The organism is Emticicia fluvialis (assembly GCF_024793945.1).
Classification (GTDB): Bacteria; Bacteroidota; Bacteroidia; order Cytophagales; family Spirosomataceae; genus Emticicia; species Emticicia fluvialis.
On sequence record NZ_JANUSD010000004.1, the window covers coordinates 171,876 to 229,546 of the forward strand.

48 protein-coding genes (1 of these 48 only partly in view) are annotated in these 57,671 nt (G+C 41.1%); 19 read left to right on the top strand and 29 right to left on the bottom strand.

All coding sequences use genetic code 11. The features are described 5' to 3' along the window. Together amaB and NZ848_RS06245 are read left to right on the top strand one after the other, a co-directional pair. Positions 1-1,247, top strand: partial view of an L-piperidine-6-carboxylate dehydrogenase gene (gene amaB / locus NZ848_RS06240; RefSeq protein ID WP_259014801.1) — the 3' portion only. The gene continues 280 nt to the left of window position 1, outside the view; 1,247 of the gene's 1,527 nt are visible here — the last part of the coding sequence; the start codon falls outside the window, past its left edge; its stop codon occupies positions 1,245-1,247. Positions 1,248-1,526: 279 nt separating this feature from the next. Next, entirely contained in the window at positions 1,527-3,590 is a 2,064-nt protein-coding gene (locus tag NZ848_RS06245; protein WP_259014802.1) for an LruC domain-containing protein, read from the top strand. 52 nt (positions 3,591-3,642) lie between these two features. On the opposite strand, the gene NZ848_RS06250 is transcribed toward NZ848_RS06245, so the two are convergent. Further along, positions 3,643-4,959: a hypothetical protein gene (locus NZ848_RS06250; RefSeq protein WP_259014803.1), complete on the bottom strand. Its 1,317-nt coding sequence runs from the start codon at positions 4,957-4,959 to the stop codon at positions 3,643-3,645. A 294-nt stretch (positions 4,960-5,253) separates the two neighbouring features. Here NZ848_RS06250 and NZ848_RS06255 point away from each other — a divergent pair, with 294 nt between their 5' ends. The 3 genes from NZ848_RS06255 (at position 5,254) to infB (ending at position 10,474) form a co-directional block, all read left to right on the top strand. Then, positions 5,254-5,730: a ribosome maturation factor RimP gene (locus NZ848_RS06255; protein WP_101728545.1), complete on the top strand. Its 477-nt coding sequence runs from the start codon at positions 5,254-5,256 to the stop codon at positions 5,728-5,730. 93 nt (positions 5,731-5,823) lie between these two features. After that, positions 5,824-7,068, top strand: a complete 1,245-nt coding sequence (gene nusA, locus NZ848_RS06260; protein WP_101728546.1) for a transcription termination factor NusA — start codon at positions 5,824-5,826, stop codon at positions 7,066-7,068. A gap of 115 nt (positions 7,069-7,183) precedes the next feature. Next, a complete protein-coding gene (gene infB, locus NZ848_RS06265) occupies positions 7,184-10,474 on the top strand; it encodes a translation initiation factor IF-2 (RefSeq protein WP_259014804.1) in 3,291 nt (1,096 codons plus the stop codon). 68 nt (positions 10,475-10,542) lie between these two features. Here infB and NZ848_RS06270 read toward each other — a convergent pair whose 3' ends face one another. The 13 genes from NZ848_RS06270 to NZ848_RS06330 all read right to left on the bottom strand — a co-directional run bounded on the left by NZ848_RS06270 (position 10,543) and on the right by NZ848_RS06330 (position 22,340). Further along, positions 10,543-10,935: a DUF1398 domain-containing protein gene (locus NZ848_RS06270; RefSeq protein ID WP_259014805.1), complete on the bottom strand. Its 393-nt coding sequence runs from the start codon at positions 10,933-10,935 to the stop codon at positions 10,543-10,545. 80 nt (positions 10,936-11,015) lie between these two features. Continuing rightward, entirely contained in the window at positions 11,016-12,053 is a 1,038-nt protein-coding gene (locus NZ848_RS06275; protein ID WP_259014806.1) for an aldo/keto reductase, read from the bottom strand. Between the two features lie 231 nt (positions 12,054-12,284). Next, complete coding sequence (gene map, locus NZ848_RS06280; RefSeq protein ID WP_259014807.1) at positions 12,285-13,049, bottom strand: type I methionyl aminopeptidase; 765 nt, start codon at positions 13,047-13,049, stop codon at positions 12,285-12,287. A 135-nt stretch (positions 13,050-13,184) separates the two neighbouring features. Beyond that, complete coding sequence (gene rny, locus NZ848_RS06285; protein ID WP_253534591.1) at positions 13,185-14,750, bottom strand: ribonuclease Y; 1,566 nt, start codon at positions 14,748-14,750, stop codon at positions 13,185-13,187. A gap of 152 nt (positions 14,751-14,902) precedes the next feature. Beyond that, positions 14,903-15,199: a cell division protein ZapA gene (locus tag NZ848_RS06290; RefSeq protein ID WP_259014808.1), complete on the bottom strand. Its 297-nt coding sequence runs from the start codon at positions 15,197-15,199 to the stop codon at positions 14,903-14,905. Between the two features lie 32 nt (positions 15,200-15,231). Continuing rightward, complete coding sequence (locus NZ848_RS06295) at positions 15,232-15,612, bottom strand: hypothetical protein (RefSeq protein WP_259014809.1); 381 nt, start codon at positions 15,610-15,612, stop codon at positions 15,232-15,234. Beyond that, positions 15,612-16,781, bottom strand: a complete 1,170-nt coding sequence (locus NZ848_RS06300) for a trans-sulfuration enzyme family protein (RefSeq protein WP_259014810.1) — start codon at positions 16,779-16,781, stop codon at positions 15,612-15,614. Before NZ848_RS06300 ends, NZ848_RS06295 begins: the two co-directional genes overlap by 1 nt. Positions 16,782-16,807: 26 nt before the next feature. Next, positions 16,808-17,377, bottom strand: a complete 570-nt coding sequence (locus tag NZ848_RS06305; protein ID WP_253534599.1) for a 1-acyl-sn-glycerol-3-phosphate acyltransferase — start codon at positions 17,375-17,377, stop codon at positions 16,808-16,810. Then, positions 17,370-18,518, bottom strand: coding sequence for a site-2 protease family protein (locus tag NZ848_RS06310; RefSeq protein WP_259014811.1), 1,149 nt, complete (start codon positions 18,516-18,518; stop codon positions 17,370-17,372). The genes NZ848_RS06305 and NZ848_RS06310 overlap by 8 nt, the downstream gene beginning before the upstream one ends. Before the next feature lie 32 nt (positions 18,519-18,550). Continuing rightward, positions 18,551-19,171: an HAD family hydrolase gene (locus NZ848_RS06315; RefSeq protein ID WP_259014812.1), complete on the bottom strand. Its 621-nt coding sequence runs from the start codon at positions 19,169-19,171 to the stop codon at positions 18,551-18,553. Positions 19,172-19,298: 127 nt separating this feature from the next. Then, a complete protein-coding gene (locus NZ848_RS06320) occupies positions 19,299-19,769 on the bottom strand; it encodes a hypothetical protein (RefSeq protein ID WP_259014813.1) in 471 nt (156 codons plus the stop codon). Positions 19,770-19,935: 166 nt separating this feature from the next. Beyond that, positions 19,936-20,892, bottom strand: a complete 957-nt coding sequence (locus tag NZ848_RS06325; RefSeq protein WP_259014814.1) for an acetyl-CoA carboxylase carboxyltransferase subunit alpha — start codon at positions 20,890-20,892, stop codon at positions 19,936-19,938. Positions 20,893-20,918: 26 nt separating this feature from the next. Further along, positions 20,919-22,340: an MBL fold metallo-hydrolase gene (locus NZ848_RS06330; RefSeq protein ID WP_259014815.1), complete on the bottom strand. Its 1,422-nt coding sequence runs from the start codon at positions 22,338-22,340 to the stop codon at positions 20,919-20,921. A gap of 154 nt (positions 22,341-22,494) precedes the next feature. Here NZ848_RS06330 and dacB point away from each other — a divergent pair, with 154 nt between their 5' ends. Then, positions 22,495-23,937 carry a D-alanyl-D-alanine carboxypeptidase/D-alanyl-D-alanine endopeptidase gene (gene dacB, locus NZ848_RS06335; RefSeq protein WP_259014816.1) on the top strand — a complete coding sequence of 481 codons (1,443 nt, stop codon included), beginning with the start codon at positions 22,495-22,497 and terminating at the stop codon, positions 23,935-23,937. Positions 23,938-23,967: 30 nt separating this feature from the next. On the opposite strand, the gene NZ848_RS06340 is transcribed toward dacB, so the two are convergent. Next, a complete protein-coding gene (locus NZ848_RS06340; protein WP_259014817.1) occupies positions 23,968-24,375 on the bottom strand; it encodes a group III truncated hemoglobin in 408 nt (135 codons plus the stop codon). A 138-nt stretch (positions 24,376-24,513) separates the two neighbouring features. On the opposite strand from NZ848_RS06340, the gene NZ848_RS06345 reads away from it, so the two are divergent. The 6 genes from NZ848_RS06345 (at position 24,514) to NZ848_RS06370 (ending at position 30,618) form a co-directional block, all read left to right on the top strand. Then, positions 24,514-25,017, top strand: coding sequence for a hypothetical protein (locus tag NZ848_RS06345; protein ID WP_259014818.1), 504 nt, complete (start codon positions 24,514-24,516; stop codon positions 25,015-25,017). Then, positions 25,014-25,214 carry a helix-turn-helix transcriptional regulator gene (locus tag NZ848_RS06350; protein ID WP_253534615.1) on the top strand — a complete coding sequence of 67 codons (201 nt, stop codon included), beginning with the start codon at positions 25,014-25,016 and terminating at the stop codon, positions 25,212-25,214. Before NZ848_RS06345 ends, NZ848_RS06350 begins: the two co-directional genes overlap by 4 nt. A gap of 491 nt (positions 25,215-25,705) precedes the next feature. Then, positions 25,706-26,809, top strand: coding sequence for an endonuclease/exonuclease/phosphatase family protein (locus NZ848_RS06355; protein ID WP_253534617.1), 1,104 nt, complete (start codon positions 25,706-25,708; stop codon positions 26,807-26,809). Between the two features lie 39 nt (positions 26,810-26,848). After that, positions 26,849-27,955, top strand: a complete 1,107-nt coding sequence (gene dprA, locus NZ848_RS06360) for a DNA-processing protein DprA (RefSeq protein ID WP_259014819.1) — start codon at positions 26,849-26,851, stop codon at positions 27,953-27,955. A 98-nt stretch (positions 27,956-28,053) separates the two neighbouring features. Next, positions 28,054-28,944, top strand: coding sequence for an alpha/beta fold hydrolase (locus NZ848_RS06365; RefSeq protein ID WP_259014820.1), 891 nt, complete (start codon positions 28,054-28,056; stop codon positions 28,942-28,944). A gap of 246 nt (positions 28,945-29,190) precedes the next feature. Continuing rightward, on the top strand, positions 29,191-30,618 hold the full coding sequence (locus NZ848_RS06370; protein WP_259014821.1) for an amidohydrolase: 1,428 nt from the start codon (positions 29,191-29,193) through the stop codon (positions 30,616-30,618). 123 nt (positions 30,619-30,741) lie between these two features. Here NZ848_RS06370 and NZ848_RS06375 read toward each other — a convergent pair whose 3' ends face one another. After that, complete coding sequence (locus tag NZ848_RS06375; RefSeq protein WP_101727926.1) at positions 30,742-31,203, bottom strand: Lrp/AsnC family transcriptional regulator; 462 nt, start codon at positions 31,201-31,203, stop codon at positions 30,742-30,744. Between the two features lie 190 nt (positions 31,204-31,393). On the opposite strand from NZ848_RS06375, the gene metH reads away from it, so the two are divergent. Together metH and NZ848_RS06385 are read left to right on the top strand one after the other, a co-directional pair. Beyond that, positions 31,394-35,248: a methionine synthase gene (metH, locus tag NZ848_RS06380; RefSeq protein WP_259014822.1), complete on the top strand. Its 3,855-nt coding sequence runs from the start codon at positions 31,394-31,396 to the stop codon at positions 35,246-35,248. 102 nt (positions 35,249-35,350) lie between these two features. Beyond that, positions 35,351-36,199: an SEC-C metal-binding domain-containing protein gene (locus tag NZ848_RS06385; protein ID WP_259014823.1), complete on the top strand. Its 849-nt coding sequence runs from the start codon at positions 35,351-35,353 to the stop codon at positions 36,197-36,199. 76 nt (positions 36,200-36,275) lie between these two features. Here the strand turns inward: NZ848_RS06385 and NZ848_RS06390 are convergent, their stop codons facing one another. The 3 genes from NZ848_RS06390 to NZ848_RS06400 all read right to left on the bottom strand — a co-directional run bounded on the left by NZ848_RS06390 (position 36,276) and on the right by NZ848_RS06400 (position 42,218). Further along, a complete protein-coding gene (locus tag NZ848_RS06390; protein ID WP_259014824.1) occupies positions 36,276-40,016 on the bottom strand; it encodes a transglutaminase domain-containing protein in 3,741 nt (1,246 codons plus the stop codon). A gap of 100 nt (positions 40,017-40,116) precedes the next feature. Further along, entirely contained in the window at positions 40,117-40,671 is a 555-nt protein-coding gene (locus tag NZ848_RS06395) for a DUF6580 family putative transport protein (protein ID WP_259014825.1), read from the bottom strand. Positions 40,672-40,787: 116 nt separating this feature from the next. Next, complete coding sequence (locus NZ848_RS06400) at positions 40,788-42,218, bottom strand: circularly permuted type 2 ATP-grasp protein (RefSeq protein WP_259014826.1); 1,431 nt, start codon at positions 42,216-42,218, stop codon at positions 40,788-40,790. A gap of 166 nt (positions 42,219-42,384) precedes the next feature. Between NZ848_RS06400 and NZ848_RS06405 the strand changes: the two genes are divergently transcribed. Further along, positions 42,385-43,962, top strand: coding sequence for a DUF5723 family protein (locus tag NZ848_RS06405; RefSeq protein ID WP_259014827.1), 1,578 nt, complete (start codon positions 42,385-42,387; stop codon positions 43,960-43,962). A gap of 49 nt (positions 43,963-44,011) precedes the next feature. Here NZ848_RS06405 and NZ848_RS06410 read toward each other — a convergent pair whose 3' ends face one another. Then, positions 44,012-45,298, bottom strand: coding sequence for a Gfo/Idh/MocA family protein (locus NZ848_RS06410; protein ID WP_259014828.1), 1,287 nt, complete (start codon positions 45,296-45,298; stop codon positions 44,012-44,014). A gap of 109 nt (positions 45,299-45,407) precedes the next feature. Beyond that, positions 45,408-45,824 (bottom strand): GNAT family N-acetyltransferase, encoded by a 417-nt coding sequence (locus NZ848_RS06415; protein WP_253534634.1) that lies wholly within the window; start codon positions 45,822-45,824, stop codon positions 45,408-45,410. Positions 45,825-46,117: 293 nt separating this feature from the next. On the opposite strand from NZ848_RS06415, the gene NZ848_RS06420 reads away from it, so the two are divergent. Next, the gene (locus tag NZ848_RS06420) at positions 46,118-47,392 is read left to right on the top strand and encodes a GWxTD domain-containing protein (protein ID WP_259014829.1); all 1,275 of its coding nucleotides are present in this window, start codon (positions 46,118-46,120) and stop codon (positions 47,390-47,392) included. Next, positions 47,365-48,189 carry a 23S rRNA (guanosine(2251)-2'-O)-methyltransferase RlmB gene (gene rlmB / locus NZ848_RS06425; protein ID WP_259014830.1) on the top strand — a complete coding sequence of 275 codons (825 nt, stop codon included), beginning with the start codon at positions 47,365-47,367 and terminating at the stop codon, positions 48,187-48,189. Before NZ848_RS06420 ends, rlmB begins: the two co-directional genes overlap by 28 nt. 27 nt (positions 48,190-48,216) lie before the next feature. Here the strand turns inward: rlmB and NZ848_RS06430 are convergent, their stop codons facing one another. Next, positions 48,217-48,525 carry a helix-turn-helix domain-containing protein gene (locus NZ848_RS06430; RefSeq protein WP_101727915.1) on the bottom strand — a complete coding sequence of 103 codons (309 nt, stop codon included), beginning with the start codon at positions 48,523-48,525 and terminating at the stop codon, positions 48,217-48,219. Further along, entirely contained in the window at positions 48,525-49,961 is a 1,437-nt protein-coding gene (locus NZ848_RS06435; RefSeq protein WP_259014831.1) for a leucine-rich repeat domain-containing protein, read from the bottom strand. The genes NZ848_RS06430 and NZ848_RS06435 overlap by 1 nt, the downstream gene beginning before the upstream one ends. A 321-nt stretch (positions 49,962-50,282) precedes the next feature. Here NZ848_RS06435 and NZ848_RS06440 point away from each other — a divergent pair, with 321 nt between their 5' ends. Further along, positions 50,283-51,176: an alpha/beta fold hydrolase gene (locus NZ848_RS06440; RefSeq protein ID WP_259014832.1), complete on the top strand. Its 894-nt coding sequence runs from the start codon at positions 50,283-50,285 to the stop codon at positions 51,174-51,176. Between the two features lie 296 nt (positions 51,177-51,472). After that, on the top strand, positions 51,473-54,118 hold the full coding sequence (alaS, locus tag NZ848_RS06445; RefSeq protein WP_259014833.1) for an alanine--tRNA ligase: 2,646 nt from the start codon (positions 51,473-51,475) through the stop codon (positions 54,116-54,118). Positions 54,119-54,254: 136 nt separating this feature from the next. On the opposite strand, the gene NZ848_RS06450 is transcribed toward alaS, so the two are convergent. From NZ848_RS06450 to NZ848_RS06475, 6 genes are all read right to left on the bottom strand, one after another. Further along, positions 54,255-54,665: a transcriptional regulator gene (locus tag NZ848_RS06450; RefSeq protein ID WP_259014834.1), complete on the bottom strand. Its 411-nt coding sequence runs from the start codon at positions 54,663-54,665 to the stop codon at positions 54,255-54,257. A gap of 5 nt (positions 54,666-54,670) precedes the next feature. Then, on the bottom strand, positions 54,671-55,039 hold the full coding sequence (locus tag NZ848_RS06455) for a DoxX family protein (protein ID WP_259014835.1): 369 nt from the start codon (positions 55,037-55,039) through the stop codon (positions 54,671-54,673). A 60-nt stretch (positions 55,040-55,099) separates the two neighbouring features. Continuing rightward, positions 55,100-55,243 carry a hypothetical protein gene (locus NZ848_RS06460; RefSeq protein WP_259014836.1) on the bottom strand — a complete coding sequence of 48 codons (144 nt, stop codon included), beginning with the start codon at positions 55,241-55,243 and terminating at the stop codon, positions 55,100-55,102. A 179-nt stretch (positions 55,244-55,422) separates the two neighbouring features. Continuing rightward, positions 55,423-56,337 (bottom strand): hypothetical protein, encoded by a 915-nt coding sequence (locus NZ848_RS06465; protein ID WP_253534652.1) that lies wholly within the window; start codon positions 56,335-56,337, stop codon positions 55,423-55,425. After that, complete coding sequence (locus NZ848_RS06470; protein WP_259014837.1) at positions 56,334-56,849, bottom strand: hypothetical protein; 516 nt, start codon at positions 56,847-56,849, stop codon at positions 56,334-56,336. Before NZ848_RS06470 ends, NZ848_RS06465 begins: the two co-directional genes overlap by 4 nt. Before the next feature lie 282 nt (positions 56,850-57,131). Further along, the gene (locus tag NZ848_RS06475; protein ID WP_253534656.1) at positions 57,132-57,551 is read right to left on the bottom strand and encodes an FKBP-type peptidyl-prolyl cis-trans isomerase; all 420 of its coding nucleotides are present in this window, start codon (positions 57,549-57,551) and stop codon (positions 57,132-57,134) included. Positions 57,552-57,671 lie beyond the last annotated feature (120 nt).

Below are 57,671 nucleotides of genomic sequence, written 5' to 3' on the forward strand. Positions count from 1 at the left end.
GCAGGCTGGTAAGCTATGAAATGGGCAAAAGTTTGCAGGAAGGCTGGGGAGAAGTGCAGGAAATGATAGATATCTGTGATTTTGCAGTCGGGTTATCCAGACAATTGTATGGGCTAAGTATGCATTCAGAACGCCTGCAACACCGCATGTATGAGCAATGGCATCCGCTTGGGGTGGTTGGTATTATATCAGCCTTTAATTTTCCGGTGGCTGTCTGGTCATGGAATGCCATGCTGGCATGGGTTTGCGGCGACGTATGTGTATGGAAACCCTCTGAAAAAACACCGCTTTCGGCCATTGCCTGTCAGAATATCATTCGTGATGTATTGAAGAAAAATGATATTCCTGAGGGTGTTTCGTGCCTCATGATAGGTGATAGAAAAGTAGGAGAGTGGCTGGCCGCCGATACCCGGATTCCGTTGGTCTCTGCCACCGGGTCTACCCTGATGGGCAAGGCAGTGGGTAGCGCAGTGGCCAATCGACTGGGCAGGAGTTTGTTAGAACTAGGCGGCAATAATGCTATAATTGTAACTGAAAATGCCGATTTGAAACTGGTTATTCCGGCAGTTGTTTTCGGCGCTGTTGGTACAGCAGGCCAAAGATGCACTACCACCAGACGACTGATTTTGCACGAAAGTGTTTACGAAGAGGTTAAAAACAGTCTGGTGAAGGCCTATTCACAACTTCGGATAGGTGATCCGCTCGACATCAATAATCACGTTGGCCCTTTAATTGACACAGGTGCGGTAAAAAACTATTTGTCTGCCATAGAAACCGCGCTTGAAGAGGGTGGCAAATTACTTACCGACAGCGGGATTTTAACAGGAGCAGGCTATGAGTCTGGCTGTTATGTAAAGCCAGTTATTATTGCAGTTGAAGAGCAATCGCCTATGGTATGCCACGAAACTTTTGCTCCTATTTTATATGTAATCAAATACAGAACCATTGAACAGGCAATTGAGATTCAGAACGCCGTTCCTCAGGGTCTTTCTTCAGCCATTTTTACATTAAATGTGAGAGAGGCTGAGCGCTTTTTATCTGCCAATGGGTCAGACTGCGGAATCGCCAACGTAAATATTGGTACTTCGGGTGCCGAGATTGGTGGGGCTTTTGGTGGCGAAAAAGAAACAGGAGGTGGCCGGGAGAGTGGCTCTGATGCCTGGAAAAACTACATGCGCAGGCAGACAAACACTATTAATTATGGGACTCATTTGCCCTTGGCACAGGGTATAAAGTTTGATATTTAAAACGACCGTAAAATAAAATATTTGCCAAAATTGGTACCGTTTAATAATTTTAATTGTACAATTACCGCGTTTTGTTGACTTATTTATTGTTTCGGGAGTAGTTATTTTTGCCAGAAAACGCGTTTTCTGGCATTTTTTCGTCGGTTGAAAATAGTCGTTATACCCTTTTTTTCTTCCAATTATCGAAAAACCATTTATAGCTTTTTATTAATGTAAAAATTTGTGTCAACCAGTTTGCAATAAACTACCGAGACACAAATATCATTAATTTTTAAAGCAATGAAAAGAAGCCTTAGTTTCCTGACCATCGTTATCGCTGTGTTACTGAGTTCCTGTATGCCTCAGTTCGGAGAGGATACCCCAACTCCCACCACACCTGCCGATAACTCAACAGCCGCCATTGATAAACTCAATATCCCTGCCGGTTTTGAATTTAATACCACCGCAGATGTTAAGTTTGAGATTGGTACTTTTGATAACAACGACGGCCCTATCAGAGGAATAGTTGTTTCAGTTTACAGCTCTCCTGAAAACGAGCTTCTTTTCAAAGGTATTACAGGTACCAATGGGTTACTGACCATGACCCAGAAAATACCAACTTATGTAAAAAAGGTTTCATTGCAATTGAGTTTCATCGGTCTGCCTTCTGAAATTGTTACTGACGTTAAGAATAATACGGTTAATGTTACGTTTGGTGGTAAAAACCCTAAAACTTACGGCAGCATTGACCAAACCAACCAGGTGCCTTTTGTTGGCGCCAGAGTAAGTGCTCAGGATTACCCGCCTTTTGATTACCTGGGTACCTGGAACAACGCAGGTGTACCTAACTACCTTGACCCTCAAAAAGACATTGTAACTTCTGAGTTTCTTAAAACTGTTAATCAGACCCTGCCTGAAAGTAAATCTTATGCAGCCAAACACCCAGAAAACCTGGTTGGTAGCAACAGAAACTACTTGTATGTAAAAGAACTGGCAGATGTCTGGATTACTTTTGTACACGAAGGTGCAAGTTACCTGAACGCACTGGGTTATTATACTTTTGACCCGAACAACCCGCCTACAAAAATTAAAGATATCAGCAAGATTAATATCATTTTCCCGAATGTTTCGTATGCCGGAAGTGGCGGTGGACTTGCTTTGGGCGACAGGGTAAAAATCGGTAGATTCCCAGGCGGTACTGCCATTGGTTTTGTGCTATTGGCCAATGCTTTTGACGCCAACACTAAAACTGTAGGTAAAGGTTTGAATGCAATTTATGGCCATGATGATTTTAACGTTGAGTCTGACCCACTAAAAAGACGTCACTTTATTGTCTTGAACGACCCAGCCACTAATCGTTTCATTCTTTCTTTTGAAGACAGAAACCGTGAACAAAACAGTGATGAAGACTTCAACGATGCTATTTTCTATGCGATGTCGAATCCCGTTAAAGCATTTGATGCCAACGGTATTCCGCTTGTTGATAACGTTTCAGATAAAGACGGAGACGGCGTAAATGATTATGACGATGAGTACCCTGAAGACGCAACCAAAGCAATTAACAATTATACGCCAACTAAGAATACTTTCAGCTCGTTGGCTTATGAAGACTTATGGCCATACAAGGGCGACTATGACATGAACGACCTTGTGGTTAACTATCAATTCAAAGAGGTGTTAAATGGCAGGAACCAGGTAGTTGAGATGGACCTTAAAGCTTATGTAAAAGCCATAGGGGCAACATTTGCCTGCGGCTGGGGATTCCAGATGCCTATTGCACCATCTGATGTTAAGTCTGTAACGGGTCATTCGCTTAAAGATGGTGTAGTGTCTCTTGCCGCAAATGGCCTTGAAGCCGGCCAGTCTTTAGCAACCGTAATAGCATTTGATAATTCGTTTAAACAAATGAAGTCTGCCAGTGGCTTTGCAAATACGCTTCCCGGAAGCGCCTACATTGAGCCTACTGATACACTAAGAATGCATATAGCTTTTAATGCGCCGGTTGAAAAAAGTATACTTGGCTCGGCACCTTATAATGCCTTTATTTTCAAAACATCAGAAAGAGGAAAAGAAATTCACCTGATTAATCAGGCGCCTACAAGCAAGGCAAATCCGGCATTGCTGGGTACGGGCCATGACAAATCGTCGACAAGTGCTGGCAAATATTATAAAACTGCCAATGGTATGCCTTGGGCGTTGAATATCTACTCTGAATTCAGATATCCATTCGAAACCAAGCCTATTACAGATGCCTACAATTTCTTCTCAACATGGTCAGAAAGCGCAGGCGCTAATTATCCTGACTGGTATCTGAAAAAGGCCGGTTATACAAATGAAGACAAGATTTATAAACCGAATAGATAATTGACGATCAGATAATAATAAATGGGGCTGTTGATTTTCAGCCCCATTTTTTTTATTTTTTTGTATCAATTAAATCGGCAGGTCTTATCTGATTACTCAATAACCATCTGAACACTTTCCAACGTTTAGCCGGGTTATCGGCCGTGCCGCCTTTAGATTCAATATAGGATTTAACAATATCTTGCCCGTAGTTATAGTTAATTACGTAACTTCTATACTTATTAATAAAGGCTACATCCTTTTTAGACAAGTTGTCTTCTCTTAATCCGTATGTTTTCAGCCATTTGGTTTGCTCTGCCGAGTTAAAAGTACCGTCAACAATACCACGTGCTACTTCATTACGTGCATAGGCCAACCGCGATTTCAGCGCCAGCGCCTCCATATACAAATCAGTATTTTCAGTTTTAAGGCCAGCCAGCGGTAAAAGTACTTCTTTCAGAAACTTATTTTTTTCGCTACCCGGAAAAGCCACCTCTATACCATAATTGGCGCTGCCTTCAGCAATTAACGATTGCGGGCTAAACAACGGATACAAAGCAATTTCTACCTGATGTTTATCTTTATACAAGCTCTTTTCAAGCATCATATTATATACATGGTGCCCCGGATACCCCTCATGGCAGGCAAGGTCTATGGCGCGTTCTATAAAAATAGGCATATCTATACTTATCTGAATTTTGCTCTGGTAATTACCCTGATACCAGTTATAGCCAGACCACGGTTTTCCGGTTACGTATTCAATCGTGAAATTCTCATTGGCAGGTAGCTCATAATGCGCCAGGGTGCGTTTGCGTGCCTCGGCAATGGCAGTTTTAAACACAGTATCTACTTTTGCTTTCGGAATAACAAACTGGCTGGCAAGTTTTTCAAAGCGGCTCGTAACACTGCCAGACCCCGGCAGAAGACTGTCTAGCCTGGCCAATAACTGCTGGTAATGGCTCTCAGGATACACAGGAGCAACCACCCCAAACAAATCTTTCGATTCCTGATCAAAGCTCTGGTATTTCCCCGAGTAAATGTTAATTCTTCTTCCAAATGCTATCAGCTGGCTGTTCATCCATTTGGCCCGTTTGGCCAGGGTGTCATTTGTTACCGTTGAATTGAACTCAATTAATTGCCCGATAAGACCATTTACCTGACGCAAGAGGCTGTCTTTCGGAAAATTAGCTTTGGGTAGCCCGGTAGGTTTGAGCGAATCTGGTCCGTAATAGGCGTCAACAAAGTCGGCATCGTATTGTCCGATTGTAAGGCCAAGCCTAATATACTTTTCGGCAAGTAGATTTAGTCTTTGAGCCGAATTATCAGTATCAGGATGGTCTTTGCAGGCTATTGTGCAAAGAATTAAGAAAAGCAGGAATAATTTTTTCATGAAATAAAAGATTTTTCAAGCGATTACAGGTGTAGTTAAACTATCAGTAAATGGGTGCAAAGAAATGAAAAAATAAATAATTAGTATAGTTATTCATAATGGCCGCAAGCATATTACTATAAAAAGTAATATTTTGAGAATATACAGGCCATATTTAAGAACCAAATTTGCAAAAAACGAAATATTTCTTTATCTTTGCGTTAGAATTGTGAAAAAGGAGGAGCGAAGCCCTCCTTTTTTCGTTGGTTACAAGTAAGAACTATTTTGGCTGAAGAAGGGCGAAGAATTGAATAAATGAGCACAGATTACAAACAGAAAATAGAGGAGCTTCTGCAACCGTTACTAGAAAACGATAAGTTTTTTGTGGTGGATATCAAGGTTTCTATGTCCAGAATCAATAGTAAAGTGACAGTTTTGCTAGATTCTGATGAGGGAATTATGATTGACCAATGCAGCGAAATAAGCCGTAAACTGGGCAAAGACCTGGACGAAATTATGCCAGATAAATATACCCTTGAGGTGTCGTCGCCGGGCATTGATTTCCCCTTAAAAAGTGAAAGGATGTACCTTAAAAACGTAGGCCGCACATTAAAAGTTGTTCTAAATGACGGAAAAGAAATGAAAGGTAAACTGGAGGGTCTTGCTAACCGGGAGATTACCATCATTGAAGATAAAAAGCGTACAGGCAAAGCTAAAAATGAACCTGTAGAACCAGTAATTATTTCATTAGATAATATCAAAGAAGCACAAGTAGTTATTTCCTTTAAATAAAAATAAAAAATTAAGAAATTTGATTTAATGAGTTTTGATGAATGAAGCGAATCATTCACTAAATCAACAAAATCGCTAACTCATGAACAGAATATGCACAGCGGAGAGTTAATTGCATCGTTTTCAGAATTTGCCCGTGAAAAAAACATTGACCGTCCAACCATGATTAAAGTTCTGGAGGATGTGTTCCGGACAATGATTCGTAAAAAATTCGGTACTGACCATAATTTTGATGTTATCATCAATGCCGACAGCGGCGACCTTGAAATGTGGCGGACACGTGAAATTGTGGATGACAACTCTGAAGATATCTGGGATCCTGACAAAATTATGTTGTCTGAAGCCCGCAAGATTCAGCCCGACTTTGAAATTGGTGAAGAAGTAGCTGATGAAGTAAAACTGGAAGATTTCGGGCGACGTGTAGTACAAACTGCACGCCAGACGTTAATCCAGAAAATTAAGGACCTTGAGAAAGAAATGCTTTATGCCAAATATAAAGATTTGGTTGGTGAGCTGATAATAGTTGAAGTTTATCAGATTCTTGGCAAAGAACTGGTTTGTTTAGATGCTGAAAGTAATGAACTGGTATTGCCGAAATCAGAGCAGATTCCGAAAGACCGCCCAAGAAAAGGAACCAGTATTAAGGCAGTTGTTCATAAAGTAGAAATGAATAACGGAACGCCCCGCATTACTTTGTCGCGCACGTCGCCGGTTTTCCTTGAGCGTTTATTCGAGCAGGAGATTCCTGAAATTCTTGATGGCCTTATATCAGTACGCAAAATTGTTCGCGAGCCGGGTGAAAGAGCCAAAGTGGCTGTGGAGTCTTATGACGACCGCATTGACCCCGTAGGTGCCTGTGTAGGTATGAAGGGTTCTCGTATCCACACAATTGTACGTGAACTCGAAAATGAGAATATTGATGTGATACAATGGACTGACAATCTGAATCTTTTGATTTCAAGAGCGCTTAGCCCGGCTAAAATCAGCAGTATTCAGGTAGATAATGAAAAGAAAAGAGTTGCTGTTTATCTGAAACCAGACCAGGTTTCTTTAGCCATCGGTAAAGGTGGTATGAATATCAAACTGGCAGGTAAACTTGTGAATATGGAGCTTGATGTATTCCGTGACCTTGAAGGAGAAGAAGAGGAAGAAGACGTTGACCTGTCTGAGTTCTCTGACGAGATCGAGGAGTGGATTCTTGATGAGTTCCGTAAGATTGGTCTCGACACAGCGAAATCAGTTCTGGCGCTTTCAAAAGAGGATATCGCTCGTCGTACCGAACTTGAAGAAGAAACAATTGCCGAAGTATTTGAAATTTTGAGTAGAGAATTTGAATAAGACTAAGGAACAGCAGACCATTAAATGGTGTTATCTGATTGGTATAGGTCTTTAAAATTCTTTCTTAGATAAATCCGGCAACTCAAAATAACTCAACAGATTTTAAATTTAATTTATGATAGAACAAAAAGAAATGCGAATAAGCCTTGCGGCCAAAAAACTTAACGTTGGTATTGCCACCATCGTAGAGAAACTGGCTAATAAGGGGCATCGTATTGATAACAATCCTAACGCCAAACTTAACTTTGAGCAATTGAATATCTTGTCGAAAGAATTCAGTAATTCTTCTTTGCTTGAAGAAAGTGTGGCTGCAAAACCTGTGGAGGATTCTAAACCTGCATCAGGCAATACGGATATTCTTTATTTTAGAGACCAACCAAAAGGTGACGAGAAAAAAGCAGATAATACCCCTGAACCTGCTCCTGTTAAAGAGGTGGAAACGATTCGTGCAGAACAAAAACTGCAGGGGCCGGTTATTTTAGGGAAAATTGATCTGGACAGAAAACCATCTGCACCAGTAACACCAGAACCTCAAAAGACTGAACCTGCCGCGGAAGAAAAACCCAAAGCAGAGGTAGTGCCTGTTGCAGAGACTAAAGAGGTTGCCGAAAAGCCTGCTGCTGCACCACCAAAAGTAGAGGATAAACCCGTGCAGGCGCCGGAAGCGAAGGAAGAATCGCCGAAGGCTGTTGAACTGCCAAAAGCAGAGGCCAGACCAGCCGAAGTAGCTAAAGAACCAACTCCTGCACCGCAAGATGTGCAGAACAAAGATAATCAGCCCAAAAGAGAATATCCTCAAGGCCGTAATAACCCTCAGGATAGAGATAACACTCATGGGCGTCCTAATCAGGACAGACCCGGTCTGGAACGACCCGGTCAGGATAGACCCGGTCAGGATAGACCCGGTCAGGATAGACCTGCTCAGGACCGTTCAGGTCAGGACAGACCTGGAAACTGGAACCAAAACAGACCCGGTCAGGAACGACCCGGTCAGGACAGACCCGGTCAGGACAGACCCAATCAAGACCGACCCGGTCAGGATCGACAAGGCCAGGGGAATAGAGACCAGAATCGTGGGCCAAGACCTCAGCAGTCTGGTCAGGGCGGTTACCAACAAAACAGGCCTGCCGCTGAACAAAGACCGCAACAAGGCCAGCCGCTTAACAAGAAGCCTGCTGCTGCTCCAGCACCTAAGGAAGAGGAGGTTGAGCCAGAGTTAATTCAGGCAAGAGGAGAAAAACTTCAGGGGCTGAAAGTTTTAGGCAAAATTGAATTACCTGTTGAGAAAAAATCTACCCCGGGTTCGGCTGAAGACCGCGATGCCAAACGCAAACGCAAACGTAAACGCGTGAAGAGGGCAGAAAAAGTTGATAGTGCAGATTCTGCTGCCAGACCTAAAGTGCCGGGTGCACCGGTTGCTGCTGGCGCTGCTGCTGCTGCCAAAAAAGGTACTGACCCTAAGAAGAAAAAAGAACGCAGGGAAGAGGTGTCTCAAACCGAGGTAAAAGAGCAAATCAAGCAAACGATGGCTCGGATGCAAACCAAAGGCCCTGACTTTGGAGCAAAATACCGTAAGGATAAGCGGAAGATGCGTGCTGAACAGGAAGAGCAACGTATTGCACAAGAGCAAGAAGACAGCAACATCCTGAAAGTAACTGAATTTATATCGGCTTCAGAGCTGGCTTCTATGATGGATGTGTCTATTACAGAGGTTATTTCTGCAGCCATGAAGATGGGTATGTTTGTATCCATTAATCAACGTCTGGATGCAGAGGCAATTCAAATGCTTGCTTTGGATTTTGACTTCGACGTTCAGTTTATTTCAGCCGAAGAAGAGGTGCAGTCTGACGTAATTGATAAAGACGCAAACCTGCAAGATATAGACCCTCGGGCACCGATTGTTACCATTATGGGTCACGTTGACCACGGTAAAACTTCGTTACTTGACTATATCCGTCGTGCACGTGTGGCAGCCGGCGAAGCCGGGGGTATTACCCAGCACATTGGTGCCTATTCTGTAGAAATGAAAGACGGCCCGAATAAAGGCAAGAAGATTACGTTTCTTGATACGCCGGGTCACGAGGCCTTTACGGCCATGCGTGCCCGTGGTGCCAAAGTAACCGACGTTGTAATTGTGGTAGTTGCCGCTGACGACAGCGTGATGCCACAAACACGTGAGGCTATTAACCACGCACAAAATGCAGGTGTACCTATTGTTTTTGCTATCAATAAAATTGACAAACCTGGTGCAAACCCTGCTAAAATCAGAGAAGACCTAGCCAAAGAGAATATTCTGGTTGAAAGCTGGGGTGGTAAGTATCAGGAGCAGGAGGTATCTGCCAAACAAGGAACAGGTATCAGCGACCTGCTAGATAAGGTATTGCTTGAAGCCGAGTTGCTTGAACTGAAAGCGAATCAGGAAAGATCAGCTATTGGTACAGTAATTGAGGCTTCGCTGGATAAAGGACGTGGTTATGTAGCCACCATACTTGTGCAGAACGGTAAACTTAAAGTGGGTGACATTATTCTGGCAGGCCAATATTTTGGCCGTGTAAGAGCAATGGTTGACGACCTGGGTGTTAAAATAAAAGAGGCCGGGCCATCAACTCCTGTGCAGATTTTGGGCTTACCAGGTGCACCACAGGCCGGTGATAAGTTTAATGTGATGGAGTCTGAACGTGAGGCGCGCGAAATTGCCAACAAGCGTGAGCAGATTATCCGTGAGCAAAGTTTAAGAGCAAGAAAACACATTACGCTTGAAGAGATTGGTCGTCGTAAGGCAATCGGTGCTTTCCATCAGTTGAACGTAATTGTAAAAGGTGACGTGGATGGTTCAGTAGAAGCCTTGTCAGACTCACTTTTGAAACTATCAACAGAAGAGGTACAAGTTAGTATTATCCATAAAGGGGTAGGGCAGATTTCTGAATCAGATGTAAACCTTGCTTCTACTGCCGATGCAATTATCATTGGTTTCCAGGTGCGTCCGTCAAATAATGCCAGAAAAATAGCTGATCAGGAAGAAATAGAAATCAGACTGTATTCTATCATTTATGATGCCATCAACGAAATTAAAGATGCAATGGAGGGCTTGCTTGCACCTAAGGAAGAAGAAACCATTGTTGGTTCGGTTGAGGTAAGAGAAATCTTCAAGATTAGCAAAGTTGGTACTATTGCCGGTTGTTATGTTACAGATGGTAGCATTAAACGGAACAACAAAGTACGGGTTATCCGCGAGGGTATTGTTATTCACGAAGGTGAAATATCTCAGTTGAAACGTTTCAAAGATGATGTAAACGAAGTGAAAACCAATTTTGAGTGTGGTTTGAGCGTGAAAGGCTTCAATGATATTGAAGTAGGAGACACCATCGAGAGTTTCGAAATTAAAGAGGTTAAACGTACACTTTAAAAGTTTAAGTGTATACCAAAATAAAAACGAGGCAGTCTTTTCAGATTGCCTCGTTTCTTTTATACCGGTTAAACTTCAGGTATGGCTTCTATTATTAATTCATGACCCTTTTTAACAAAGTAAGTACAAGTAAGGTTTATTACATCTACCGCCCATTTTTCTATGCCGGTTACAGCCGCGTGCCTGCAAAAAGTAAAATAGTCGCTTTCACCTTTTTGATGCGCTTTCAGATAGGCATTAAACAATTCTACATTACTTTCGTCAGCAATTGCCAGCACTTCATATTTTGGCTCAGATATGGCTGTAATGGCATCTGCACCTACAAAATCGGTATGACCATCAATTACGTAAACGGTGTAATACAAAACACCAAGACCTGCTATTTCTTTAATATACAATGGGAAATTGGCCCCACTTTTTACTTTGGCATGCGCTTTTTTTATCTGACCTAGTGTAAACATTTTATTGTTGTTTTAAAGTTTACACAAAGGTCAGCAACTATGAGGTTCTGTAATTGTAAAAAAACGTTTACCTGCTTTGTTTAATAAAATTTTGGTGGCGGGTTCAGGGTCAGATTCTGGCGTTGGTGCCAATATGGATAAACTGGCGCAATTTCGCTGGCTTTATCAAGCCTTTGAAGCTGCTCGGTGGTCAGGTTCCAACCAATTGCGCCAAAGTTTTGTTTAAGTTGCTCTTCATTGCGTGCCCCAACAATTATGCTCGACACCGTTGGCCTTTGTAAGACCCAGTTAATAGCTACCTGAGCCACTGTTTTTTCTGTTTCTGCGGCTATTTCTTCTAGTACGTCTACTACATTATACAATAGCTCGTCATTCACTACTGCCGATGGAATTGGGCTGCCACCTTGTGCCACGCGTGCATCGGCCGGTTTGGGTTGGTTCCTTTTATAGCGCCCACCTAACAAACCTGCCGCCAACGGCGACCAAACAATTGCGCCAATTTTCTGGTCTATGCCTAATGGCATTAGTTCCCACTCATAATCTCTGTTGGCCAGTGAATAATATACCTGATGAGCCACGTAGCGGTTCCACCCGTATTTTTCAGAAACCGCAAGCGATTTCATTAAATGCCAGCCAGAAAAATTAGAAGCCGCAATATATCTTATCTTGCCGCTTTGTATCAGGTCATCAAGGGTTCTCAAGGTTTCTTCTACGGGTGTATTACCATCAAAACCGTGCATGTGGAAAACATCAATGTAATCGGTTTTTAGGCGTTTCAGACTGCCTTCAACTTGTTTCAATAAATGAAAACGGCCTGAGCCCTGGTTGTTTGGCCCCTCACCAAAAGTAAATGTTGCCTTTGTAGAAATGAGTAGTTTGTCTCTTTTGCCTTCAATGGCTTTACCCAGAATCTCTTCTGATAGCCCTTGCGAGTAGATGTCGGCAGTATCAAATAGATTAATACCTGCTTCCAGACACAAATCTACCAGTCTGGTTGCTTCTTCTGCCTGTGTGCTTCCCCAGGCTTTAAAAAACTCGGTTCCACCGCCAAATGTGGCAGTACCAAAACTTAATACCGATACCTGCAAGCCTGATGCCCCTAGTTGTCTGTATTCCATTTTATTATAATTTAGTGATTGAGTGATTGAGTGATTGAGTGATTTGTGAATGAGTGAATGAGTGAATGAGTGGTTTAGTGTTTTTTTAGGTTTGACATAATTATTTTCATCTACATATTCGGTGGTATAGATTAGTTCTTTTATGGATTAATATTAAACTGATCTGATGATTTGCATTTTCAATAGTAAATAAAATACATTACTACTAACTAACTCAGTCGCTCAATAAAATCACTCCCAAATGCCGTTCATTTCTGTCAGAATTACCGGTTTGTCTGCTGTTACCACAATTGTATGTTCGTGCTGTGCCACGTAGCCGCCTTTGTTGCCCAGGAGAGTCCATCCATCGGCTTGGGTATCTGCCATTGTAGAGTGGGTGGAAATAAAGGTTTCTACTGCTACAACCGAGTTTTTTTTGAATCGTTGGGTGTTGTAGCGGTCATAATAATTGGCAATTTCGTGGGGCTCTTCATGCAGGCTTTTGCCTACACCGTGGCCTGTCAGATTTCTGATAACTTTAAAGCCAGCCTTTTTAGCTTCTGTTTCTATGAGCTTACCAATATCAGCAATTTTTACTCCACCTTTAATCTGGCTGATGGCTTTTTTTAAGATACTTTTTGATGCCTCCACCAGTTGTGTATGATGGTGGGTGTCGGCGCCCAAAACAAAAGAACCACCGTTATCAGACCAATACCCATTCAGTTCAGCAGATACATCTATATTGATTAAATCTCCTTCCTGAAGCACTTTTTTCTCTGAAGGGATACCATGTGCCACCTCATTATTAACACTAATGCAGGTAGTACCCGGAAAACTGTAGGTAAGCAAAGGCGCAGATTTGGCACCTAATTTTGCTAATATTCCAGCACCATAATCATCTAGTTGTTTGGTTGTCATGCCGGGTTTGGCATAATTACGCATTTCTCTGAGCGTAATGGCTACTGCCTCGCTCACATTTTTCATTCCTTCCAGTTCTGCTTCTTTTGTGATAGACATGATTTACAGAATTATGCTTTTTGTTTTTTAACAATTGTATCCTGGTTATGATTCATATTCCGGAACTTGTTTTTGCAAATAGGCTACCAACAAAAAAGGCGTTGATTCCAACGCCTTTTTTGTTACTGATAAAAATTATTTTGCATAAGCCACGCTTCGCATCTCTCGTATTACCGTTACCTTTATCTGGCCCGGATACTGCATTTCTTTTTCGATGCGTTGCGAAATATCAAACGATAGTTTGCTGGCTATTTCGTCGGTTACGTTTTCAGAGTCAACTATCACACGTAGTTCGCGGCCTGCCTGAATGGCGTAGCATTTTTCAACACCACTAAAAGATAGCGCCAGGTCTTCCAGGTCACGCAAACGTTGTACGTAAGATTCCATCATTTCGCGTCTTGCACCAGGGCGAGAACCAGAGATGGCATCACAAACCTGAACAATTGGTGAAATCATTGAGGTCATCTCAATTTCGTCGTGGTGGGCACCAATCGCATTGATAACCTCAGGGTGTTCTTTGTATTTTTTGGCAAGCTCCATACCCAGCAATGCGTGGGGTAGTTCCTGCTCTTCGTGCCATACTTTGCCTATGTCGTGCAAAAGACCGGCACGCTTGGCAAGTTTGGCATTCAAGCCAAGTTCTGCGGCCATGGTGGCACACATTTTAGCTACCTCGCGTGAGTGTTGCAGTAAGTTTTGCCCGTAAGATGAACGGAAACGCATCCGGCCAATCATTCTGATAAGCTCAGGATGCAGCCCGTGTATTCCTAAATCAATTACGGTACGCTCACCAATTTCAACGATTTCATTCTCAATGTCTTTTTTGGTTTTGCCCACTACCTCTTCAATACGGGCAGGGTGGATACGGCCATCCTGCACCAGACGGTGTAGCGACAAACGAGCAATTTCACGACGTACAGGGTCGAAACTTGAAATTACAATGGCTTCCGGGGTATCATCAACAATTACCTCAACACCCGTGGCCGCTTCAAGGGCACGGATATTACGGCCTTCTCTACCAATGATTTTACCTTTTACTTCGTCGCTTTCAATATTGAATACCGACACACAGTTTTCAATGGCCTGCTCAGAGGCTGTACGTTGTATGGTTTCAATAATTATCTTTTTCGATTCCTTAGTGGCAGCCAGTTTAGCCTCTTCAATGGTTTGTTTGATGTAAGACGACGCCTTGGTTTCAGCCTCACCCTTCAGGGCATCAATCAATTGTTGTTTGGCCTGGTCTGCTGTCAGGTTAGCTATTTTTTCTAATTGTTCAACCTGTTGGTTCAACATTCTATCAGCCTCTTCCTTACGCTTGTTGGCAGCTTCAATCTGTTCATTCAGTTTGTGCTGCAGTGTATCCAGTTCGTTTTCTCTGCGTTTGTTTTGCTCAAGCATCTGGGCAGCCTGCTGTTGCATTTGCTTTACCTTCTGCTCATTCTGAATAATGATGTTCTTGCGTTTGTTGGCCTCTTCGTCAAACTCCGACTTTAATTTCAGGAAGTGTTCTTTGGCTTCCAGAATTTTGTCTCTTTTAATGTTTTCGGCTGTTTGCTGGGCATTTTTTAGTACTTCATTGGCACGTATTTCGGCGTCTGCCTCTTTGCTTTGGAATGTTTTTTTAATAAATGCCCTGCCTACAAAGAAACCTATTACCAAAGCTAACAGGTCTGAGAAGAGCATAGTGATGATTTCTGACATCAAATTATATGTTTAAAAATTATGAATGTTACAAAAACCATTTTTGCAAATAAGGTTTTTACACCCGGCTACTGCGGGATTTGATAAAAACGCAACAAAAATGATTTAATGACAGGCTAGCAGGAAAGCGCGTTTGAAGAAATGAAGAATTTTTAGTTTAATGAAAGGCGATTGCTGAGTTCTTCCAGCCGTTTATCCAGGTCTTCCTGTAATAAAAGATATTTATCCTGGTTTTTTTGGTTTTCAACTATCCCCTCAATGGCTATGATTATCAGGAAATCAAGGAAATCCATCATAGCATCTTTATTATTATTAATATAAAAACTCAGGCGTTGATTGACAAGGTCATTGGCTTTGCGAAAATAAGGCTCTAACTCCGGCTGAACCTTAAGCGTAACAACCCTCCGAAGCACTGTTAGGTTGATTTCTATTTTTTCATTATCTGCCATTGTTTGCCTTTTCTCAGGGCCTGTTATATTTTCTATTCCTCGTTTAACAACTCAACGCACGCATCAATCTCTCTTATTAAATCTTCTATTGTTTTCTTCAATTGTGCTTTTTCTTCAGACTGTCGTACTTTATTTGCTACAATTTTAACACTTTCTTTTTTAATTTCTTTATTTTTTTCAATAAATTCTTGATTCCGTTGCTTTAATTTTAGTTTTTTTATCTCCTCGTCCTTCTGGCTTATGATTTTTTGCAAATCTTTTAACTGAGAGTTAAGCAATTGAATACTGTCTTTTGATTGTTTATTTTCATAAATCAGTTTGTCGGTAAGTTGGCTGAAAATAGTAAATGCCCGGATGTTTTCTGCTTTTACTATTTCGGCTATATATTCTTTTTCGACACTAAGCTTCCTCATTACATACTCTTTTTAGCTGCCTGTTTAAAATCTGCAATAAGGTCTGATACATCTTCCAGGCCAACCGAAACCCTTATCAATCCTTCTGTGATACCCAGTACTTCTTTATCTGCCTTGGGTAGTTTACTATGAGTGGTGGTATTCGGGTTGGTAATGATGGTTCGGGCATCACCCAGATTCGAAGATAAAGAAACTATCTTTAAAGCCTGTGTAAATCGGTTTACACGTTCAAAGCCTCCTTCCAGCTCAAATGTAACCATTGAGCCTCCGGCTTTCATTTGTTTTTTTGCCAGTGCATACTGCGGATGCGACGGCAGATGAGGATATTTTACATTGATTATACCCGTCATTTTCTCAAGCGCTTTAGCCAGTTTCAAGGCATTCTGGCAATGTCTTTCCATGCGTATCTCAAGTGTTTCAAGACTTTTTGATAATACCCAAGCATTAAAAGGCGACATTGACGGCCCCGTATGGCGGCAGAAAAAACGAACAGGTGCGATGGTTTCTTTGGTGCCGGTTATAACTCCACCCAATACACGGCCCTGACCATCCATAAATTTGGTAGCAGAGTGTACAATCAGATTGGCACCGTAATCGGCCGGATTATGGATAATCGGGGTAGCAAAGCAGTTATCTACATAGTAAATCAGGTTATGCCGTTGCGCTATTTGCCCAATCATGGCCATGTCAACCAGTTCAAGACCCGGGTTTGATGGGGTTTCCAGATAAATCATTCTGGTATTGGGTTGCACGGCTGCATCCCACTCAGCCTCAGAGGCTGTGGCATCAAGGTAAGTATAAGTAACGCCCCATTTAGAAAGTATCTGTGTAAGAATCTGATGCGCCGACCCAAAAAGCGCTCTTGAAGACACCACGTGGTCGCCCGATTTAAGGTGTGCGGCGAATCCGGCAAAGACTGCGGCCATACCCGTAGCTGTGGCAATGCCGTCTTCACAGTTTTCGAGCATACAAACTTTATCCACAAACTCCTGAACCGAAGGGTTCGAAAAACGTGAGTAAATATTGCCTTCAAGGGTTTCGTCAAAAAGAGCTTTGCCTTGCTCGGCGTCTTCAAAACAGAAACTACTGGTCAGAAACAAAGGTGTAGAGTGCTCTCTGTATTGCGAGCGCTTGGTCTGTATCCGTATTGCTTTTGTTTGCTTTTTCATTATTCGCTGCTAATCCTCTAGTATATTTAATTAAAAATGCCTTTTTCGTAATTATCTATCCAGTCTTTTTTTTCTCCTTCAATCTGCTTAAAAAAAGGCACGAAAAAGGCTTTCATATCGGCCTCAAAATCGCCGCTGGTGTAAAATGGTTTTTCTAAAAAAACAGTTTTTCTGGGGTAGTCAAAACCTACCATAATGATGGGCACTCCTGCGGTATGCGCCATATAGTAAAACCCTGTTTTAAGCTTTTTTACGTTTTTTCTTGTGCCTTCGGGGGCAATGGCTACCAGCAAACTGGCATGCTGATTAAACGTTGCCGCTACCTGCTGCACAAAATTTGTACTTCTGGTACGCACTACCGGCGTACCGCCCAGGGCTTTAAATAACCACCCGTGAGGAGGGCGGAACAGCTCGGCCTTACCCAGATAGCCTATTGATATGCCAAGGTCTGCCCTGGCGCCAACGCCAATCAGGAAGTCGAGCCAGGTGGCATGTGGAGCAACTGCAAAAATCCCCTTTTTCAGGTCATCGGGTAGGTTATGTACGGTTTTCCAGCCTGCTAACCTGAAAACAGATTTTGACAGCCAACTAAACATTTTGTATTATAGTAAAAGGCTTTGGTGTAAAGCACAAAATAAAAATCAACAGGGCAATCCAACCAAGAATCTTCCTTCCGGGTGTCAGTGGCTGGTTATCATAGGTTGGGGGGTGGTAGATTCCCAGAAAACGGCCAATCATTAAACCAAAAGCCAGAAAACCCGAGTACCCCTCAACCGTGGGGTAAAAATAAGTGATAATTAACTGAATCGCAATAACGCTTAGGGTTATGAGCCAATTTGTTATCAGTTTTTCAGAAATTCTTGAAAAACACAAGTAATTAAAAACTACATAAAGCACAAATTTCCATAGTAAATCAAGAAAAGCCTCAGAGTCTACTGTCTGAAACTCATGCGCATTGAAAGTACCTAAACCGGCATAAAACACAAAACCGGTGAATAATATTGGTGAAACAATATTAAAGGCTTTGTCGCCAATGAGCCCGTATAATATATGGCCGCCGTCTAACTGGCCTATCGGGAAAAGATTAAGCGCAGTAAAAAATAATGATAAATAGCCAGCAAATATGATTGGATAATTGGTATAAAGATAAGGGTTAGGCAAATCTCCTACAGCTACGTAATTCTCAAAAAAACTGAATAACAGGCTGTCGCCGAGTTTAACTGAGAAATAGTCGGGGCTGGTTTCCAGAAAATGGCCGTATTCCATGCCATATTGTTTCAGAACTGGAAATAACTCAAATACGTAGTCGAGACTTGGTAAATGACTAAATCCGTACCAAAGTACAACCAGTGCGGCCACAAAACCCGCCAACGGACCGGCAATGCCTATATCAAAGTATTTAACCCTTGAGTTGATACGTTCTTTTATACGAATAAATGCACCCATAGTGCCAAATGTAGAACTTAACCCGCCAAGCCACAATGGTATGTAATAGGGTAGGGTAACATCAGTTTTGTGTTTTTTGGCAACAAAATAATGCCCGAACTCGTGTACTGTCAGAACGCCAAGAAATGGAATAGAATATTGAAAGCCTGTCAGGAACTCTTCCCAACCCATTGGTTTGGAACTAAAAAAAAATGAATTTCCAAAAATCCATTCGGCACCTGTTAGTGTAGTGGTAATAATTGTGACAATAAATAGCGCAAGTTGTATGAGTAATGTTCTGTTTTGCTTCATTAGAGATAATTATTGAAACACAAAGAAACGACTTAAAAAATCGTTTTACAATATTCTATGATTGAAGTTGGGGGTTCAACCAATATTGTGTTCATACCCAAAGCCCTGGCCGATTGGATATTGTGGGCGTTGTCATCAAAGAAAAGTACCTCATGCGGTTTCAGATTAATGGTTTTAAGCACGTGGTGATAAATATCTGCATCGGGTTTCCACATGCCTATTTCGTAGGATAAAAAAAGCTGGTCGAACAGCTCGTTCAGATGGCGTACACCAAACGTCTTTTTCAGATAGTTGTTTGAAGCCTCAATGTGTATGCTGTTGGTATTGCTAAGTAAATAAACAGGGTATTTTTTTCTGATTTCGGCAAGCAATTGAATACGATCTTCCGGGATATCAAGCAGTAAAGAGTTCCAGGCGGTATCTACTTCGTGGTCGCTTAATGGAAACCCAACTGTTTGCCGGACAATTTCTCTGAACTCAATATCAGTAAACTGCCCGGTTTCATAGCGCCTGAATAACTGATTCTCGGCCACCAGTTTTTCAATTACAGCCTGTTTTTTTCCGGTGAGTTTTGAAAATGCTTGAAAAGTGCGGGGTACGTCGATGTTAATGATTACGTTACCGAAGTCAAAAATAACGGCTTTAAATTTCATAAAGATGGATAGTAGAATTGGGGCAATAAAAAAAGTGTCAAACTGTTCTTAAACGTCTGACACTTCTGAAATATTTTGTAAGCTGAATGTTCGGAATTAAAAAAAATCAAAGGTTGACCACAAATCCTTATTTCTCGATAGTTATAGTCTTGTAACCTTTGTTTCTATCCCATACCTGGGTATCGTTTAGAAAAATTTTGTCGGTATATGTATTTTGTTTTTCATGTTTTAGTTCAAACTTAAGTTTGTCAGTATTAGTATCCGTCCAGTAAATGGTTACAGTATGTTCTGCTCCGAGCGGCTCGAATGTTGTAGGGAAAATTCTTAGAGTAGACTTACCATTATTTTGAAAGAACAAAGGTTTGCTTATTGATATGGATGAGATACTCTGTTTTTGTTTAGGAGCAGTAGAGAACTCGAGCATTACCTTAGTTATATCAATATGGTTCGGTTCACTCTGGTTCAGCAGGTCTTTACCGGTAGATTTCTCAATAACCGAAATATCTGCAAAGGCATCAATATTGATGCAGCATTCTCTTTGTTCACAGCTAATGAGGGCTAAAGTGACAGCGAGCGAGAAAAGGAAGTTTTTTATCATTTTACAGTTTTGTTTTGCTGTATTGACTATTAAATATGGATTGGGGTTGGAAACGATAACAAAAAAATTAAATAATTTTTTGCCTGTCATTTTCGACTGAATAATTAAATGCAAAAAGCGGATAACAGCCACAGCCATTACCCGCTTTATCGTAAAGAAATATTTCTTATGCCTCTTCAAAGAAACCCATGGCACAGAACTTATCTATGCGGGCATCAATTCTTTGTTGAGGAGTTTGTTTTTCGAGTAGCTCAATTTCTGAAAGAATACGGCTTTTCAAGCGATGCGACATATCTTCCCAGTCCAGATGTGCACCGCCCAGCGGCTCTTCAATAATACCATCAATCAACTTGTTTTCAAGCATATCGGTGGCGGTAGGTTTCAAGGCTTCGGCGGCTTGTTCCTTGTAGTCCCAGCTGCGCCACAAAATAGTAGAGCAGTTTTCAGGAGATATAACAGAATACCAAGAGTTTTCCAGCATCATTACTTTATCGCCAATAGCAATACCCAAGGCTCCACCGGATGCACCTTCGCCGATAATAATGCAAATAACGGGTACTTTCAAAACACACATTTCGCGCAGGTTACGTGCAATGGCCTCTGCTTGTCCTCGTTCTTCTGCTTCAAGGCCTGGAAAAGCCCCGGGGGTGTCAATCAGAGTAACGATTGGTTTATTGAATTTCTCAGCCAGTTTCATCAGCCTTAATGCTTTTCTGTAGCCTTCAGGGTTAGGCATGCCAAAATTACGGTATTGTCTTTCTTTGGTTTTGCGCCCTTTCTGCTGGCCTATCAGCATAATGGTTTTACCGTCTATATTGGCAAAACCACCTACAATAGCCGGATCATCCCTCACTGTTCGGTCGCCGTGTAGTTCATGAAATTCCTGGCATATTTTTTCTATATAATCTAAAGTATAGGGTCTGTCCGGGTGGCGTGATAACTGTACCCTTTGCCAGCGGGTAAGATTTGAAAAAGTTTCTTTTTTCAAATTCAGGATATTATCTGTCAGGCTTCTTACGGCTTCGCTTACATCCACATTATTTTCATCTGCCAGACGTTTCATATCTTCAAGCTTGGCTTCAAGCTCAGCAATTGGTTTTTCAAAATCAAGAAGAGTTCTCATAAATGATTAACCTCTATGGGGTTTTGTTAAATTTCAAAAGTTTGTCCTTTGTCGGGTATTTCAACTTGTGTATACCCTGATTGTTCAAGTGTAATTTTAAAATTATTCATGGTTTGGTGTTCGCCGTGTACCAGAAACACCTTTTTTAGATGGCCGGCATCCTGCGAGGTTACGAAATTAGTCAAATCTTTGAAATCTCCATGCCCGCTAAAAACATCTATTCTCATAATGGTTGCGTTAACCGGAAGTTTCTGGCCTCTGATGCTGAGCTCTTTCCGTTCGCCGTTCAGTAATTTCCAGCCAAGCGTGCCTTCGCTGGCATAGCCCACCATCAGAATTGTGGCATAAGGATTACTAATGTTGGCTTCAATATGATGCTCAATTCTGCCACCCTGTACCATGCCTGATGCCGATATTATAATACATGGTTCGGCATGGTTAGAAACCGCCTTACTGGCCTGATTCGACTCCAAATATATCAGATTCTCAAAATCAAACAAAGACTCATTTTCTTCAAGGAAAGCCCTGGCCGGTTTGTTCAGCAGTTTAGCGCTCCTTTCATACACCCTCGAGCTGGCCTTGGCCAATGGGCTGTCGGTAAAAACTTTAATAGGTGTAAAGCCTTTTTCGGTGTATAGTTTATTTAAAGTGTAAAGCATGGCCTGGGTACGCCCCACGCTAAATGACGGGATAATCAAACGCCCGGGTACATCTATGCAGGCTTTCTGAATAATATCAGCCAGTAGCACTTCAGCCTCGCCCTGGTCAATATGAAGCCTGTCGCCGTAGGTGGTCTCAGTTATCAGGTAATCAACTGGCGGAAGTGGTTGTGGGTCAACCAGCAATGGATAATTTTTTCTGCCAATATCGCCCGAAAACCCTAAAGTTTTTTTCCGGCCGTCTTCCCAGAATTCAATATAAACGTGTGCTGCGCCCAATAAATGGCCAGCAGGTATAAAAGTAACGAAACCGTTATCTTTAAACTTAAAGCGTTGGTCGAAGGCAATAGGTACAAAATTCTCAATGGCTTCTTTTACCTGCCTGTCAAGATACAACTCACGAGAATCTATATCTTTTTTCTTTTTAGACCTCTTTTTGCTGTCGTGAATCATCTTGAACTTTCGCTGATTCAGTGACGCCGAATCCAGCAGCAGTAATTCGCTTAAATCCATTGTTGCTTTTGTACAAAGCACCTGGCCTTCAAAGCCTTCTCTGTATAGATTAGGAATCTGACCTGAGTGGTCGATATGGGCGTGAGTAAGAATAACTAAGTTGATAAGCGAAGGGTCAAACGGGAAAATTCCGTATTCATACCTTGTTTTTTCGGGGTTATTTTCTCTTTCTAAATCAGTACCACAATCAATCAGAACTCTGTATTCATCATCAAATTCAAGCAGGGTCATACTACCTGTAACCTGCTTTGCCGCTCCCCAAAAAGTTATTTTCATACGAAAATGTTATCAAATATTACAGAATATCAAACAAACTGGTTTTTGCTTCATATCCGGACACAAAAATAAGGAAAGAAATCTTTTTTTTGCTAAGCATTCTTTTTAAATTCGTTGTTATCAATTGCCTTGCCCAAAAACTTACAGTGTTTCAATGAAGCTATTTTTGTTTATTCTATTACAACTTGGTTCACCTCTCGAAAAGTTTCAGCAACTATTAGATACTATTCAGAACGACCGCGAAATCAGTACTGGCACGGTAGCGGCTTCTATCCGCTCTACTCAAAGCGGACTGTATAAAATTCAATACAACGCCGGCAAATCGGTTAACTCAGCCTCAACGCTCAAGCTTGTTTCAACAGCCACAGCATTGTCGGTACTGGGGCCTGACTATAAATTCAAGACCTTTATTGAATACGACGGTACACTGGCCGATAGTGTGCTGAAAGGAAATGTTTACATAAGAGGCACCGGCGACCCCTCCCTGGGTTCATCAAGGGTAGGGCCTGATTTTCAACAGCTGGTCAGTTTATTTGCCAGGCAAATCAAAGATTTTGGTATTAAACGAATTGAGGGCTATATACTAGGCGACGGCAGTGTTTTTCCGGAAAATACGCTGGCAGACTCATGGGTCTGGGGTGATATAGGTAATTATTACGGTGCAGGTGTAAGTGGCCTGAATGTGAACGAAAATTTATATGAGATTTATTTCAAACCGTCCAGAAGCCTGAACGCAGAAGCGCCAATAACCAGAATTTCTCCGGCAGTTCCTGATATCACGCTTATCAGCAAAGTAACCACCGGCGAGCGTGGCTCTGGCGATAATGTAATGGTTTATAATACACCACTCAGTAATACTATTGTAGCAGAAGGTACCGTACCTATGGGTCCTGCCAGTTTTGTAGTGAAAGGTTCTTTGCCAGACCCCGCTTATTTGCTGGCTCATCATGTGTACTTAAAATTTCAGGAACTCCAGGGGCAGGTAAGCAACTTTGCCTTAAGCTGGCAGCAGTATAAAACGAGGTTCAGACCTTCTGATAAGCCCAGACGCCCAATTTTTATTTATGAGTCACCAGGTTTGTCTATTCTGGCACAGCATTGCAATTTTCAGAGTATAAATCTGTATGCCGATGCCTTTTTAAAAACTGTAGGATATACACTTAATAAAGACGCCGGTTTTGATGGAAGCGTGAAAGCCGTTAAAAAACTATGGGCGCAAAGAGGCGTTGATTTGCAGGGATTTATGATGCGTGATGGCAGCGGGTTGTCTCCGTCGGGTGTTTTGACAGCCAATAACCTGACAGATATTTTGTTTACCATGAGTACCGATGGCGCATTCAGAGATTTTTATGCCGGGATTCCGACCGTGGGTGTTAACGGCACGGTTCAGGGGTTGGCGAAAGGCTCAAAAGCAGCCGGGAATGTACGGGCTAAAAGTGGTTCAATAGCCAATACCAGGGCTTTTTCTGGTTATTATACCGCTTCTAACGGCGAACTGATGGCTTTTACATTTATTATTAACCGTTATGCCGACGGCGCCGATAGAAAAGCAAGAAAGTATCTGGAAGATATGATTAAATTAATGGTAGAAATCTGATAATATTATTTTGCTAAAAATGGGTGGTGGCTAGATGGCGCCACCCATTTTTGCGTTCATTATATGGCCTATTTCAAGTGCTTTCTTTTTTACAAATTCAGCTCGCGGCCCGGCAAACAGGGTGTCAGTTGAAATAAACCACAAAGCAAGCCATTTTTCGAATCGCTCGGTGGTTAGGCCATGTTTTTTATGAGCGTCCATGTGTACCCACATCATACCGCCGTCATAGCTGCCTGTCTGAAACAACCAGTTCTCCCAAAAATTTACCACCCTTGTTAAATGTCTGTCCCATTCATTTTCTGGCATTTCAAAAACCGGGGCAAGGTCTGCATCTTTATGCACTTTATTGTAGAAACTTTTAACCAGATTCTCAATATCTGCTCTGTTCTGAATATCGTTCATCTCCCATTTTTTTTGCAAAACTAATGAAGTACTCATTTTAAAAACCTGATTAAAATCATATAGGTTCTAGGCGAGTAAATTTTTTAAAATAATGTTAAATATATTTGTCTAAATGTAAATTATACTTTACATTTGGTTCGTTAAACTTAACATTTATTAAAACACTACAAAATTATGGAAGCAAGGTTCTTATTCCCTCATCATTACAAATTAATCGGCTGGATTATAGCCATCCCATCTCTGGCATTGGGTTTATTTATTATGCTAGGCAATTATGAGCTTGACTGGCTCACTGTTAAACTTCCTTTCCATTACTACTTCACAGATACTTTTACGTTTGGAAACAGCAAAGTAAATACGGATGAAGAAGTATCTGTATTGAACCTTACTGATGAGGTAGCATCCGTAGGTACCATCATTGGTTTATTGTTTGTAGCTTTTTCAAGAGTAAAGATTGAAGACGAATACGTTTCAAAAATACGTCTGGAATCGTTGCAATGGGCCATTTATCTTAATTTCGGGCTATTAATACTGGCCACTATTTTTATTCATGGCAGTGCTTTTTTTAATGTCATCGTTTATAACATGTTCACACCACTGCTGTTTTTTATTATCAGGTTTCATTATATTCTGTTCATTAAGCCTTCTTTCGAGGCTTCAAAACAATTAAAGGCATGAGAAACAGAATCAGAATTGAAAGAGCTATCCTGAATATAACCCAGGCCGATTTAGCCGAGCGCATTCAGGTAAGCAGGCAAACCATCAATGCCATTGAAAGTAATAAATACGTGCCCTCTGCCATATTGGCCATGAAAATAGCGCGGGTTTTCAGCAAGCCGGTAGAAGAAATTTTTGAATTAGACGAAAATGATTGATTGCCTTCGGGCGGATTTAAATACCATAAATATTACGGAAACCTACCCGCAATGTTTATACACTTACAATAATTATGAAAAAGCAAACCGACCCTTGCCTTATGGCTGGGGTTCGGTGTTTTCAGGCACGAGGCACACCGTAAATATTATTAAACGGATATATTTAACCTGATTTGTACTTTTCTTCGACAGACTGGCAAAATACAAAGATTTAATAAGATTATTTAAGGATGCCTCCCGATTAACTGTCTTCAAAAATTAGTACCTGATTAGAACATCGCTTTAAAAAATGTTTGAAAAATTATGTGTTTTATATAAATAGTTATAAGGTGTTGGGCCGAGGCACAATATTTTTAAACAATTGAGTATATAATTCTTTTCATCATTTTATGTTTTCAACTTAAGCCACTATTTTTAGGAATCATAATACCTGCAACTACCGGGGATACACCAATTTCAGATACTTATATCTGAATTGAAATCTTAATAGAATGACAGAATTCCTCAGACTTTCATTAAAGCGAATCTTATTCTTGCTGAATATGATAACTGCCCTGTATACCTTACTGGTATATCAGCTCAGTTATTCGGTAAGTGTTAAGCATTGGCTGGGGGGATTCATGACATTATCGCTCCCGATTGCCTGGTTTTTCAATATTTTTTTTATTTTAATCTGGGCCTTGAGAAGGTCAAAACGGGCACTAATTTCAGTTATTGTTCTGGCAATTGGTTTTCCGCTTATTTTAAGAACCTTTGTATGGCACCAACCCGTAGAGGCAGATAAAAGAAAGACACTGTCTGTTCTTACTTATAACCTTATGTGGTCTGATACAGAACGTTTTGACCCCAGCAGTGGTAAATCAGGAGCAGTAAATATTATGAATACAGCCTTAGACATTGACGCCGACATTAAATGTGTGCAGGAATTATACAATCTCGACAGCAGATGGCAATTTGCGCTGATTAAGCGATTCAGGGAAAAAAATAAACATTACACCTATGTGCATTCAACACCCGGCAACGACCAGGGGCAAGGCGCCATAGGGCTGGCTATTTTTTCAAGGTATCCAATCATCAAGAAAAAAGAGAAGCATTGGGCTATTAATCATAACGGTTTGCTGGCGGCCGATATCGTTGTAGGCCGCGATACCATACGGGTAATGAACGTTCAGCTGAGGTCAATGGGTGTGCGTGTTACGAAAGTGCTGGAGGCCGGAGAAGATAAAGAAAGAGCTAAAAAAGAAGCCAAAACCATTTATCACCAATTGCGTGATGGTTTTAAGGACAGAATCATCCAGATGATTGAACTGGAAAGATGGATAAAAGCAAGCCCGTATCCGGTAATTATAGCCGGCGATTTCAACGAAGTGCCTTATGGCTATGCCTACGGCAGAACCAGAAAATATCTGAACAACGCTTTTGAGGCCAGGGGGCGTGGCTTTGGCTTTACGTATCATTATCCCCCTGGTTTTTTAAGAATAGATAATCAGTTCTTTGACGAAAATTACTTTGAAACCGTAAATTTCAGAACCTATTCAGATAAGCCGTATTCAGACCATTACCCGGTCTGGGCGCAGTATGCTTTCAAAAGATAACCCAATATAATACCTAACTAGCTGTACTAACAAAATCTAATGGAAAAACTATATCAGGTTGCATTAACCCTGGTTGAAGGTGTCGGGAGCATCATGTTCCGGCAATTGATAAGCCACTTCGGATCGGCCGAAAATGTTTTCAAATCAAAAACAGACAAACTACTGAAAATTCCGGGCGTAGGTAAGCAGATAGTAGAGGGCCTAAAAGAAAATACACTCTTAAAAAAAGCAGAAAGCATACTGAATGAAGCTGAAAAAACTCAGGTAAAAATCTACTTTTCTACAGATAAAGATTATCCGCCCAGACTTAAAAATCTATATGATGCCCCCGCTATTTTGTATTTTAAAGGTAATGGCGACCTGAACACTTTGCGCACCATAGGCATTGTAGGTACCAGACAAGCCACCGAATACGGAAGAAAAGTAACTGAAGAAATAATTGAGCAATTAAGCCCTCTGCAGGTTTGTGTGGTAAGTGGCCTTGCCTATGGGATAGACATTGCAGCACATAAAGCTGCTCTGGATAACCAATTGCCTACTATTGGCGTAATGGCAAGCGGGTTAGACATCATGTACCCGGCCGCACATAAGAAATATGCCGAACAGATGTTGATGAGTGGCGGAATCTTGTCTGAGAATCCGTTTGGAATGAAACCTATCCGAAACCTTTTTATTGCCAGAAATCGTATCATTGCCGGGCTTAGTGATGTAACTATCGTGGTTGAATCGGCTGATAAAGGCGGTGCCTTAGTTACTGCAGATTTTGCCAATAACTATAATCGCGAGGTATTTGCTGTGCCGGGTAGCCTGGCCAATAAATACGCTTCGGGTTGCCACAAGCTCATAAAAGACAACAAAGCCATAATTTTTACTGAAACAAATGACATTGTTGAGGCCCTTAACTGGGGCTCTGAAACCAAAGGAACACGTAAAAAGAAACCTGAAGAGGCAGAATTAGACCTGAGCCAGTTTACGCAAGAAGAAAGTCAGGTAATTGCCACACTCAGAACCCACGGCGAAATGCATATTGATAACCTGAGCTGGCAAACGCAGATACCAGTTAATAAGTTAGCTTCGCTTTTGTTAAATCTTGAGTTTCAGGGAATTATAAGAGCAATGGCCGGTAAAAAGTTCGGATTAAAATGATATGAAATTATTTACTTTTACAGCCTCTTCATAAACCATTGCTAAGGTATTTTCGTTATTAACATAACCCTTAAAAACGTAAATATAGCAGCATTAAAGTGAACCTTATTAAAAAACTGAATGGCAAAACACAGAGATTTCTGATTTTTGCCATCCTTAGCATTACCCTTGGTTCGTGTTTCAGCAGATGGATAATGACAGAGTCTGAACTGAAGCAGCACTACCGCGACAGGCTCTCAAAGCCTTTGTTCCACTTGGTTGAAAACGATTCTCTGAAATTACATTATGTAACCTTCGGAGCAGATACCGCCCAACCGGTATTGTTTATACATGGCGCGCCGGGCTCATGGGACGGCTACCTGAATATGCTGGACGACAGCGCATTGCAGCATAATTATCATCTGATTTCAGTAGACAGGCCTGGATACGGGAAGTCACAGAAAAAACCCAAAAAGAGGGTTTATTCACTGGCCGAGCAGGCAAATGCCATTAGCCTGGCCCTAAAAAGTAACCATTCCGGAAAAAAAGCAATAGTTGTCGGCCGCTCGTATGGGGCACCGGTAGCAGCAGAATTGGCAGCCTTGTACCCCCAACTGGTTAAAAAAGTGATTTTGCTTTCGCCTGCTATTGACCCTGACACCGAGAAGTTCTGGTGGTTTTCAAAGTTTGGCAAATTGTTTATAGTAAGGTGGTTCTTGCCAGAAAGAATGAATACAGCCACCGATGAAAAATATGCTCATGTAGCAGAACTAAAAAAACTAAAGCGCGATTGGGCCAAGATACGGTCAGAAGTAACTGTAATGTGTGGAGGAAAAGACTGGATTGTGGACACTTCAAATTTTTCTTTTGCCAAAAAAGTGCTGGCAGGCAAAAATGCCAGGTTTATTTTTATTCCTGAATCAGGACATCTGATTTCTGCGTCGCATCCGGATTTGGTAAAAAAAGAAATTTACGGAATAGAAGAATTGAATGAGTCGCTGGGCAATTAATTGCCTGCTTCTGAATCTTCAGTAAAATTGTGCAATAATACCCACCGTAATACATTTGGAAATTGAAGCCGACTTAGCTTTTTCTGCGCAGTCGGCTTTTCTGTTTTAAAGACCTTTGATTTGCAGATACCGGATTCTTTATGAACCTGCATTGAAAAGCTGGTTCTTTTTTATATTTCTTTGAAACTTTGTTCATTTCAATTTAACTTTAAAGCCTGCACTAAATATTAATTTTTATCAATAAACATGAAAAACCTTACCTTGATTTTTGCTTTGCTGGCAGTGTGTATAGATGTATTTGCGCAAGAAAGTAAAAGCAAAATGCTTGATAACATTGCCAAAAAGGAGATGTATTATGGCTCTATTGCAAAAAAAATATGGAATTATGCTGAGGTGGGCTATCAGGAAACCAGAAGTTCGGCTCTTTTGCAGGAAACATTATCTAAAGAAGGTTTTGCAATTCAGAAAGGAGTGGCTGGTATTCCAACCGCTTTTGTGGCCTCCTTTGGTGAGGGAAAACCAGTAATTGGTATTTTGGGTGAATACGATGCTTTGCCGGGGCTCTCACAAGACTCAACTACTGACCAGAAATCAACAGGAGGTACAGCCGGCCATGCCTGCGGGCATCATTTATTTGGTACGGCATCAGCCGCTGCGGCCATTGCCGTAAAAGAATATATGAAAGCCAACAACATAAAAGGTACCATTCGCTTCTATGGTTGCCCGGCCGAAGAGGGTGGGTCTGGCAAAGTTTATATGGTGCGCGAAGGTTTGTTTAATGATGTAGATGCCGTAATACACTGGCACCCTAATTCAATCAATACCGCTAGTTTTGGAAATTCTTTAGCTAATAAGTCTGGTAAGTTCAGGTTCTATGGGGTTTCTGCTCATGCCTCTATGGCGCCTGAGAAAGGTCGCTCTGCTTTAGACGGGGTAGAAGCCATGAACAACATGGTAAATATGCTCAGAGAACACGTGCCGTCAGACTCACGCATACATTATGTAATTACCAATGGTGGCAAAGCCCCAAACGTAGTGCCAGACTTTGCCGAAGTTTATTATTATGCCCGTAACCCCCGGCGCGATGTGGTGATGGACGTATGGTCAAGAATTGAAAAGGCCGCAAAGGGAGCAGCCTTAGGTACTGATACCCGTGTAGAATGGGAATTAACCGGCGGTACCTACGAATTGCTTTATAATGAAACGCTGGCACAGGTAATGCAAAACAACCTTACCCAAATTGGGGGGCTTAGTTACACGGCAGAAGAAAAGAAATTTGCTGAACAACTTGCCAAAAGCCTGGGCGCAGACCGCCTGAAATATGAAGATGCAACCGATATTAAGCCGCTTGTTAACGAAAAAGGTGGTTCTGGTGGCTCAACAGATGTAGGCGACGTAAGCTGGACAGTACCAACCGTCGGGCTGAGCGTGGCAACATGGGTACCCGGCACACCCGCTCATAGCTGGCAGGCCGTAGCAGCAGGAGGCATGAGCATTGGTCGGAAAGGAATGACGGTAGCCGCTAAAACAATGGCGCTTACGGCCACGCAATTGTTTGAAAGCCCGGAAATTATCAGAAAAGCCAAAGAGGAATTTGCAAAAGCCAGAGGCGAAGGTTTTAAATATATTTCTTTATTAGGAGACAGAAAACCTGCTTTGGATTATAGGAAATAAAGATAAATCATATTTATTTCAATACTAAGCGTGCCACACTAAGCGTGCCACGGCTTTACTTTAATGAATAAGGCCGTGGCACGCTTGTTAATATCATTTCCCTTTATCTAAAATTCAGTTTTATTAAACCTCAAACTTCGTTTCGTTTTTAATTTCACTCATTACAAAAATGCTGTGGGTACTGCCTATGTTCTCTAGCGATGCCAGCTTGTTCATCAAAAAGCTCTGGTATTCGCGCATGTCGTCAACCACCACTTTTATCATAAAATCATATTCGCCAGAAATATTGTGGCATTCAATCACCTCAGTTAGTTTTACAATCTGCTCTACAAACTTTTTACCTGCTTCCTGTGCATGTTCTTTTAACCTGATATTACAAAATACCATCAGGTCTTTGCCTATTTTTTCACGGTCTATCACGGCAACATATTTCTTGATAACCCCATCGTTTTCCAGTCGCCTTACTCGCTCATAAACAGGCGTTGGCGATAGATTCAAACGAGACGCCAGCTCCTTCGTTGTCAAGTGGGCGTTCTCTTGCAGGTACTTCAAAATTTCGCGGTCAGTGGTATCCAGTTTTTGCATAGATAAATTGTCGTTGTAAGTAAATGATTACATCAAAATTAAAAATAATTCTGGTAAGTATTATACCCTGTTTAGATATTTTATCTATTTTATTAAATTTTTTCAAAAAATCAATCTTTAAATAGTATTTTTGTAGGATAAATTATGTTGTTCAGTCATAAGGTAATTAAGGTTTTATGACTAAACTTAAATGACATTAAAAGTGACCGACATTCGCGAAATTCTAAAAAGCAGAATTCTGGTTCTTGACGGAGCCATGGGTTCTTTGATTCAACAATACAAACTGGGCGATGAAGATTATCGCGGAGAGAAATTCCGTGATTTTCCGCATGAGGTGAAGGGTAACAATGATATGCTTTCTATCACCAGACCAGACGTTATCAAAGAAATCCATGCCAAGTATTTTGAGGCAGGGGCAGACATAGCAGAGACGAATACTTTTTCTGCCACTTCAGTTGCAATGGCCGACTACCACATGGAAGATTATGTGTATGAGCTGAATTACAAGTCGGCCAGAATTGCCCGTGAAGTAGCAGACGAATTTACGGCTCGTAACCCCGGCAAGCCACGTTTTGTGGCGGGTTCTATCGGGCCAACAAACCGTACGTTGTCGCTCTCGCCTGACGTAAATGACCCCGGTTACCGTGCCATTACCTTTGATGAACTCGTTGATGCCTATTACGACCAGATACAAGGTCTGGTAGATGGCGGCGCCGATGTGCTGCTGGTTGAAACCATCTTTGACACGCTCAATGCCAAAGCAGCTTTGTTTGCCATAGATTTATACGATTCTGATAAACGAAGGGGAACCATCCGGCCACTGAATAGCCATTCAATACCAAAACAGGACAACACAAATGCCCCTTTGGCAAGAAAAGAAGTGAGGATTCCGGTAATGGTTTCAGGCACAATTACTGATGCCTCTGGCAGAACGCTTTCCGGCCAGACCACCGAAGCATTTCTGACCTCTGTGTCTCATATCGATTTATTGTCAATAGGTTTAAACTGCGCTTTGGGTGCCGACTTAATGCGCCCCTATGTGCAGATTCTTGCAAAAGAAGCTCCTTTTCTGGTTTCTGCCCACCCCAATGCGGGCTTACCCAACGAAATGGGCGAATACGACCAGTCGCCGGAAGAAATGGCGGACATAGTGGAGGATTTCCTACAGAACGGATTCATGAATATCATCGGTGGCTGTTGCGGCACTACACCTGCCCATATCAGGGCTATTGCCGAAGTAGCACAAAAATATAAGCCTAGGGAGATACCTGAATCCGAACCGGTACAGAAACTGTCGGGTCTTGAGCCGCTGAGAATAAGCAAAGAATCAAACTTTATTAACATCGGTGAGCGCTGTAATGTAACTGGCTCTAAGAAATTTGCGCGTTTGATTCGCGAAAATAAATACGATGAGGCTATATCAGTAGCCCGCGAGCAGGTTGAAGGTGGCGCGCAGGTGATTGATGTGAATCTGGACGAGGGAATGATTGATGGGGTAGAAGCCATGAAAACCTTCCTGAATCTGTTGATGGCAGAACCTGACATTGCCCGATTGCCGATTATGATTGACTCCTCCAAATGGGAAGTAATAGAAGCCGGGCTGAAGTGTGTTCAGGGTAAGTCAATCGTTAACTCTATATCTCTGAAAGAAGGAGAAGAGAAATTTAAGGAGTCGGCAGAAAAGATAAAACGTTATGGCGCCTCGGCAGTTGTTATGGCATTTGACGAGCAGGGCCAGGCTGATTCTTATGAACGCCGCGTTGAAATATGTAAACGGGCATACGATATTCTGGTAAATGAGGTGAACTTCCCTGCGCAGGATATCATTTTCGACCCAAATATCCTTACCGTGGCCACAGGTATTGAAGAACATAACAACTATGCAGTTGATTTCATTAATGCTACCCGCTGGATAAAAGAAAACCTGCCTGATGCCAAAGTATCTGGCGGGGTATCTAATATATCGTTCAGTTTCAGGGGTAATGAACCTGTTCGCGAAGCCATGCATACTGTTTTTCTTTATTATGCTATTAAGGCAGGCATGGATATGGGCATTGTAAATGCCGGGCAGCTGGGTGTTTATGACGACATACCCAAAGATATGCTTGAACTTTGTGAAGATGTGCTTTTGAACCGCAGGCCTGATGCCACCGAAAGGCTGGTAACGTTTGCCGAAACTGTGAAATCGAAAGGAAAAGAGCAGGTGATTGATAATGCCTGGAGAGAATTACCGGTTGGGAAACGATTGGAACACGCTCTGGTTAAAGGCCTGGCAGAATATATTGACCAGGACGTAGAAGAAGCCCGGCAGCAATTCGAACGGCCTTTGCAGGTGATTGAAGGCCCACTGATGGATGGCATGAACGTAGTAGGTGATTTGTTTGGTGCCGGTAAAATGTTTCTGCCTCAGGTAGTGAAATCGGCCCGTGTGATGAAAAAGGCAGTAGCCTACCTTTTGCCTTTTATTGAAGAAGAAAAGGCAGGAGGAGAAAGCTCAAGCGCAGGCAGAATATTGATGGCTACCGTAAAAGGTGATGTGCATGACATAGGCAAAAACATTGTTGGCGTGGTATTGGGCTGTAATAATTACGAAGTGATTGACTTGGGAGTAATGGTGCCAACCGACAAAATTCTGGCTGAGGCGAAGAAACATAATGTGGATATTATTGGCTTATCTGGTCTGATAACGCCCAGCCTGGACGAAATGGTGGGTGTGGCTAAAGAAATGGAGCGTCAGGGCTTTACCATGCCTTTACTGATTGGCGGAGCCACTACATCTCGTATCCATACAGCAGTAAAGATAGACCCGCATTATTCAGGGCCTGTTATTCACGTGTTGGATGCGTCTAAGAGTGTGCCTGTGGCAGGCAGGCTTATGCAGAATGCACAGACCCATCAGGAGATTTTTGATGAGATAAAAACCCAATATGCCAACCTGCGCACCGAACACGCCAGCAGGCAAAAAGATAAAAACTTTGTAAGTATTGATAAAGCGCGCGATAACCGCGTGCCTATTGATTGGGTGAATTTTCAGGCAACTAAGCCTAAATTTTTAGGGACCAGAATTTTTGAAAATTATGACCTTGCCGAAATTGCAAAATATATCGACTGGACACCGTTCTTCCAGACCTGGCAGTTGCATGGCAAATATCCAAAGATTTTTGATGATGAAATAGTTGGTACTGAGGCCAAAAAACTGTTTAATGATGCTCAGAAAATGTTGAAGAAGGTAATTACTGAAAAATCATTAAGAGCAAGTGCAGTTATAGGTTTTTATCCGGCTAATTCAGAGGGTGACGATATAGTACTTCATAATTTTGAAGAGTTTACTTATGACCTTGCCGGACAAGGGAGTCTGAAAGGCACCGGGTATCGTGTGATGAGCAACACGGCTGTATCTGAAAAAGGCGAGTTGATTGAAAACACCGACTCATTGGCAACATTGCATCATTTACGCCAGCAAAACCTGAAGGCCCAGAATCTGCCAAACCTTTGCTTGTCAGACTTCATTGCACCCTCAGCCTCGCATAAGGAAGATTACCTGGGCGCCTTTGCTGTTACAGCAGGCCTGGGCATAGAGGCCCTATTGGAGCAATACGAAAAAGACCATGACGATTATAATTCAATTATGCTTAAAGCCATTGCAGACCGTTTGGCAGAGGCGTTTGCAGAGTTGATGCACGAGAAAGTTCGTAAGGATTTCTGGGGGTATGCTACCCAGGAAGAGCTTAGTAATGATGACTTGATTTCAGAGAAATATCAGGGTATTCGTCCGGCACCGGGTTATCCGGCATGCCCAGACCACACAGAAAAACGTACCTTGTTTGATTTATTACAGGCCGAAAAAATTGGTATTGAACTCACCGAAAGTTTTGCCATGTATCCGGCCAGCTCGGTGAGTGGCTGGTATTTTGCTAACCCTGAGAGTAAATACTTTACCATTGGCAAAATCAGTAAGGATCAGGTGATAGACTACGCTCAACGCAAAAATATGAATATTGAAGAGGCTGAAAAATGGCTGAGTCCGGTTTTAAACTATGATTAAGAGCCGATATAATAACATCAGGAAGGCAACTCGAAAGGGTTGTCTTTTTTGTTAGGGGTTTTTGACCTAATTTTGTGTATTAAACTACGACAGCATTTTACTATGTTCACCTACCAAATCAAAAATCCGGCTGAGGCGTTTATCAATATTGAAATAGAGCAAGGAGCGTTTGCCGGTAAAACTTTGAAATCAACAGAACTGCAACCCTGCATGGATATGACCTGCCCCTGCGGAAACATCTATTTTGCAGATGACACCGAAAATGTGTTCGCATTGGATGTATCAACCAGCCATATTCTTAAATATACCGATAAGGATACTTTAGATGGAAGTAAAGATGCTACTCTGAAGGCATTTGAAGATGAGATTGCGCCTGCTCAATGGAAAGAACTGAATACTTTTTTCAGAGACCTGAAAGGTATGGCGTCTGAAATGGCCGAAACCGGTAAAATTGAAGCCCAATTTGCCAATTATAAAAAAGTATTGCAGGAGTCGCAGATGGTTTCTTATTATGAAATACTGCCTTGGTCTTATGACCTGCATCTGGAAATTGACGGTACAAAGTATTGGATGAGCGATTTTTATTGCGTACAGCCGTCTTGCCAGTGTACCAGCGTAATGCTTTTGTTTTCGTTGAGTTATGATGAGCAGCCCAATCTTGAACTCTGGTTTGATTATGCCAAGCAGGAAGTATCTATGGGCCAGCTGGACGACAAGACATTGCCGGTTACCAAAATTATCAGAGAAATTAAATACACGCAAGCTGATAGATTCAGAAAAACGTTGAGCAACCGACACAAACGGATGAACGATTTTTTTGTTGATTTTTTAAAAAGAAACAATATTACGCCCAGCATGAAGTCACCGGTGATTGGAGGTGATAATTTAGGCAGAAATGATCTGTGTGGTTGTGGAAGCGGCAAGAAATATAAAAAATGCTGTGGGGTGTAAACCAATTTAGAAAACAAAAAACCCTTCTATTTAGAAGAGTTTTTGTTGAGCTTTATTCAAAACTTTCAATTATATTTTATTTCATCACAAGCGTTGTATTGTCTGCTTCTATGGCTTTTGTGATAAACGTCTTGAACCCTGAGAAGTCTTCTGGTTTGATGTTTTCAGCTTCAGCAGTATATGTTCTCCTGATTTTTAACTGTTTATCATTAATCTTTGTAAAACTTAAATCATATATATTGCCTTTAAAACTGAGATGAACATTTTCCGGCATTTCAAGTAATTTAATTCCTCCATCAAAGTTTATTATGAGAGTTTCATCATAATAATCAACTCGTTCATAAAAGTTATAATCGAAGTCAAAAACCCGTTCGCTGTCATCAAATATATCCAGTTTAGCAATATAGTCAGTAAAAGGAAGCTTTAATGTTCTGAAAGAGCCTGCTTTTTTGATTTCATTTTCTACGGTATATTCATAACTGAATATAGCTGTGTCTTTTCTTGGCTCAAGCTTTTCGAATTTTAGCCAATTAAGTTTTGTGGGAGACTCAGCACCTTCTGTTATTGATTTCTTAAATTCTTCCTTGCGCTTATCTTCATCCAGATAGTAGTAAATATCACACATATTACTTGCCTGATTTCCCGTTTTCACTACGGTCTTTTTAAAAGTGACATTATTAGAAACGGTCAGCGAGAAAGTACCGTTTCTGATTATTTTATTGTCATAACCTTTATTCAATTTCAATGAACCTAAAGATATATTGTTACTTACATTCTTAACGGGTATCTCCAAAATAGAAGCGCCTTTATGTGAGAAATAAAGATATCCAAAAGGTAAGTTTGTATCTGTTAGCTCAAGATACTTGCTACCACTTTTCAAATTGACTTTTACAATGCAATGATTGAAATTCAATGATGGCAGAACTACATTTTTCTTCCCATTATCGCGGGTATTAATTAAAACAAGATTCACATCAAGGCCTGCAGCTCTTGCAATAGATGCATATAGGGTTGAAACATCTTTACAATCACCAAGCCTGGTGTGGTAAATAGTAGAGGCTTTCTGCGGAATATAGCTACCCTGTCTGAAATCTATTGAACTGTACTGTATGTTTTTACAAACAAAATCATAAATAATGCGTGCTTTTTCTTCATCAGTATATTTCTTATTGTCGAACAGGCTTTTTACTATTGAATGAATTGTGAAGTCGGGCTGGGCCTGCTTTTCAGACAAATCACTGTACCAGCCTGCTATATCTGCCCATGTGTTGCCCAAACTGATTTGGACGGTTGTTCCAACATCACTGAACGGAGGCGTATAGTTTTCATCTTTCAGGTTTTCTGGTGATACTGATTTCCAGTTATAAATATCAAAACCTTCAAGTTTGCTTTTTTGTGGTTTTATATTGGCATTTATTACAGTGTCTTTTATGCTTAAGCCTTCTTGAACAAACACTGTGTATTCCCTTTTATAGACGGGGCGAAATGAATTGAGTGCAAAAGAATCATAAATAAAAGAAGATGAACTGCTGCCATTAGTCTGCTTGAAGAGATAGTCAACATATATATAATCTCCTACTTCCAGATTAGTAAATACCCACTCATCTCCATTTCTTTCTGCATCTAACTTGCTTCCGTTCTTCTTGATGGTTTTTACTTCATTAACCTGAATTAAATCGTTTGCATCACCTGATAGCTGAATCTTCTGCCATTCTTCAATCGCTCTTTCCTGATTAATCTTTATAATATAAGAGTTTCTACTGGCTGTGGCTCTCGTTTTGAAAACAATAAATGATTTTTTCTCATTGACTATATCATAAGGTGCTTTGATTTTAGGTGAAAAATTCTTTTCATAATCTTTAATTGCTTCAACTGCATTAATTCCTATCACAACATCAAATGTAGGTTTTTCACCTTTCAGCTCTCTTATTTTTTCGTTGTATTCAAATGAAAACGGAAAAAACTTCAAGGCTTGTTCATAATAGGCAACGGCGTTTTTTTTGTCATTAATCATATTATGAAGCGCAGCCAGATCTTGCAGCGTTTCGTAATCTGACGGTCTCATTTTCAGTATGTCAAGACATACCTTGATAGCTCCTTCATAATCTCTTTTACGCGATAACAGGTTTACTATTTTTCTATCTAAAAGAGGGTCTAAAACCAGCTTTTTCTCTTCTTGCAATTTTTTTATTGCGTCTTCAATTCTTCCCTGGTCTACATAGTCGGCTTTTAATATATCACTTAGTTGGAAATTGAAATTATTCTTCAGGTATTTTTCAATTATTTCATTTGTCTTCTTTGGGTCAGGGGCTACCGACTTCTGAATCTTATATTTTAGCTCTACAATTTCATGATCTTCAGGATATTTAGCGTAAACCTCATCTACTTTCAATACTAAATTATTTACGTCTTCATTTATACCTAATAGAATAATATCAGAAAGCATTATTTTCTTTTCAGCATAAGGGAATTTCTCTTTTATCAGTGCTACGTATTCTTTTATTTTACTTTTATCTCTCTGGTCTACGGCTTCTTTTAAATCATTAGCCACAATGTCATAGTCTTCAGGATATAGTTCTTTATAACTCTCGTAAGTCTTGTTCTGCTCAGTTGTGTTGTCAGAAGATCGATAGAAATTTATCAATTCTCTTAATATTAAGTAATTGTCGGGATGCGTCTCATAGAGCTTATATAATACCTCTTCGGCAGCATTTATATCCAGTGCTCTTAAATAGGTTTTTGCCAACAAAAGTTCGTAGAGCAAATCTTCGCCTTTAGATTTCTTTTTCAGTTCTTCTACTGCAAAGAAAGGTATAGCTGTAATAGTGCCTTTGTATTTTTGATAAGCCTGATAGTCAGGCTTGGCATTCAGATAAATAGACTGATTATTAAGGTCTGTAAATCTCACATGAAAATAAGCGAAGGATTCTTCGTAATCGCCAACTTGAACAAGAATCCTGTTGAAGCCTTTGTTGAGATGGCATTTTACCTGATAATAGTCAGCTTCTGTATGCCTTCTTTCAGGTTCTGAATGAACAAGTGAATCGTTCAACCATATTTTAAGCGAACCCGCATTTCCGAATTTCATCAATACATCTTGCTCATTAGGCGATTCTATGAACGACTGCCCGTAAATGATTGAATTATCGCTTGAGAAGTAATACTTTTTTATGGCAAAGCCATTTGTAGTACTTATAGGAGGTGTAAACCAGGTGACTTCAGTATTGTATTTTGCTTGAAACTTTTGCCCTTCTTTGGGTTTATATACGGCACCAACATCTTTATTAAAGCCGCTGTTCATCAGGTTGTCAAATGGACCCAGAAACGACCATTTGCCTATTGAGTTCATACTCAACTGATATTCGTTTAATTTCTCAACGTTGTTTGAGTATATATAATGATTTGTAAAAGCTGACTTGACAATTTCATCAAACTTAGATTTTAACCTCTTGTCGGTCTCTACTTTTTTCAATAGTGCAAGCTGATAAGGAGTATGTTTACTGGATGAACCAATCACACCTTCTTCACCCCACATAGCAAAAAGTTCAGCAGAAGGGTCGACAGAATTGTCGTAAAAATCCTTAAACAATTCGGATGCTTTATCAGGCCTACCTATAACAGTGTAGATTAAATTCAGCGTTAGTTGAGCTTTTTCTTTGGTCTGCTTGTCTTTCAGTGCTTTCTCAAAAGAATTGATAGCATTCTTAATATCTGCATTGTCGAGATATTTCCAGCCTTCCTGATAATGATTTTGAGCAATAAGGTTGAAAGAAAGCGAAATGAAAAAAGAGAGTGATAAAAGAAAGGTTTTTTTCACGGGTTAGTCACGTTTAGGATACTTGATATCAATACAGCAATTTAAAAAATTAGTGCAGGTCTTTTAATAAAAAACCTGCACTAGTAGATATATTACGCAATTAAGCCATTCTCAATACTGCAAAGCGCCTTTGTAGCAGATAGAACCCGCCAAACAAAACTCCTGAATAGAACAAGTCTCCGAGAATCTGATTTTGATAAAACTCAAGACCTGCATTATAAGAAGCTAAAATGCCTATCCAATTATGAGGGTAATTCCCTAAAGTAGGGTTTGGGACTGGCGCTTCAGGGTATAAAAAGGCAAAGTTTGTTATCAGATAAAAAATTGTTGAACTCGCTAAAGAAGCACCGGTTACTCTTAAAACAGAAACTTTATTCAGAAAAAATATACCAATTAGGGTTACCAGCAAAAATGAGCCATAAGTTACCGGCATGCCCGAGTGGAAACCCCAACCGGTTAGCAATTCATATATGGTGTCGCTCAGAAGCATAGCCGCCATTGGTATGGCAATTGCCACCCAACGATTGGTAAAATAAGCGCCTCCAAACAAAGCTAATGCTGCCATGGGTGTAAAATTAAACGGATGCGGCAGTATTCTTACAATGGCTGCAAGAACAATAATGGCAACAATAGTAGAAAAACGTGTAATATTCATAAATATCAATTGTTCTGTATCAGGATTTTACTGATTATTCAGTATTAAGGATTGCAAAATTACAAAGCAAATGTAACAAACAAAAATTAATAGGTCGTTTACATTACAATCATTAATCAGTAAAGCACCCAGGTATCCTTACTTCCGCCCCCCTGAGAAGAGTTAACAACCAACGAGCCTTTGCGCAAGGCCACCCTGGTAAGTCCGCCCGGTGTAACATGTATACCATTGCCATACAAAATATAAGGTCGTAAGTCTACATGGCGGCCTTCCAGTCCATCTTCAAGCACACAGGGGCTGCGTGATAGTGATATGGTTGGTTGTGCAATATAGTTTCTTGGGTTTTCTTTGATTCTTTTTCTAAAAAGGTCATGTTCTTTTTTAGTTGCTTTCGGCCCAATAAGCATTCCGTAGCCGCCCGCTTCGTTGGCTTCTTTTACTACTAGGTCGGCTATGTTTTCCAATACGTATTTCAATGCTTCTTCTTCGCCGCATATATAAGTATCCACATTAGGTATTATGGCTTCCTCACCCAGATAATATTTGATAATTCTTGGTACGTATGCATATACTACTTTATCATCAGCTACGCCGGTGCCGGGTGCATTGGCTAGTGCAATGTTTCCTTTTTTATAAACATCAAAAATGCCCGGTATACCAATTAACGAATGCGGATTAAAGGTAAGCGGATCAAGAAAAGTATCATCTATTCTTCTATACACAACGTCTACCGTTTTAAAACCTTTCGTTGTACGCATTTTTACATAATCGCCAGATACCACCAGATCTCTGTAATCTACCAGTTCAACACCCATTTGCTGGGCAAGGTAAGAGTGTTCAAAATAGGCTGAGTTGTAAATACCCGGCGTAAGCACCACCACAGTGGGGTCGGGGCGGCCTGAAATGTAACGGAGTACTTCCAGTAGTTTGGCCGGGTACTCTGAAATAGATCGTACACTTGACTGCGACAGCACATCAGGGAAGGTCTGTTTAGATAACTCACGGTTTTCCAGCATATAAGAAACACCAGAAGGGCAACGGAGGTTATCTTCCAGCACCCTGAAAACGCCGTCGTTTCCACGAATCAGGTCAGTTCCGGTTATATGTATCCAAATTTTTTTAGGTGGTGTTAGCCCTTTACATTCTTTCAGAAACCCTTTGCTTGATTCAATAATTTCTCGCGAAATGATTTTGTCTTTAATTATTTTCTGTTGATTGTAAATATCCTGCAGAAACAAATTGAGTGCAGTAATTCGCTGGATAAGCCCTTTTTCTAGCCGGTTCCACTCAGAAGAATCAATTACTCTCGGTATAATATCCACCGGAATGATGCGCTCTGTGCCTCCCTCTTCCGAGTAAACGTTAAACGTTATCCCTGCCGATATCATGGCACGTTCGGCGGCATGTTGTTTGGTTTGTAGTTCACCAATGGTTAGTTTTTCAATACGCTCTTTCAAAAAATGATTTCCTACCCGGGCAGTGGCATCAGCAGTAAGCATTTCGTCAAAGAAATTTTCGGTCTGGTAGTTTTTGAAGTCGTAGGTCATAAAGTTTCTTTGGTTTTTAGGATAAACTATTTTACTAAAATATTACAACTGTTTATTAATTCAAAATCTAATATCGGTTTTTGTCAATAATTAATTAGTTTTGTTCTTTAGTTAGGCAAAAACTTATAATTTAACCTATAATCAAGGGAGTACATTCCTTATATAGATGCGGCTGGTCTTTTGTTTTATTCTTCTTTTTGTACAATTTCATGTGTTTTCTCAGCAATGGCTGGGTATCTCATCCAGTAATTATTCGGGTACCCATGGTATCTATGCCAATCCGGCTAACGTGGCCGATACACGCTATAAGTTTTACCTCAATCTGGCTGGAGCCAATGTTGATTTCGCCAATAATTATGTTAAATGGGGAGCGCCATATTCACTTTTCGGCTTTGTTACTAACACGGTTCCTGGCAAGCACAGGGCACCGAACGGACTAATTCGTTACTCCAATACCTATCTGGAAGAGGCCCAGGGTAAAAAAAATGTAACTGCTTTTTTAGGGGCTGATGTAAGGGGGCCTTCATTAATGTTTACGTTCGACAAAGCAAAAATGGCTGTGGGTTTAACAACAAGAGGCAGGCTGATTACGAACCTGAACAATACTAACATAACGGCAGCAAAAATAATTATGTTTGGCACCAAGCAGCCTTCTATTTTTAATTTGTCATTGACTGATAACCATTTTAATGCCAATATAAACAGCTATGTAGAAATGGGGCTTACCGTGGGCAAGGTAATAATTGAAGATGCCGACCATTTTATGAAGTTAGGGCTGACCATGAAGCGGGTAAATGCTTTATTGAATGTGCATTATCTGGTAAATCAAGTGGATTTTAAAATTAATCCTCAGGCTAACCCTAACAAGCAGGACCTTTTTTTGGAAAAAGCTGTGGCTACTTACGGATTAACAAAAACCGGCGCTTCGGCCGCAGCCGGTTTAAATCCGAACTGGCTGTTTGGTAATACTCCTGCCGGGTTTGGATATGGTTTAGATATAGGCTTTGTTTATGAATACAGACCCGATTTTAAGGAATATGATGTAAGATTGAAAGACAGAATGACAACTGACCCTACCCAGAATAAATATAAGTATAAATTTGGTCTGGCATTGCTTGATTTGGGTCAGATGAGATTCAATAATAATGAACTGGTTTTTCAGACCAGCATCAGTAAGACCAACGTTAATATTCCACAAGGAACGTTTAACAAGATTGATTCGCAGGATAAATTGTACAGCCAAATGAATAATGCATTTGGTTTATCAGATGCCGACTACCGGCATGCTTTCAATGTTCCGCTTCCGGCAGTGGTGTCAGCTACTTTTGATTACTCCTTTTCTGATAAACTATATGCCAGCGCTACGCTGATTCAGAACATTAGAAGCAATAATTCATTAAGCATGATACAGCCTTCTTTATTTGCCATAACACCACGCTGGGAAACCAAATGGCTCGAGGTGTCGGCACCGGTTTCATTATACAATGGTTATAAAACACCGGCCATTGGGCTGGCTGGCAGGGCAGGGGCACTTTTTTTAGGTACTGATAATATGGTTGCTTTGCTAAACATAGGTAATCCTAAAAGTGTTAACTTTTATTTTGGTTTATATGCCCCCTTGTTCAGGAAATTGCCTGAGGGCCCCACTAATTGTTATTACGAACCCCGGTTTACGCTTTTTCAGGACATCAAGGATTTTTTTAATAAAAGCAAGAAAAGAAGAAAATGGAGGAGTATCCGGTAAAAAAGCAAAAACCTGTTGCTTGCAACAGGTTTTTGCTTTAAGATTAAGCCTATATTTTTATGCCATAAGGCGAGCGCAATTTTCTGGTTAGCTTCTTGTTCGCTAAGCGGTCATCGAAACGTTCTGTGATTGGGTTCCATTTTAAAGGGCGGCGAATTTCATACCCGATGTTGGCAATATTGCAGACAGTGCAGGTTCGGTGTCCAATTTCTACATCACATAGGGGTTTCTGGCGGGTTCTCATTGAGTTGAGGAAATCTTTGTAGTGATTGCCCCCGACAGGAGCCGCCAGTTTAATATCATTGGCTTTTAATTGCACATCTTTCAGGTTTTCTGGCACATTCAGAAAAGAGCGGCTAACCTCAATAATACCGTCTTTGCCTCTGAACTGCACGGCATTCCCTTTGCCAAAATCGTGGTGAATCATATTTACCCCATTGGCATATTTAAATACCATACCCTGTTGCGCATTTGGGTCAGTTGGTGGATACAGTTCCACCGGCCCGCTTTCATCCATGCCCAGTGCCCATTGCGCAATATCAAACATGTGGGCTCCCCAGTCGGTTACATCACCCCCGCCAAATCCTTTGTAATAGCGCCATTTAGCCCAGAAATTATCTTCAAGGCGGGGTGCAAGAAAATGGTGGTAGGGGTGAGGTTGGTTTGGCCCCAGCCACATATCCCAATTCATACCGGCAGGTACAGTCTCCGGCTGAAAATCTACTTCTCTCGGCGGGCCTCCTATGGTAACGCGCACCTCGGTAATCTCGCCTATATATCCGTTTCTTACCAGTTCACAAGCTCTTCTGAAATTATCGCCAGAGCGCTGCATGCTTCCGGTTTGCAGCACACGGTTGTTTTTACGAACAGCATTAACCAATGCGCGGCCTTCTGCAACTGTAAAAGTAAGTGGTTTTTCAAGATAAATGTCTTTGCCTTTTTCTGCGGCTCTTATGGCAATAGAAGCATGCCAGTGGTCTGGTGTAGCAATTACAACGCCGTCAATATCTTTTCTGTCAAGCAGCTCCAGGTAGTTTTCATACACTTGCGGCGCTGTTTTTACTTCGCCAAAATACTGCTTGCTGTTTTTTGTAATCTGCTCTTTTATGAAGTTTTCCGACTTCGTTTTGTCAACATCACAGGCAGCTAAAAGATTTATTTCTTTGGTTTCAAGAAACCGGGCCTGTAAGCCACGTGCTTGCCGGCCCAGGCCGATAAATCCAACGTTTATTACGTCGCTGGGTGCCATAAAACCCCGGCCTAAAACATTTCTTGGCACTATCGAGAAAGCAGCCAGTGTTCCGGTTGTTTTAAGGAAATTTCTACGGGTTGTCATAAAATTAAGGGTTGAATATTAATTTGGTATCAAATTGAATAGATGTTGGGGTACTATAGAACAGAAGCAACACAAGTGCTGGAGGATACTCATATTTGACAAGAAAAATTTACACCAGATCATCCGGATTATCTAATGTATAGGCATGGGTATGGTGTGTCATGCCAATGCGGGGGTAATAATTGATGGCTTTGGGCGCCGAAAGCAGAATCAGTTTGGCATCGGGGCTTGCCAGTTTGGTGTGCCGTATCAGTTCACGGCCAATCCCATGTTTCTGATAGGCTTCATCAACAAATAAATCAGACAGGTAAGTGCAAAACGCCCAGTCGGTAACGGAGCGGGCTACACCAACCAGCTTGTTATTGATTCGCGCCGTTATGAGCAGATTAGCGTTTTCAACCATTGCTTTAATTCTTGGCAGGTCGTCAACAGGGCGTCTTTCACCTAAAGTTGAGGCTATAAGTGTATTTCTGAATTCCTGCCAGTCAAGGTCTTTTTCGTGTGCATATTGTACTGTATTTTCCATAGTTTTGGTTTGGTTGTCTACACTACAAATGTATTGAAATGCGCAAAATAAACAAACCCAGGCTGTTTTCAGAGTGGTCATAAAACGGTTTCTTCATCTATAAATGTCGGCAATAAGATTTGTACAACGGCGCGGCTCTTACAATTTTACTTTGAAGCCGTTATTGCGCTCAATTACTTAAGCGAATCTGCAATAAAAAAAGCATTTGCCTCGTTCTCAATTTGTTTGTTTTTCTGCATTAAGTAATAATATTAGCAAAGAAATTTCTACATTTGGAACAAGAAACGGGTATAATGAGAAAAATACTACTATACACTTTATTGTTGGGGCTGGCAGCCTGCGCTACCAGTAAGAAAAATACCAGGGAGCCAAGAGAAACCAAGGCGGCAACGGCATATCCGGATGCCACAGTGAAACCTGTGGTGGTGGCTATTAAAAGCCGGTATATAGTGAAGGATTCTTCGTTAGCCAGGGTTTTTCTGGAAATGGAGGTGGAGAATCTTTCAAAAGTTAATGCTTTGCAGCAACTGAAAGAGACTTTCAGGATGAGCTGGCTGTTGCAGTCTGACTACGGAGTAAGAGACCGCCTGGCATATAACCGGGTTGATTTTACTGAACAGAATGTACTGTTGAGAGATTATAAGGTTGAGGTGTCTTTTGAAATTCAACGGCCGAAGAACGTTACCCGTGCCTTGTTACTTACTGAGATTTTTGAGGTGCTTACCAGTAAAAAATCAAACAACGATTTAGTGGTTGATTTCTCTGCCACCCGCCTCAGCGACAGATACGGGCTTTTTGTGAACGATTACTCAAGACCTATTTTCAGAAACTATATCAACAAAAAAGATACGTTTCAGATAAGAAGTTTAGATAATCATATAAATGAGCTGTTTCTGATTAGATATACCAATGAGTTTGACCCCGCTCAGTCGCCAATGGCAACATCGCTGAGGCCTCCTTTCAGGTCGTTGAAAATTGAAGAGATTCTGAAGGTTAAATCGGGTACGCCGCTCCATCTTGAAAACGAAGGTCTTTATTTTGCAGTCGAAGACACCATGAATACCAGAAATGGCTTTGGATTTCTGATTGTAGATAACCGATACCCGCGGTATACCATGCCTGAGAAACTGGTAAAGCCGCTGATTTACATGAGTACCAGCCAGGAGACCAGAACCGTAAGCGAGAATGCAGATGCCAAACAGGCAATGGATAGGTATTTTTTGGGAATAACTGGTGGAAACCAGGCTTTGGCCAAGAAAATAATAAGAACGTACTACAGAAGAATTGAAGAGGCTAACCAGTTGTTTACCTCATTTAAAGAAGGCTGGAAAACCGACAAGGGCATGGTTTATATTGTACTGGGCCCGCCTAACAAAGTGCAACGCAGCCGCGACCGTGAAGTGTGGATGTATGCACAAACACAGAATTTTTCAGAAATTATATTTACTTTTAATAAGAAACCAAATCAGTTTACAGATAACTATTATGAGCTTGTCCGGTATCCCGAGTATCAGGCCTATTGGTATCCGTTTGTAGAAGCATGGAGAACAGGAAACGTAGCGGAGTAAGATCCGAGTTCGGTGGTCGTCCGGAGTATAACAAAAAACCAAAGTTTTTTGCCCGACCAAATTTTGAAAAACCATCGAAACCAGATATAGTTTTTGGTGTGCAATCTGTATTGGAGACGCTGAGAGGCACCAAAGAAATTGAAAAGATTTTAATTCAAAGAGAGTTTGGCCATGCAGAAGTAGAGAAGCTGGCCAAAGAACGAGACCTACCCGTGCAGCGTGTACCGATTGAAAAACTCAATCGGATTACAATGAAAAACCACCAGGGTGTAATTGCATTTGTTTCGGCGGTTAATTACGCCAGAACATCAAACGTGGTAGCTGATGTTTTTGAAAAAGGTGAAGTGCCTTTGCTACTTATTTTAGACAGAATAACAGACGTACGTAATTTTGGTGCCATAGCACGCACGGCCGAATGCTCTGGTGTGCATGCCATTATTGTGGCATCAAGAGGGGCAGCGCAAATCAATGCCGACGCCATGAAGACCTCATCAGGCGCTTTGAATTTTCTGCCCGTGTGCCGCGAAAACAGCCTTGCGCAAGTGGTTGAAGAATTGCAACAGTCTGGCATTCAGATAGTGGCCTGTACTGAAAAAGCTACCGAAGAGTTGTATCATGTAGATTTTACCGTACCTACTGCCATATTGATGGGCTCAGAAGAAGACGGCATATCAGATAACCTTTTAGAACAAGCCGACCACTCAACTAAAATACCTATGTTGGGCAAGATTGGGTCATTGAATGTGTCAGTTGCTACAGGAGTTATTTTGTACGAGGCCGTAAGGCAAAGACTTTAAATTCAGGCACTTGCCACAGATAGCCTTTCAGGCCATTTCGTCAAGCGTATCCTGTAAAAATGCTCTGATGGTCAGTAGTCTGGCTTTCAGAGCATTTTTATTTTTATTCAGGTCGGTTTTCTTATTTATTGTTCTTTCGGCGCCTTTCAGGGTTAATGTACCCTTGCTTTTTACATCAATTATTTCACGGAGTTTGTCAAGGTCTTTTTGGGTTAGTTTGCGGTCGCGGCCAATACGCTCAAATTTCAGATTAAACTGTTTTTCATAGAACCGAATCTTAGAGGCCGCCACCCCCAGTATCTCTGCTGCCTCGTTGGTTGTATAGAATAGTTTCATTAACGTACCAGAATATCTTTTTTCTCTAAATCGGTCACTAATTTACTCAAATCTTCCTTTTTAGCATCAATTTTTACAAAATCATTTCCTTCAATAAACACCTGTTTTAATTTACCGAAATTTCTTAGCTGGTTTGGTACTTCTTTAATCTGATTATGGGTAATATCAAATTCAACCAGGTTTGTAAGCTGATACACCTGCTCCGGAAAAACTTTAAACAGGTTATGCCCAATATTCAGCAGTTTTAAATCTGGCAGTGCCGGTAATTCAGTCAGGCGATTATGATGCGCATACAACGTTTCCAGTTTTTTTAAGTGGGCAAGGTTTGCAGGCAGCGCCCATAGCTCATTGTTAGACACCGCCAGTGTTTTCAAGCCGGGCATATCGCAAATGGCATCAGGTAGTTTTTTTAAATTGTTATAGTACAAATCCAGCTCTTCCAGTTTTTTCAGTTTTATAATATTCAATGGTACCTCATTCAGGCCTGCATTGTATAAGTTAAGTGCTTTCAGGCTATCCATTTTTCTGAAGTCGCGCTTTCTGAATTTTTCAAACCGGTTATTACCAAGAAACAAAATTTCAAGTTTACGGTTTCTGGCCAGTGTGCGCGGTATCATGCGCATGCCCGTGTATTGCAGATTAAGGTCTTTCAGATGCGTATTCTTTTTAAATCTGATTTTATGGGCATTTACCGGGTTATTGCTAATGCTCAGAAATTTAAGATGCGGCATAGCAGAAATCTTCTTAGGTATTTTTTCAATATAGTTGTTGGAAATGTCCAGCTTTGTCAGGTTTTTAAACCTGAAAACCACCTGCGGGAACGAGGTCAGATTTAAATTATTAAGCATTAACGTTTTTACGGTATCCGGTTTGTCGCAGGCTTCTGCCATTTGTATATTCCAGATATAGGTTTTACTTGGTTTTTTCGGCTGCGAGCCGATGCCCAGCATTATATTGACACTAAAATTAGTTTTGCCAGGGTTGGCAGGTAGTTTATAATTCAGGCAGAAATTTTCTGCCAAAGCAACAAATTTTGCTGTGTTTTCTGTGTTTAATGAGTCATTAAAAAACTGGCTATTGCCTTTAACCCTACCCACAATTTCGCCCTGAAAACCATATTTAAAATAATCAATAGTGCCATTAGGTTGCACAAATAACTCAACCGGGATACTCTTTATTTCGCTATACTGATACAGTGGGCTACCCGTCTTGATGGCCATCAGGTTAAAATCATTAATTATTTTTTTTACTGTGGCATCCATTATAATAGCCTTACTTTTATCGGTATTTAGATCGATAATTGTTGAAGAAGGATACTTTTTACGGCCCTCCTGTAGGGTCATTACTTTCTTCTCAAAAACACTGGCGCGATAAACTTTTTGTTGCGCCATAGCGCTAAATGAAACAAGCAAAAGAAGGTATAATAGATTTTTCATGTAGTTTTTGTTTAGTGCACAAATATATAACTAAAAACATAGTTATATATTTTTTTTCTGTTTTTTTCACTGAATCTATCTAAATGCAGGTTGCTTCCATGCCATTTAATGCAAGCGCTTAATTTTAAAATAATTTGAAAAAACATATAGAAATGTATATTTGTATTGTGCTTTAGAAAAATACCTATCAAAAATTTGGTAGTTTTATCAGGAAATCTTCTGGAACTATGGTATTACTGTGCCAAAGCCAGTAATTAAATAAGCGTCAGTGTTCCGGAAAACGTGTTAAAAGAAAGTCATGAAGCTGTTTTATTAAATCAGATGAAACCAACTTTATCGGGCAAGGCTCCCTGCAATAACATTGAAATTTATTTTGAGGCGTTCGGAGAAAAAGAAAATCCTGCCATTGTTTTGATTATGGGTCTTGATTCCCAGAGCATCTTGTTTTCTTTCGATTTCATGAGACCTCTGGTGGAAGCAGGCTATTATGTTATCAGGTTTGACAACAGAGATATCGGGCTGTCGACCTGGATGAACGATCAATGGCACCCAAAAAGGCCCTACACGCTTGAAGATATGGCCAAAGATACAATTAGCCTGATGGATTTTTTATCTATAGATAAGGGGCATATCATTGGGGTTTCTATGGGGGGTATGATAGCGCAGCGCATAGCTATTTCGTATAAGCCAAGAGTGCTTAGCCTTACCTCAATTATGTCGTCAGGCTTTGCGCTTGACCCCGCATCCGTATCTTTTTTCAAGGGTCGTCTGTTTTATTATCTGGTTCCCTTTTTTGTCAGAAATTTCCGTTTAAATACACGCTATTTCACCAGACGCGTTTCGGTAGCAGGTTATGTGAAAACTTTTACCAAACTGAACGGAAAAGGTTTTCCGGTCAACAGAGAGCATCTGCTTAATGTTTTTACCGAGGCAATCGAAATCAGAAAAGGGCAGAATCCGCGTGCCAGATTCCAGCAGTTTTGTGGTATTGTGGCTTCGGGGTCACGCCTGAACGAACTTCCATCAATCAGGGCTCGAACACTGGTTATTCATGGCACCGCCGACCCGCTGATTCCGCCAATTCATGCGCGCATTTATGCTCCAAAAATACCCGGAGCAACCATGCTGTGGGTAGAGGGTATGGGTCACCAATTTTCAAAACCGGTAATTGATAAGATAATGCCCGTCATTTTAACGCATCTGAAACCGCTCTGATGGTTTCTATTGCAAGCGTTAATGTGTAGTTGGGCAGCAAAATTTTATTATAAGCGATATACGCTTTGGATTGAATAAAGTAGTAACCTCTGTTTTTATCAGATAACACTTCAAATAGTCTGTAATTTAGTCTAAATTTGCAGCCAGTTTAATACAACAAAACATTAGTAATAAAACTTTGGTCAGAAGTTAATTAAACTGCTTCTGATTCAGCGTGAATGTTTATCTGAAAAGCACTTTTGGGCTAGTCAGGATAAGCAGTCAATCGTACATTCATAAATTTACCCGACGCAGATATGACCTCGCACGAAATTCGTAAGGCTTTTTTAGATTTTTTCCGCAGTAAAGGACACCTCATCGTTCCATCGGCACCGCTTGTGGCCAAGAATGACCCAACCCTGATGTTCAATAACTCAGGTATGGCACAGTTTAAAGATTTTTTTCTGGGCAACGGAACGCCCCCGTCTAAACGCATTGCGGATACTCAGAAGTGCCTTCGTGTAAGCGGAAAGCATAACGACCTGGAAGATGTAGGCTTTGACACCTACCACCATACCATGTTTGAGATGCTGGGTAACTGGTCGTTTGGTGATTATTTCAAGAAAGAAGCGCTGGAATGGTCGTGGGAGTTGCTCACAGAAGTTTATAAATTACCCAAAGACAGAATTTACGTGTCGGTTTTTGAAGGCAACCCTGACGAGGGGGTACCTTTTGACCAGGAAGCATTTGATATCTGGAAAGGTTTGATAGGCGACGAAAACCGGATTATTTTAGGTAATAAGAAAGATAATTTCTGGGAAATGGGCGACACCGGCCCGTGTGGCCCCTGCTCTGAAATTCATATAGATTTAAGAAGCCAGGAAGAGGTAGATAAAATAGGCGGAAAAGAGCTGGTAAATAACGACCATCCGCAGGTAATTGAAATCTGGAACAACGTATTTATGCAGTTTGAGCGCAAGGCAGATAAGTCTTTGGTGCTTTTACCAGCCAGACACGTGGATACCGGTATGGGCTTTGAGCGCCTTTGTATGGCCATTCAGGGCAAGCAATCAAATTATGATACAGATATTTTCCAGAATACAATAACTGTATTAGAGGGGATGTCGGGCAAGAAATACGGCGAAAACGGCACGCTGTCATCAAATAGTTATGTTGATGTAGCCATGCGTGTAATTGCTGACCATATACGCGCCGTTGCCTTTACCATTGCCGACGGCCAGTTACCTTCAAATGCCAAGGCAGGGTATGTTATCCGCCGTATTTTACGTCGTGCCGTTCGTTATGGTTATTCATATTTAGGGTTCAGCGAACCATTTATGACTAAGCTGGTGCCTGTATTGGCCGACCAGTTTGCGGATGTTTTCCCTGAACTAAAATCTCAGCAGGATTTTGTGACTAAGGTGATTGAAGAAGAAGAAAAAACGTTTCTGCGCACACTTGAAACCGGTTTGAAACGCCTGGATGCCATTATCGGAGCTACAGAAGGAAAAATGATTGCCGGTGACCAGGTATTTGAGTTGAGCGATACCTACGGTTTCCCTTCTGATTTAACCGCTCTTATTGCGCGCGAAAAAGGGTATCAAATAGATGAAGACGGATTTCTGAAAGCGTTACAAGTGCAGAAAGAGCGCTCGCGCAAAGATTCTGCCAAAGAGGCTACTGACTGGGTTGAACTGAACGAAGGAGAAGACTTTGAGTTTGTGGGTTATGACCAGCTTTCTTCAGAAGCGCAGATTGAAAAATACCGTAAAGTTAAAACAAAGGGTGGTGAAGAATACCATATTGTGCTAGACCGCACGCCATTTTATGCCGAAATGGGTGGCCAGGTAGGGGATACCGGAACCATTGTGGTGGGTAACCATGTAATTAATATTGCCGATACCAAAAAGGAAAACGATTTGTTTATTCATATTTCGAGAGACAAAAATCTGGAGGAAGTATTGAATACCGCTACCACCGTGCTGGCACGTGTAGATGAGGCGCGTCATCAGAAAATAATGGCTAACCATACCGCTACCCACTTAATGCTGGCTGCCATGCGTAAAGTCTTGGGCAACCACATTGTGCAGAAAGGTTCATATCAGGACGACAACGTTACCCGCTTTGACTTCTCGCACTTTGCTAAAGTAACGGACGAAGAACTGGCCAGTATTGAAGACATTGTGAATGAGAAAATCCGTGAGAATATTGCACTTGAAACCAAAGCGAATATGCCAATTAATGAGGCTATTGCCTTGGGAGCCACAGCTACTTTTGGTGAAAAATATGGTGATTTTGTGCGTGTAGTAATTTTTGACCCTCAGTTTTCGGTTGAGCTTTGTGGAGGTACACACGTGCCCTCAACCGGGAACATCGGCTTGTTTAAATTTATTTCAGAAGGGTCGGTTGCCGCTGGTGTGCGCAGGGTAGAGGCTTTGACAGGTGAAAAAGCAATGGAGCGAATCAAGGAAGACCTGAAAGTAAAAGATGAGATTGCAACGTTACTGAAAAACCCTGCTGATTTGCTAAAAGCTGTTGAAACGCTCATTGCCGACAAGGCCGCCTTACAGAAAAAACTGGAGGTGCTTGAAAACGAGAAATTGCAGGAATTGAAGAAAGAATTGCTCAACAGGGTTGAAGAAATTAACGGGGTAAATGTTTTGACAGCCAAGGTTACCGTACCATCAGCCGATGCACTGAAACAACTGGCCTTTGAATTGAAAAATCAGGTGGGTAGTTTCTATGGGGTTCTAGGTGCCGAAATTGGCGGCAAACCTCAGTTGGCGGTAATAATTGATGAGGCTGTGCAGAAAGACAGAAACCTGCATGCAGGCAATATTGTGAAAGAACTGGCCAAAGAAATGAAAGGCGGCGGTGGTGGACAACCACATTTTGCAACCGCAGGCGGTAGTGACGTGGCAGGCCTTGAAAAGGCCATCGAGAAAGGCAAAAGCCTTATCTAAAACCACGTTATGGTTTTGGCAACAATTAAAAGGCCCTTCCCTGGCAACGGTGAAGGGCCTTTTATGCTATTAGCTTTGCTGCTACTTTTAAACGTTAATCGGTTATAGTTTTTAGCCTTTTCTGGTTGTATGAGAATCAGTCTGCCAGCCGTACCATACATTTTACAAGGTTATCGTCCAGATACCACTCTATGCAGGCGCCATTCGGGTCAATACCAGGAAACGAAATTAGCTTCTGAAAAGCAACACCAATGGCCTGTGTGTTTTCCATGAAATCAGGTATATCAATGCTAATGTAATTCCCTTTTTTGATAACAAAAGTTTTTAGCTCTAATTGGATGGCTTCTCCATCTGTAATCTCCTCAGCTGCGGCTTTATATATAATAAAGCCGCTCCGGTCCGGAAACGAAATGCCGAAGTATTTCCGATTTTCAGTTCTTTTCACGAGGCCATGCAATTGTTGGTGGGCTTTCAAGACACCGTCAGGATAAGAATCCGCTTCAATGTACATGGCCTTTATGTCGGCATCTAAATCATAACTTACCATATCTTTTATTTTATGGGGTTTAGTTTATGATAATACACATAAGAAACCATCAGAATAGCCAGAATGATTAACGGAAAAGGTGTCTGGGCATTCATGCCGTCAACAGCCCAGTGACTGATAAAAGCAGATATTAATGAGAATGAAAGACCTGCATACGCCCATTCTTTAATACGTGCAGGAACCACGGGTAAAATGAGGGCAACAGAGCCAGCTACTTTGTACACCGTCAGCATAACCCCGAAATAAGCAGGGTATCCTAAGTGGCTGATGCCCTCTTTAGCTAATTCAGTTTGCGATGTAAGCGCAGGCATAACCCCTTCCCAAAGGAAAATAATAGTAGTAGCAACCCAGAAAACAATTTTGTCGCGTTTCATGCTCTTAAGTATTTAGTAATGATAGTATTTATTTAAAAATGAGGAGATAGACAGGTAACGTTAATGATTGCTGGGGTATCCGTTCGGGTCCATCCAAAATACCTCCCATTCATGACCGTCGAGGTCGGCAAAGGCATGATGGTACATCCAGCCATAATCTTGCAGATTTCTAACAGGTAGATTCAAAAAAATCTGTTTTGCCATTGTAATTATAATATTATTTGGTTCAATTAAGAATCAACAATACAAAAGTAGAGCAAAGCAGATTGTCAGTTGGTGGTTAAATACGCCAATAAAAGGGCTATTTACGACAAGTTGATGATTAATAATCAAGACCTGCTTAGGGCTTGAATAAAGTAGATTAAAGAATAAGTCAGTTTAAATTATAACGAATCCAGATATTTCAATAAATCGTCTTTTGTGGTAGAGACGAGTTTAATTTCAATAGTTTGTTTTTCCTGAACCCTTGTTTCTGCCAGAAAAGAGTACCATTCATCTTTGTCAGTAATCGAGATAGCAATTATTTTAACTTTGCTTCCAATGGGTACTGGGTCTAAACTTCCGTTATTCACTTTCACAACTGATTTCATATCAGGGAAATACAGGAAAATGTTAATGTTTTTAATTTCGGGGTATTCTGAAACGAAATTTATGTTGGTGAATGGTCCAGGCGAGTCAATCAATTTGTCGCAATTAATCCACCCAATTTGTGAAGGGAAAGCAGTATATCCATCTCTATCAGGGTACAAAGGCAGATTTTTTCCTGTGGTATCGGCCGGAAGCCATTTTATTACGATGCCATCTTTTTCAACTCCATAAAATAGCCCCATCTTTTGGTCTACGCCATTAGCAGCCGGAAACGCAATTACTAAATCGTTGCTTTTGTTTAGTTTTAACTCTTTCGCATCTTTAAAGGCTGTTACTTTTATTTGTCCGGCCGTGCTTAACATTCCTCTGTCAGTTACCGTCGATATACCGTTTAAAATCATATCTTTTGGCTTATATACCTCAAGTATTTCAACCTGAATTGGGTAGGTGGCCGGCTTGCCATCAGGTAAAACCAAATCATCTGGGGTCAGCCAAATCTCAGTACCTTGTTTACCTTTTATAGGTAAGTCTGTGTCCTTGCCAATCGTTTTCTTTTCCGGAAGCGTGGCAGCTTGTTTGAGTTTTTCTCCTGCAGTATCAGTAAACTTTTTTCCTTTGATACCCAGGTCTTTCAGAAAAACGGCTCTGTCATTAGAGCAAGCAATTGTAAGCAAAGTTGTTAACAGAATTATAAAACTGTTTCTTTTCATAATCTATACGGGCAGTTGTTTTTTCGTGGAGAAGGCGCATTGAACGGGAATAGCAAAAAACCTATTTCGCCATAGCTTTCCTGCCAAAGCATGTTATATTTTACCTCAGCAAATACCCTCACAAAATTTAAACCGGCCGATACACCTATACCTGCTTCAGGTACAAGATTTTGAGCTTTTGCCTTGCTGTTTAAGGTAGCTTCATAATTCAGCCATTTATTGTAATCAACCCCGGCAGAGACATATACAACCGGGCGGTTTGGCACCACCAGATTTTTTGTACCACGGGCAACGGTGTTATTTATGATGTTGTATTGAAGGCTTAGGCCGCCATAAACCTCCTGAATGGTATTAAAGGCCGGCATGTACTTCAGCTTTGGTACAAGCGAGATCCGGTGATTAACAGGTAACTGGATTCTGAAACCTCCGCCAATTGAATGTAAAGGGAAATTGTAAATACCAGAGAAGCCGACGGCGGCTTTATCCTGAGCAAAAAGTGCACAGGAGGTCAAAAGTAGTATTGCAGCAGTTTGTATTAATTTTATCACGAATAGCAAAAAGTAATAGCACAAAGTAATTTACAAACCCTTAGAAATCAAACAGGGATTTTACGTGACTTTTTAAATATTATTGGCAATTAATATTAATTAAGAGGATTTCTGCTTGAAGTGGCCTGCTCTTTAAACGAAGTTGCTTATAAGACAAGAATATTTGTTGCATAATTACCTTACGGGCCATAAAAAAGCCCCCGCCTGTTTAAAGCAAGGGCCATTTTATTATATTGCCAAACCTGTTTACTGAACACTCACCAGCTCAATTTCAAAGATAAGGTCTTTACCTGCTAATTCATGATTCGCATCTAATTTTACTTTAGTGGCAGTTACCTCACGAACAATAACCGGAATGGCCTGTTGCCCATTATGCATATTCAGGGTGCCGCCTATTTCAAGAGGTACATCGTCAGGTATATCCAGACGATTAAAAGTAAATATCATATCTTCTCTTACAGGGCCATAGGCTTCTTCTGCCGGTATGTACACGGTTTTCTTATCTCCAATCACCATTCCTGCTACTCCGTTATCAAAACCAGGTATTACCATACCGCTACCTACTGTAAATTGTAGTGGCTCGCGCCCTTCCGAGCTGTCAAAAACTGTTCCGTCGCCTAAAGTACCTTTATAATGAACCTGTACTGTATCGCCTGATTTAACCATAGTCGTAAATTTTATGTCTGTTTTAATTGTAACGTTTTAATTCTTACATAAGCTTCTGACTTACAAAGTTCTGTAAATGTTTTTGTTTTATAGTATTATATTGTAAAAATGCAATTTAAT

What these genes read in the sequence shown, in the direction of transcription:
- rny (WP_253534591.1), bottom strand. Translation starts at nt 14,750, where the DNA reads ATGTCAGAAATCATCACTATGCTCTTCTCAGACCTGTTAGCTTTGGTA.
- NZ848_RS06370 (WP_259014821.1), top strand. Translation starts at nt 29,191, where the DNA reads ATGAAAAACCTTACCTTGATTTTTGCTTTGCTGGCAGTGTGTATAGAT.
- NZ848_RS06450 (WP_259014834.1), bottom strand. Translation starts at nt 54,665, where the DNA reads ATGGTAAGTTATGATTTAGATGCCGACATAAAGGCCATGTACATTGAA.
- rlmB (WP_259014830.1), top strand. Translation starts at nt 47,365, where the DNA reads ATGGAGAACAGGAAACGTAGCGGAGTAAGATCCGAGTTCGGTGGTCGT.
- NZ848_RS06300 (WP_259014810.1), bottom strand. Translation starts at nt 16,781, where the DNA reads ATGAAAAAGCAAACAAAAGCAATACGGATACAGACCAAGCGCTCGCAA.
- NZ848_RS06340 (WP_259014817.1), bottom strand. Translation starts at nt 24,375, where the DNA reads ATGAGTACTTCATTAGTTTTGCAAAAAAAATGGGAGATGAACGATATT.
- NZ848_RS06305 (WP_253534599.1), bottom strand. Translation starts at nt 17,377, where the DNA reads ATGTTTAGTTGGCTGTCAAAATCTGTTTTCAGGTTAGCAGGCTGGAAA.
- NZ848_RS06345 (WP_259014818.1), top strand. Translation starts at nt 24,514, where the DNA reads ATGGAAGCAAGGTTCTTATTCCCTCATCATTACAAATTAATCGGCTGG.
- map (WP_259014807.1), bottom strand. Translation starts at nt 13,049, where the DNA reads ATGTCTATCACAAAAGAAGCAGAACTGGAAGGAATGAAAAATGTGAGC.
- NZ848_RS06415 (WP_253534634.1), bottom strand. Translation starts at nt 45,824, where the DNA reads ATGGAAAATACAGTACAATATGCACACGAAAAAGACCTTGACTGGCAG.
- NZ848_RS06385 (WP_259014823.1), top strand. Translation starts at nt 35,351, where the DNA reads ATGTTCACCTACCAAATCAAAAATCCGGCTGAGGCGTTTATCAATATT.
- NZ848_RS06430 (WP_101727915.1), bottom strand. Translation starts at nt 48,525, where the DNA reads ATGAAACTATTCTATACAACCAACGAGGCAGCAGAGATACTGGGGGTG.
- dprA (WP_259014819.1), top strand. Translation starts at nt 26,849, where the DNA reads ATGGAAAAACTATATCAGGTTGCATTAACCCTGGTTGAAGGTGTCGGG.
- NZ848_RS06330 (WP_259014815.1), bottom strand. Translation starts at nt 22,340, where the DNA reads ATGAAAATAACTTTTTGGGGAGCGGCAAAGCAGGTTACAGGTAGTATG.
- alaS (WP_259014833.1), top strand. Translation starts at nt 51,473, where the DNA reads ATGACCTCGCACGAAATTCGTAAGGCTTTTTTAGATTTTTTCCGCAGT.
- NZ848_RS06290 (WP_259014808.1), bottom strand. Translation starts at nt 15,199, where the DNA reads ATGGCAGATAATGAAAAAATAGAAATCAACCTAACAGTGCTTCGGAGG.
- NZ848_RS06295 (WP_259014809.1), bottom strand. Translation starts at nt 15,612, where the DNA reads ATGAGGAAGCTTAGTGTCGAAAAAGAATATATAGCCGAAATAGTAAAA.
- NZ848_RS06275 (WP_259014806.1), bottom strand. Translation starts at nt 12,053, where the DNA reads ATGGAATACAGACAACTAGGGGCATCAGGCTTGCAGGTATCGGTATTA.
- dacB (WP_259014816.1), top strand. Translation starts at nt 22,495, where the DNA reads ATGAAGCTATTTTTGTTTATTCTATTACAACTTGGTTCACCTCTCGAA.
- metH (WP_259014822.1), top strand. Translation starts at nt 31,394, where the DNA reads ATGACATTAAAAGTGACCGACATTCGCGAAATTCTAAAAAGCAGAATT.
- NZ848_RS06245 (WP_259014802.1), top strand. Translation starts at nt 1,527, where the DNA reads ATGAAAAGAAGCCTTAGTTTCCTGACCATCGTTATCGCTGTGTTACTG.
- NZ848_RS06325 (WP_259014814.1), bottom strand. Translation starts at nt 20,892, where the DNA reads ATGAGAACTCTTCTTGATTTTGAAAAACCAATTGCTGAGCTTGAAGCC.
- NZ848_RS06455 (WP_259014835.1), bottom strand. Translation starts at nt 55,039, where the DNA reads ATGAAACGCGACAAAATTGTTTTCTGGGTTGCTACTACTATTATTTTC.
- NZ848_RS06270 (WP_259014805.1), bottom strand. Translation starts at nt 10,935, where the DNA reads ATGTTTACACTAGGTCAGATAAAAAAAGCGCATGCCAAAGTAAAAAGT.
- NZ848_RS06400 (WP_259014826.1), bottom strand. Translation starts at nt 42,218, where the DNA reads ATGACCTACGACTTCAAAAACTACCAGACCGAAAATTTCTTTGACGAA.
- NZ848_RS06250 (WP_259014803.1), bottom strand. Translation starts at nt 4,959, where the DNA reads ATGAAAAAATTATTCCTGCTTTTCTTAATTCTTTGCACAATAGCCTGC.
- NZ848_RS06475 (WP_253534656.1), bottom strand. Translation starts at nt 57,551, where the DNA reads ATGGTTAAATCAGGCGATACAGTACAGGTTCATTATAAAGGTACTTTA.
- NZ848_RS06395 (WP_259014825.1), bottom strand. Translation starts at nt 40,671, where the DNA reads ATGAATATTACACGTTTTTCTACTATTGTTGCCATTATTGTTCTTGCA.
- NZ848_RS06440 (WP_259014832.1), top strand. Translation starts at nt 50,283, where the DNA reads ATGAAACCAACTTTATCGGGCAAGGCTCCCTGCAATAACATTGAAATT.
- NZ848_RS06460 (WP_259014836.1), bottom strand. Translation starts at nt 55,243, where the DNA reads ATGGCAAAACAGATTTTTTTGAATCTACCTGTTAGAAATCTGCAAGAT.
- NZ848_RS06255 (WP_101728545.1), top strand. Translation starts at nt 5,254, where the DNA reads ATGAGCACAGATTACAAACAGAAAATAGAGGAGCTTCTGCAACCGTTA.
- infB (WP_259014804.1), top strand. Translation starts at nt 7,184, where the DNA reads ATGATAGAACAAAAAGAAATGCGAATAAGCCTTGCGGCCAAAAAACTT.
- NZ848_RS06315 (WP_259014812.1), bottom strand. Translation starts at nt 19,171, where the DNA reads ATGAAATTTAAAGCCGTTATTTTTGACTTCGGTAACGTAATCATTAAC.
- NZ848_RS06355 (WP_253534617.1), top strand. Translation starts at nt 25,706, where the DNA reads ATGACAGAATTCCTCAGACTTTCATTAAAGCGAATCTTATTCTTGCTG.
- NZ848_RS06320 (WP_259014813.1), bottom strand. Translation starts at nt 19,769, where the DNA reads ATGATAAAAAACTTCCTTTTCTCGCTCGCTGTCACTTTAGCCCTCATT.
- NZ848_RS06410 (WP_259014828.1), bottom strand. Translation starts at nt 45,298, where the DNA reads ATGACAACCCGTAGAAATTTCCTTAAAACAACCGGAACACTGGCTGCT.
- nusA (WP_101728546.1), top strand. Translation starts at nt 5,824, where the DNA reads ATGCACAGCGGAGAGTTAATTGCATCGTTTTCAGAATTTGCCCGTGAA.
- NZ848_RS06375 (WP_101727926.1), bottom strand. Translation starts at nt 31,203, where the DNA reads ATGCAAAAACTGGATACCACTGACCGCGAAATTTTGAAGTACCTGCAA.
- NZ848_RS06465 (WP_253534652.1), bottom strand. Translation starts at nt 56,337, where the DNA reads ATGAAAAGAAACAGTTTTATAATTCTGTTAACAACTTTGCTTACAATT.
- NZ848_RS06435 (WP_259014831.1), bottom strand. Translation starts at nt 49,961, where the DNA reads ATGAAAAATCTATTATACCTTCTTTTGCTTGTTTCATTTAGCGCTATG.
- NZ848_RS06405 (WP_259014827.1), top strand. Translation starts at nt 42,385, where the DNA reads ATGCGGCTGGTCTTTTGTTTTATTCTTCTTTTTGTACAATTTCATGTG.
- NZ848_RS06420 (WP_259014829.1), top strand. Translation starts at nt 46,118, where the DNA reads ATGAGAAAAATACTACTATACACTTTATTGTTGGGGCTGGCAGCCTGC.
- NZ848_RS06350 (WP_253534615.1), top strand. Translation starts at nt 25,014, where the DNA reads ATGAGAAACAGAATCAGAATTGAAAGAGCTATCCTGAATATAACCCAG.
- NZ848_RS06310 (WP_259014811.1), bottom strand. Translation starts at nt 18,518, where the DNA reads ATGAAGCAAAACAGAACATTACTCATACAACTTGCGCTATTTATTGTC.